Annotated in this window: 50 protein-coding genes and 1 tRNA gene (2 of these 51 running past the window's edge); 24 read left to right on the top strand and 27 right to left on the bottom strand. The window is 67.6% G+C overall.

Features of this window, described 5'->3' with window-relative positions:
• Nucleotides 1-740 carry the 3' portion of a dihydroorotase gene (locus HDR50_RS01005; protein ID WP_291355165.1) on the top strand. The gene continues 481 nt to the left of window position 1, outside the view, so only the last 740 of its 1221 coding nucleotides appear in the window; its start codon lies beyond the left edge, outside the window; the stop codon is at nt 738-740.
• Nucleotides 741-760: 20 nt separating this feature from the next.
• On the top strand, nt 761-1627 hold the full coding sequence (amrB, locus tag HDR50_RS01000; RefSeq protein ID WP_291355163.1) for an AmmeMemoRadiSam system protein B: 867 nt from the start codon (nt 761-763) through the stop codon (nt 1625-1627).
• Here amrB and recJ read toward each other — a convergent pair.
• From recJ to HDR50_RS00940, 12 genes are all read right to left on the bottom strand, one after another.
• Nucleotides 1624-3387 (bottom strand): single-stranded-DNA-specific exonuclease RecJ, encoded by a 1764-nt coding sequence (gene recJ, locus HDR50_RS00995; RefSeq protein WP_291355162.1) that lies wholly within the window; start codon nt 3385-3387, stop codon nt 1624-1626. The genes amrB and recJ overlap by 4 nt on opposite strands.
• Entirely contained in the window at nt 3384-4277 is an 894-nt protein-coding gene (locus HDR50_RS00990; RefSeq protein ID WP_291355161.1) for a hypothetical protein, read from the bottom strand. The genes recJ and HDR50_RS00990 overlap by 4 nt, the downstream gene beginning before the upstream one ends.
• A gap of 17 nt (nt 4278-4294) precedes the next feature.
• Entirely contained in the window at nt 4295-5008 is a 714-nt protein-coding gene (pyrF, locus tag HDR50_RS00985; RefSeq protein ID WP_291355160.1) for an orotidine-5'-phosphate decarboxylase, read from the bottom strand.
• A gap of 15 nt (nt 5009-5023) precedes the next feature.
• Complete coding sequence (gene gmk, locus HDR50_RS00980) at nt 5024-5632, bottom strand: guanylate kinase (protein WP_291355159.1); 609 nt, start codon at nt 5630-5632, stop codon at nt 5024-5026.
• Complete coding sequence (locus HDR50_RS00975; RefSeq protein ID WP_291355158.1) at nt 5632-5883, bottom strand: DUF370 domain-containing protein; 252 nt, start codon at nt 5881-5883, stop codon at nt 5632-5634. Before HDR50_RS00975 ends, gmk begins: the two co-directional genes overlap by 1 nt.
• A 2-nt stretch (nt 5884-5885) precedes the next feature.
• The gene (locus tag HDR50_RS00970; RefSeq protein WP_291355157.1) at nt 5886-6764 is read right to left on the bottom strand and encodes a YicC/YloC family endoribonuclease; all 879 of its coding nucleotides are present in this window, start codon (nt 6762-6764) and stop codon (nt 5886-5888) included.
• 272 nt (nt 6765-7036) lie between these two features.
• Complete coding sequence (locus HDR50_RS00965) at nt 7037-8608, bottom strand: methyl-accepting chemotaxis protein (RefSeq protein WP_291355156.1); 1572 nt, start codon at nt 8606-8608, stop codon at nt 7037-7039.
• Between the two features lie 569 nt (nt 8609-9177).
• Nucleotides 9178-9774 (bottom strand): recombination mediator RecR, encoded by a 597-nt coding sequence (recR, locus tag HDR50_RS00960; RefSeq protein ID WP_291355155.1) that lies wholly within the window; start codon nt 9772-9774, stop codon nt 9178-9180.
• Nucleotides 9775-9777: 3 nt separating this feature from the next.
• Nucleotides 9778-10089 carry a YbaB/EbfC family nucleoid-associated protein gene (locus HDR50_RS00955; RefSeq protein ID WP_291355154.1) on the bottom strand — a complete coding sequence of 104 codons (312 nt, stop codon included), beginning with the start codon at nt 10087-10089 and terminating at the stop codon, nt 9778-9780.
• 33 nt (nt 10090-10122) lie between these two features.
• On the bottom strand, nt 10123-11949 hold the full coding sequence (gene dnaX / locus HDR50_RS00950) for a DNA polymerase III subunit gamma/tau (protein ID WP_291355153.1): 1827 nt from the start codon (nt 11947-11949) through the stop codon (nt 10123-10125).
• A 27-nt stretch (nt 11950-11976) separates the two neighbouring features.
• Complete coding sequence (locus tag HDR50_RS00945) at nt 11977-12897, bottom strand: branched-chain amino acid transaminase (protein WP_291355152.1); 921 nt, start codon at nt 12895-12897, stop codon at nt 11977-11979.
• 77 nt (nt 12898-12974) lie between these two features.
• Nucleotides 12975-13466 carry a Cd(II)/Pb(II)-responsive transcriptional regulator gene (locus HDR50_RS00940; protein WP_291355151.1) on the bottom strand — a complete coding sequence of 164 codons (492 nt, stop codon included), beginning with the start codon at nt 13464-13466 and terminating at the stop codon, nt 12975-12977.
• Between the two features lie 165 nt (nt 13467-13631).
• On the opposite strand from HDR50_RS00940, the gene HDR50_RS00935 reads away from it, so the two are divergent.
• The 4 genes from HDR50_RS00935 to HDR50_RS00920 are packed head-to-tail and all read left to right on the top strand — an operon-like array spanning nt 13632 to nt 19048.
• A complete protein-coding gene (locus HDR50_RS00935; protein WP_291355150.1) occupies nt 13632-14030 on the top strand; it encodes a CGGC domain-containing protein in 399 nt (132 codons plus the stop codon).
• On the top strand, nt 14030-15217 hold the full coding sequence (locus HDR50_RS00930; protein ID WP_291355149.1) for an adenosine deaminase: 1188 nt from the start codon (nt 14030-14032) through the stop codon (nt 15215-15217). Before HDR50_RS00935 ends, HDR50_RS00930 begins: the two co-directional genes overlap by 1 nt.
• Entirely contained in the window at nt 15214-17244 is a 2031-nt protein-coding gene (locus tag HDR50_RS00925) for a molecular chaperone (RefSeq protein ID WP_291355148.1), read from the top strand. Before HDR50_RS00930 ends, HDR50_RS00925 begins: the two co-directional genes overlap by 4 nt.
• A gap of 31 nt (nt 17245-17275) precedes the next feature.
• A complete protein-coding gene (locus HDR50_RS00920; protein ID WP_291355147.1) occupies nt 17276-19048 on the top strand; it encodes a hydantoinase/oxoprolinase family protein in 1773 nt (590 codons plus the stop codon).
• 318 nt (nt 19049-19366) lie between these two features.
• On the opposite strand, the gene HDR50_RS00915 is transcribed toward HDR50_RS00920, so the two are convergent.
• Nucleotides 19367-19771 carry a hypothetical protein gene (locus HDR50_RS00915; protein ID WP_291355146.1) on the bottom strand — a complete coding sequence of 135 codons (405 nt, stop codon included), beginning with the start codon at nt 19769-19771 and terminating at the stop codon, nt 19367-19369.
• Between the two features lie 135 nt (nt 19772-19906).
• Here HDR50_RS00915 and HDR50_RS00910 point away from each other — a divergent pair, with 135 nt between their 5' ends.
• The 6 genes from HDR50_RS00910 to HDR50_RS00885 all read left to right on the top strand — a co-directional run bounded on the left by HDR50_RS00910 (nt 19907) and on the right by HDR50_RS00885 (nt 27324).
• The gene (locus HDR50_RS00910; RefSeq protein WP_291355145.1) at nt 19907-20398 is read left to right on the top strand and encodes a tRNA (cytidine(34)-2'-O)-methyltransferase; all 492 of its coding nucleotides are present in this window, start codon (nt 19907-19909) and stop codon (nt 20396-20398) included.
• Nucleotides 20395-21435 (top strand): CobD/CbiB family cobalamin biosynthesis protein, encoded by a 1041-nt coding sequence (locus HDR50_RS00905; protein WP_291355144.1) that lies wholly within the window; start codon nt 20395-20397, stop codon nt 21433-21435. Before HDR50_RS00910 ends, HDR50_RS00905 begins: the two co-directional genes overlap by 4 nt.
• A 97-nt stretch (nt 21436-21532) precedes the next feature.
• Nucleotides 21533-24688 (top strand): efflux RND transporter permease subunit, encoded by a 3156-nt coding sequence (locus HDR50_RS00900; RefSeq protein ID WP_291355142.1) that lies wholly within the window; start codon nt 21533-21535, stop codon nt 24686-24688.
• Nucleotides 24689-24761: 73 nt separating this feature from the next.
• Complete coding sequence (locus HDR50_RS00895; protein ID WP_291355141.1) at nt 24762-25976, top strand: bifunctional 3,4-dihydroxy-2-butanone-4-phosphate synthase/GTP cyclohydrolase II; 1215 nt, start codon at nt 24762-24764, stop codon at nt 25974-25976.
• Nucleotides 25977-26027: 51 nt separating this feature from the next.
• Nucleotides 26028-26117: transfer RNA gene (locus tag HDR50_RS00890), tRNA-Ser, on the top strand.
• A 415-nt stretch (nt 26118-26532) separates the two neighbouring features.
• Nucleotides 26533-27324 carry a PhzF family phenazine biosynthesis protein gene (locus HDR50_RS00885; RefSeq protein WP_291355140.1) on the top strand — a complete coding sequence of 264 codons (792 nt, stop codon included), beginning with the start codon at nt 26533-26535 and terminating at the stop codon, nt 27322-27324.
• Nucleotides 27325-27398: 74 nt separating this feature from the next.
• Here HDR50_RS00885 and HDR50_RS00880 read toward each other — a convergent pair whose 3' ends face one another.
• The 6 genes from HDR50_RS00880 to hslU form a co-directional block, all read right to left on the bottom strand.
• Nucleotides 27399-27806, bottom strand: a complete 408-nt coding sequence (locus HDR50_RS00880) for a hypothetical protein (protein ID WP_291355139.1) — start codon at nt 27804-27806, stop codon at nt 27399-27401.
• A 267-nt stretch (nt 27807-28073) separates the two neighbouring features.
• Nucleotides 28074-29456: a tRNA (N6-isopentenyl adenosine(37)-C2)-methylthiotransferase MiaB gene (gene miaB / locus HDR50_RS00875; protein ID WP_291355138.1), complete on the bottom strand. Its 1383-nt coding sequence runs from the start codon at nt 29454-29456 to the stop codon at nt 28074-28076.
• Between the two features lie 15 nt (nt 29457-29471).
• The gene (locus HDR50_RS00870; RefSeq protein ID WP_291355137.1) at nt 29472-29849 is read right to left on the bottom strand and encodes a hypothetical protein; all 378 of its coding nucleotides are present in this window, start codon (nt 29847-29849) and stop codon (nt 29472-29474) included.
• Between the two features lie 143 nt (nt 29850-29992).
• Nucleotides 29993-32683: a pitrilysin family protein gene (locus HDR50_RS00865; RefSeq protein WP_291355136.1), complete on the bottom strand. Its 2691-nt coding sequence runs from the start codon at nt 32681-32683 to the stop codon at nt 29993-29995.
• Between the two features lie 98 nt (nt 32684-32781).
• Nucleotides 32782-33993 (bottom strand): metallophosphoesterase, encoded by a 1212-nt coding sequence (locus HDR50_RS00860; protein ID WP_291355135.1) that lies wholly within the window; start codon nt 33991-33993, stop codon nt 32782-32784.
• 24 nt (nt 33994-34017) lie between these two features.
• Nucleotides 34018-35331 (bottom strand): ATP-dependent protease ATPase subunit HslU, encoded by a 1314-nt coding sequence (hslU, locus tag HDR50_RS00855; protein ID WP_291355133.1) that lies wholly within the window; start codon nt 35329-35331, stop codon nt 34018-34020.
• Between the two features lie 152 nt (nt 35332-35483).
• On the opposite strand from hslU, the gene HDR50_RS00850 reads away from it, so the two are divergent.
• Complete coding sequence (locus tag HDR50_RS00850) at nt 35484-35783, top strand: hypothetical protein (protein ID WP_291355132.1); 300 nt, start codon at nt 35484-35486, stop codon at nt 35781-35783.
• A 7-nt stretch (nt 35784-35790) separates the two neighbouring features.
• On the opposite strand, the gene HDR50_RS00845 is transcribed toward HDR50_RS00850, so the two are convergent.
• Entirely contained in the window at nt 35791-36204 is a 414-nt protein-coding gene (locus tag HDR50_RS00845; RefSeq protein WP_291355130.1) for a thioesterase family protein, read from the bottom strand.
• Between HDR50_RS00845 and HDR50_RS00840 the strand changes: the two genes are divergently transcribed.
• The 10 genes from HDR50_RS00840 (at nt 36166) to HDR50_RS00795 (ending at nt 46522) form a co-directional block, all read left to right on the top strand.
• Nucleotides 36166-37335: an MltA domain-containing protein gene (locus HDR50_RS00840; protein ID WP_291355129.1), complete on the top strand. Its 1170-nt coding sequence runs from the start codon at nt 36166-36168 to the stop codon at nt 37333-37335. The genes HDR50_RS00845 and HDR50_RS00840 overlap by 39 nt on opposite strands.
• A 54-nt stretch (nt 37336-37389) precedes the next feature.
• Nucleotides 37390-38979, top strand: a complete 1590-nt coding sequence (locus HDR50_RS00835; protein ID WP_291355127.1) for a helicase HerA-like domain-containing protein — start codon at nt 37390-37392, stop codon at nt 38977-38979.
• Nucleotides 38980-39139: 160 nt separating this feature from the next.
• Nucleotides 39140-39562 carry a hypothetical protein gene (locus tag HDR50_RS00830; RefSeq protein WP_165079520.1) on the top strand — a complete coding sequence of 141 codons (423 nt, stop codon included), beginning with the start codon at nt 39140-39142 and terminating at the stop codon, nt 39560-39562.
• Nucleotides 39563-39711: 149 nt separating this feature from the next.
• Nucleotides 39712-40128 (top strand): aspartate 1-decarboxylase, encoded by a 417-nt coding sequence (locus HDR50_RS00825; protein WP_291355125.1) that lies wholly within the window; start codon nt 39712-39714, stop codon nt 40126-40128.
• Between the two features lie 10 nt (nt 40129-40138).
• The gene (locus HDR50_RS00820) at nt 40139-41302 is read left to right on the top strand and encodes a glycosyltransferase family 4 protein (protein ID WP_291355124.1); all 1164 of its coding nucleotides are present in this window, start codon (nt 40139-40141) and stop codon (nt 41300-41302) included.
• Nucleotides 41299-42648 (top strand): sugar transferase, encoded by a 1350-nt coding sequence (locus tag HDR50_RS00815; RefSeq protein ID WP_291355123.1) that lies wholly within the window; start codon nt 41299-41301, stop codon nt 42646-42648. The genes HDR50_RS00820 and HDR50_RS00815 overlap by 4 nt, the downstream gene beginning before the upstream one ends.
• 6 nt (nt 42649-42654) lie before the next feature.
• Entirely contained in the window at nt 42655-43833 is a 1179-nt protein-coding gene (locus HDR50_RS00810) for an ABC transporter permease (RefSeq protein ID WP_291355122.1), read from the top strand.
• Nucleotides 43830-44984, top strand: a complete 1155-nt coding sequence (locus HDR50_RS00805) for an ABC transporter permease (RefSeq protein ID WP_291355121.1) — start codon at nt 43830-43832, stop codon at nt 44982-44984. Before HDR50_RS00810 ends, HDR50_RS00805 begins: the two co-directional genes overlap by 4 nt.
• A gap of 98 nt (nt 44985-45082) precedes the next feature.
• Nucleotides 45083-45745, top strand: a complete 663-nt coding sequence (locus HDR50_RS00800; RefSeq protein ID WP_291355120.1) for a CBS and ACT domain-containing protein — start codon at nt 45083-45085, stop codon at nt 45743-45745.
• A 303-nt stretch (nt 45746-46048) separates the two neighbouring features.
• Nucleotides 46049-46522 carry a hypothetical protein gene (locus HDR50_RS00795; protein ID WP_291355118.1) on the top strand — a complete coding sequence of 158 codons (474 nt, stop codon included), beginning with the start codon at nt 46049-46051 and terminating at the stop codon, nt 46520-46522.
• 145 nt (nt 46523-46667) lie between these two features.
• Here HDR50_RS00795 and HDR50_RS00790 read toward each other — a convergent pair whose 3' ends face one another.
• The 3 genes from HDR50_RS00790 to HDR50_RS00780 all read right to left on the bottom strand — a co-directional run bounded on the left by HDR50_RS00790 (nt 46668) and on the right by HDR50_RS00780 (nt 50034).
• On the bottom strand, nt 46668-46895 hold the full coding sequence (locus HDR50_RS00790; protein ID WP_291355117.1) for a hypothetical protein: 228 nt from the start codon (nt 46893-46895) through the stop codon (nt 46668-46670).
• A gap of 66 nt (nt 46896-46961) precedes the next feature.
• Nucleotides 46962-49613 (bottom strand): TIGR03960 family B12-binding radical SAM protein, encoded by a 2652-nt coding sequence (locus HDR50_RS00785; RefSeq protein ID WP_291355115.1) that lies wholly within the window; start codon nt 49611-49613, stop codon nt 46962-46964.
• Nucleotides 49614-49689: 76 nt separating this feature from the next.
• On the bottom strand, nt 49690-50034 hold the full coding sequence (locus HDR50_RS00780) for a hypothetical protein (RefSeq protein WP_291355113.1): 345 nt from the start codon (nt 50032-50034) through the stop codon (nt 49690-49692).
• A 107-nt stretch (nt 50035-50141) separates the two neighbouring features.
• Between HDR50_RS00780 and rnc the strand changes: the two genes are divergently transcribed.
• Nucleotides 50142-50879, top strand: a complete 738-nt coding sequence (gene rnc, locus HDR50_RS00775) for a ribonuclease III (protein WP_291355111.1) — start codon at nt 50142-50144, stop codon at nt 50877-50879.
• Between the two features lie 163 nt (nt 50880-51042).
• On the opposite strand, the gene HDR50_RS00770 is transcribed toward rnc, so the two are convergent.
• The 4 genes from HDR50_RS00770 to HDR50_RS00755 form a co-directional block, all read right to left on the bottom strand.
• Nucleotides 51043-51954 carry a flagellin gene (locus tag HDR50_RS00770; RefSeq protein WP_291355109.1) on the bottom strand — a complete coding sequence of 304 codons (912 nt, stop codon included), beginning with the start codon at nt 51952-51954 and terminating at the stop codon, nt 51043-51045.
• 1047 nt (nt 51955-53001) lie between these two features.
• The gene (locus HDR50_RS00765) at nt 53002-55002 is read right to left on the bottom strand and encodes a flagellar hook-basal body complex protein (RefSeq protein ID WP_291355107.1); all 2001 of its coding nucleotides are present in this window, start codon (nt 55000-55002) and stop codon (nt 53002-53004) included.
• 90 nt (nt 55003-55092) lie between these two features.
• Nucleotides 55093-55959 (bottom strand): flagellar hook capping FlgD N-terminal domain-containing protein, encoded by an 867-nt coding sequence (locus tag HDR50_RS00760; protein WP_291355105.1) that lies wholly within the window; start codon nt 55957-55959, stop codon nt 55093-55095.
• A 22-nt stretch (nt 55960-55981) separates the two neighbouring features.
• A protein-coding gene (locus HDR50_RS00755; protein WP_291355103.1) for a flagellar hook-length control protein FliK crosses the window boundary here: on the bottom strand, nt 55982-56353 show its 3' end. It continues 1509 nt past the right edge of the window; the window shows 372 of its 1881 coding nt (coding positions 1510-1881); its start codon lies beyond the right edge, outside the window; it ends in the stop codon at nt 55982-55984.

The raw sequence follows: 56353 nt of genomic DNA, 5'->3' as shown, positions 1-56353 counted from the left end.
TCATCGANCACTGCGAGGACCCGCACCTCGCCCGCGGCTGGCTCATGCACGAGGGCGACGTGAGCGGCATGCTCGGCGTCAAGGGGCAGCCCGCGGCGGGNGANGCCATNCAGGCCGCGCGNGACATCATGCTNGCCGAATATCTNNNNCTNCCCGTGCACATCGCNCATGTGTCGAGCCGNCTCACCGTGGACCTCATCGCCTGGGGCAAGGCGCGCGGCGTGCGCGTCACCGCCGAGACCTGCCCGCATTACCTNNTGCTCGACGAGACGGCCCTCGAGGGCTACAACACGCTCGCCAAGGTGAGCCCGCCCCTGAGGACGGCCGACGACCGCGCGGCCCTGCGCGAGGCCGTGGCCTCCGGCATNGTGGACATCCTTGTGACNGACCACGCCCCGCACGCGGCNCACGAAAAGGACGANACNCTCGACCTNGCGCCCTGCGGCCTCACCGGGCTNGANCTCGCGCTCTCNCTCACGTGGGAGCTGGTGCGCGAGGGCGCGCTCACCGAGGCCGATGTNCANCGCCTCTGGAGCCGGCGCCCGGCCGAGATCTTCGGGCTGCCNCGCAATGACTTCGCCCCGGGCGATCCGGCGGATTTCTTCCTCTTCGACGCGGACGCCNCCTGGGAGGTCACGCCGGAGGCCNTGCGCTCGCGCGGCAAGAANACNCCCTTNNTGGGGCGCCNGCTCCATGGCCGCGTGCGCCATCACTGGCTCGGCGGCAAGGCGCTCTTCTGATGAGCGGGAGGGAGAGGGCCATGCCCGTACGTCAGCCCGTGGTCGCGGGCCGGTTTTATCCCGCAAATCCCCAGGCCCTGCGCCGGGAAGTGCGCCGTTTTCTCGCGGCGTCCGAAGACGCTGCGCTGCCCGGCTGCAGCCGGAAGGCCTGGGGCTGCATGCTGCCGCATGCCGGTTATGTGTTCAGCGGCGCCGTGGCCGGGGCGACACTCGACGGCCTGGTGCTGCCCCGAAGGCTCGTCATCCTCTGCCCCAACCATACCGGCCGCGGGGAGCCCTTGGGCGTCTGGCCCGGGGGCGCGTGGCTCACGCCGCTGGGCCAGGTCACGGTGGACGAGGCGCTGGCCCGGGCACTTATGGCCGCGGGCGGGGGCTTCACGCCGGATGTGCACGCGCATCTCGGGGAGCATTCCATCGAGGTGCTGCTGCCCTTTTTGCAGGAGACGGCCATCGAGGGCGGAAGCGGCCTCCAGTCGGTGGTCCCTGTCTGCGTGGGCACGCGGCACCCCGGGGCGCTCGCCCGCGCGGGCGAGGCCCTGGCCTCGGTGCTCGGCCGGCCGGAAAACGCCGACGTGGGCGTGGTGGTGAGCTCGGACATGAACCATTATGAGAATGTGCGCCGCACCGAACAGAAGGACGCGCTCGCCCTTGAGCGCGCGCTGGCGGCGGATGCCACCGGCCTTTTGCGGGTGGTGGACGAGGCGGACATCAGCATGTGCGGCGCCGCGCCGCTGGCCCTGGCCCTCTTTGCGGCCGGCCGTCTCGGGCGTGTGCGGGTGGAGCTGGCCGCGCACGACACCTCGGCCACGGCCTCGGGCGACACCGAACATGTGGTGGGCTATGCGGGCTTGCGCCTCTGGCTCGAGCGTGGTGAGGCGGCGAGTTAGGCGCGGCGCGCCGGCGCCACGTCGCGGCAGAGCTTCCAGTCCCTGATGCCGAGATCCACCGAGGCTATGCCGTTATAGGTGTCGATGCGCGGGGTGTAGGCGATGCGTATGGTCTTGCCCACCAGGGAAGGGGGGAGCGCGTCGGCCATGCGCCAGGCCTTCGCCGCGAGCGTGATGCCGCTCGCCTCGTCCTTGAGGTGCAGCCGCACATGCTCCCGGCTGCGGCCAAGATACGATCGCTCCGTGACCACCACCGGCGGCGAGGCGAAGACCGGCTCGGCATTGCCCGGCCCGAAGGGCTGCATGAGCTGAAGCTCCTTGAGGAAGTCGAGGTCGGAGGCCTCCCCGAAGCCCAGCTCGCATTCAAGGGTCAGGGTCGGTTCCAGCGGCTCCGGGCCCAAGGCTTCCATAACAGCCGCGTCAAAGCGGGCGCGGAATTCCTCGAGCCGGTCTTCCTCAAGGCGCAGCCCTGCGGCCAGCCGGTGCCCCCCGAAGCCCGTGAGGCAGTCCGCCGTGCGGGCAAGCCCGTCATGCAGGTCAAATTCCCGCACCGAGCGGCCCGAGCCCTTGAGGCTTGCGCCGTCCCGGCAGAGCACGATGGCCGGCCGGTAAAATTCCTCCACGATGCGCGAGGCCACGATGCCCACGATGCCGGGGTGCCAGTCCTCCCCGTAGAGCACGAGCCCTGCGTGCGGCCCCCGGGCCAAAAGTTCCGCGGCCTGCTCGCGCGCGGCCGCGTGGATGCGCTCTTCCTCGGCCTTGCGTTCCTGGTTGCAGGCGTCAAGCTCGGCGGCGAGCTCTGCTGCCCGGGCGTGGTCCTGCTCGCGCAGGAGCTGGAGCGCCGTTTCCGCGCTGCCCATGCGGCCGGCGGCGTTGATGCGCGGCGCGAGGCGGAACACCGCCTGCCCTGCCGTGAGCGCGCCTGCCGGGTCATGGCCGCTCACGGCCTTGAGCGCCGCCATGCCGGGCCGCGAGCCCTTGCCGATGCGGGCGAGGCCACCGCGCACGAGCACGCGGTTCTCGCCCGTGAGGCGCATGACATCGGCGAGCGTGCCCAGGGCCACGAGGTCGAGCACCCCGTCCATGCGGAAGCGCCGCCCCGTATGCGGGGCCAGCGCCGCATTGACAGCGGCCATGAGGTAGAAGGCCACGCCCACCCCGGCAAGGTGGACGCAGGGCCACAGGGCCGGCTCGCCCGTGCGCGGGTTGCACAGGGCATGGGCGGGCGGGAGATCGTCCGGCGGCACATGGTGGTCGGTGACGATGACGGTCATGCCGAGCTCGCGCGCCCGCGCCACGGCCGCGGCGTCGGAAATGCCGCAATCCACGGTGAGCAGGATGCCGCAGCCGGCTTCGGCCAGCGCTTCCACGCCGGCCGTGTTGAGGCCGTAGCCCTCGGCCTGCCTGTCCGGGAGGTGGTGGGCGGCCTCGATGCCGTGCGCGGCCAGCACGTCCAGCACGAGGGCCGTGGCCGTCACGCCGTCCACATCATAGTCGCCCCACACGGCGAGGCGCTTGCCGTCGAGAAGCTCGCGCGCGAGCAGGGCGGCGGCTTCGGGGAGCTGCGGCCAGCGCTCCGGCGGGGTGAGGGAGTCGAGCCGGGCCGAGAGGAAGGCGTCGATGGCGTCGCGCTCCGTAAGGCCGCGCCGCCACAGGATGTCGAGCAGGCGCGGCGAGATGGCGAGCTCTTCCGCCCAGCGGTCCGGCGGGTCTTTGGCCGGGGCGTCTTGCGGGGCCTCGCGTAGGCGCCAGTGGCTCATTGCGGGCCCGGGGCCGCGCTCTGGGCTTGCGGCGCCTCCGCCGCCGGGGCTGCCGGGGGAGCGGGAGCCGCCGCGGCCCGCGCCCCCTGGCTGGCGGCGGTCAGAAGCTCGCGCACCTTGTCCATCTTTTCCGCGGGCACCATGGATTTTTGCAACAGCCACGCGAGGAACTTGAGCGAGACCTCGTGGCGCGGCGCCAGCTCCAGCGCGGCGAACAGGTGCTCGAGGCAGCCGTCCATGTCGCGCGTTTCCAGCAGCACGCGCGCGAGGTTCATGTGCAGGTTCTCGTCATTGGCCGTGAGCTGGAGGGCGCGCTGGTAGTATTCCACCGACTGCGCGAGCATCTTGTTCTTGCGCAGGTTGATGCCGAACTCGTTGAACAGGTGCTTGTGCTCGGCGTCGAAGGCGCCGTCCAGCTTGAGCAGGCGGTCGAAGATGTCCTGCGCCTTGTCGAGCTCGCCGCGCTCCATATAGGTGAGGCCGATGCCGAAATTGGCGCGCACATTGGCCACGTCCACCTTGAGCGCGCGCGAATACTCGTATTCCGCCGCGAAAGTCTCGCCCTTTTCGCGGTGGCTGTCGCCCTTGTCCACGGACTGCTCCACCTCGCGCATCTTCGGATACACGGACATCTGGTAGAATTCCGGCTCCGGCGAGAACTTGGCTATGAGCTCGTCCATGGTGATCTTGCGCTTGGGGCCGCTCGGCACATAGTTGGCGTTGAGCGGCTGGCACTCGATCACGTCCCCGTGCTGCTCCACGAACCAGAAGGTCTTTTGCACGGTCTTGCGCGTGGTCGTTCCCGTGCCGACCTTGCGGATCTCCTGGGTGGAAAACACCCCGCGCACATCGGTCTTGTTCTGTCCGGCGGACGCTGCTGACTCGGCCATGGTTTCCTCTGGCTGCTTTATTCTGCCGCGGGCGCCACGGACGCGGCCCGCATTTCTTCCACAATGGCGGCCGCCGCCTCCGCGGGCGAGGGGGCCTCGATGATGGGCCGGCCCACCACCAGATAGTCGGCGCCGGCCTGTACGGCCTCGGCCGGGGTCATGGTGCGACGCTGGTCGCCGGCGTCGGCGCCGCCCGGGCGGATGCCGGGGCAGAGGCAGCGGAGCCCGGGCGATGCGGCCTTGATGTCCCGCACTTCGTGGCCGGAGCAGACCACGCCGTCGAGCCCCCAGCGCGCGGCGCCGGCGGCAAGATCCTGCGCGAAAACGCCGGGATGGACTGTTATCCCGGGCATCTCCCCGGTGCCGAAGCTCGTGAGCGCGGTCACGCCGAAGAGCAGCGGCGCGGAGCAGGCGTCCGAGGCTCCGTCGCGGGCTTCCACGGCCGCCTGGCACATGCGCTTGCCGCCCTGGCAGTGCAAAGTGAGCATGTCCACGCCGAGCACGGCCGCGGCCTCCACGGCCTGGGCCACGGTGTGCGGGATGTCGTAATACTTGAGGTCGAGAAAGACGCGGTAGCCCTGCTCCTTGAGGCGTTCCAGCAGGCGCGGGCCGCCGAGGGTGAAGAGCTCAAGGCCCACCTTGCACCAGTCGAGGACGCCGCGCAACTGGCGGGCCATGCTGACCGCCTTTTCGCGGTCGGGGAGGTCGAGGGCGACGATGAGCTCGGGCATGGGCATACCGCCGTGTCAGGAGGTGGCGAGAAGGGAATCCACAAGCCGGGGGTTGCGGGCCGGGGCCAGGGTCGCGGCGAGATAGGCCGCCCTCAGGCGGTCATAGGCGCCGTCAAGGTCGTCGTTGACCACGAGGGCGTCGTACCACGCGGCTTCGCGCAGCTCGCGCCGGGCATTGGCGAGGCGGCGCTCGATGACCTCCTCGTCGTCCTGCCCGCGCAGGCGCAGCCGGCGCTCCAGCTCGGTGAGGCTCGGCGGCAGGATGAAGACGAAGGTCGCGGCCTCGAGGTTCAGCTTGAGCTGCGCCGCGCCCTGAACGTCGATGTCGAAGAGCGCGTCGCGCCCCTCGGCGAGCATGGCCTCCACCGGGGCGAGCGGCGTGCCGTAGAGGTTGCCGTGCACCTCGGCCCATTCGGCGAATTCGCCGGCCGCTCGGCGGCGCTCGAAGTCGGGACGGCTGAGGAAGGTGTAGTCCCTGCCGTCCACCTCGCCCGGGCGCGGAGCCCGCGTGGTGCAGCTCACGGAATAGCCGATGGCCGGAAATTCGGCGCGAAGCCGCCGGACGAGGGTGGTCTTGCCGGCGCCGGAAGGCGCGCTGAGCACGAGCGCTATGCCCTGGCGCATCAGGCGTCCTCCTGGGCGAAGCGCTGGCTGATGGTCTCCGGCTGGATGGAGGAGAGGATCACGTGGTTGGAATCCATGACAAGGATGGAGCGCGTCTTGCGGCCCTGGGTGGCGTCCACCAGGCGCCCGGCCGCGCGGGCGTCCTCCCGGAGGCGGCGCATGGGCGACGAGGCCGGGTTGGCGATGCCCACCACGCGCGCGGCGAGCACATAGTTGCCGAAACCGATATTGATGAGTCTTTCGCCTGCCATGGCTATTCCAGGTTCTGTACCTGCTCGCGGCACTTTTCCAGCTCGTTCTTGAAATCCACCACCAGGCGGGAGAGCCGGATGTCGGGGATCTTGTTGCCGCAGGTGTTGATCTCGCGGAAGCATTCCTGAAGCGTGAAGTCGAGGCGCCGCCCCGCGTCGCCGCCGCCGCGCAAAAGCTCGCGCAGGCGCGTAAGGTGCGCGCCAAGGCGCGTGATCTCTTCGCTCACGTCGAGGCGGTCCATGAGCACGGTGACTTCCTGCAGGAAGCGCGCCTCGTCGAGCGAAAGGCCCTCGGGCGCAAGCTCTCCCGCGATGCGGGCGCGCAGCGCCTCGACCCGCTCCTTCTTGATGGCCGGGGCCGCGGCCGCGAGCTCGCGGGTCCACTCTTCCATGCGCCTGAGCCGGGCATCGAGGTCGGCAGCGAGCGCGGCCCCCTCGGCTTCGCGGGACTGGTTCCAGTCCGCCAGGGCGCGGTCAAGGCCTGCCTCAAGCTCATGCACCAGTGCTTCGTCCGGCGCGGCGGCGTTCTCGCCCCAGAGCGCGGGCACGGAGAGCAGCGCCGTATAGTCAGGCGTGAAGACGTCGCCCCGCTCGCGGGCGAGGGCTGCAAGGCTGTCCAGCATGGAGGAGGCGAGGGCCGCGTCAAAGCCGGCCCCGGGGGCGCCTGCGGCCCGCCGGAGGGTGAGGCTCACGTCCACGCGCCCACGGGTGGCGTGCCGGCGCACGACCTTTTCCAGCACGGGCTCGAGAGAGCGCACCGCGGGCGGCAGGCGCCACTTGAGGTCCAGATGGCGCCCGTTGACGCTCTTGACTTCCCATTGCTGGATGCTGTCGGCGGTTTCCGCAAGACAGCGCCCAAAGCCGGTCATGCTGCGAAGCATGGCGCGCGCCCCCTTCATTGGCCGCAGGCCCGGCTGCGGCGGCTTGGCTGTGAAGAAGAAAATCTACTTCAGGGCAGGGCGGATTGCAAGGCAGGGATGGCAGGGAGGCCGGCGTCCTTTGCCGGAACCCCCTCGCAGAACAGGAGAATCGAGGAAGAGAGACGGGCAAAAATCCATGGGCGGCCGCCTGAGAACGCGAAGGGCCGGCCCCCGCGGGGAACCGGCCCTGAAGTGCTGTTGCGGATGTGCGTGCGCCCCCAAGAGGCTTGCGGCTACGCGCCTTCCTTTTCGCCTTCCTTGCGCATGCCTTCGAGGATGTCGGTAAGCACATGCGATTCCTGCACCATCTCGGCCATCTGCTCCACGGCCTCGCCCATGACGCGCGAGATCTCGGCGCTCAGGTGGTTGACCTCGGTGATGCTGCGGTTGATCTCTTCCGACGCGGCGGACTGCTCCGTGGCGGCGGCGGCGATGGCCGAAACGCGCAGGCTGGAGTCTTCGGCAAGGCCCGAGATATGCTCGAGCGCGGCGCCGGATTCCTCGCCCATGTGGCTCGTGTGCTCGATGGCCTCCACCGCGGTGTCGAGGTTGGCGGAGCTCTTGGCCGTGCGCTGCTGGATGGCCTCGATGGCGGATTCCACGTCGCGGGTGGCGCTCATGGTCTTTTCCGCGAGCTTGCGCACCTCGTCAGCCACCACGGCGAAGCCGCGGCCCGCCTCGCCGGCGCGGGCGGCCTCGATGGCAGCGTTGAGCGCGAGCAGGTTGGTCTGGTCGGCGATGTCGCGGATGAGGGTGAGCACGGTGCCGATGTCCTTGGCCTGCTTGTCGAGGCCTTCCATGTCAGTCTTGAGGTTGACGGAGAGGGTGCGCAGGGTGCGCAGGCTCTCCACCGTGCGCAGAACCAGGGAATTGCCCTCGTGGGCCTGGGTCTGCACCGAGGTGGCGGCGTCGGCCGCGCCCTCGGCGTTGCTCGCCACCTCGAGCACCGTGGAATTCATCTCGTTCATGGCCGTGGCGGATTCGGAGAGGCGGGCCGCCGCTTCCTGCGCCTGGTTGCGCACTTCGTTCAAGGCCACGTTGAGGCTTTCCGCGCCCTTGTCGATGCCGCTCACCACGCCCTCGAGCTGCGTGACCATGTGGGCGCGCGCCTCGGCCGCGGCCTGCTTGCTGCGCTTCTCGAGGGCGATGCGCTCGGTGATGTCCTCGCCCACTTCGAGATGCCCGATGACCTTGCCGCTCGCGTCATGCAGGAACTCAAGGATGATCTGCATGGTCTTGCCGTTGGGCATGTGGTTGATGACGCGGTGGTTGCCCTTGCGGAGCTGTTCGATGCCGCAGTTGGGCGTGTTGCAGATATTGCCGCCCTTGGCGGAGCAGTGCTTGCCCATGACCTCGTCCATGGAGGTCTTGCCCATGGACTTGAGCGAGGCCGTGTTGCAGAAGGTCCAGTTCATGTCCGGGTCGGTGACGGCGATGGCCCAGGGCAGGCCGTTGAGGATGCTCTCGTACCAGTGCGTGCGGTCCAACGAGCGCTGGCGCATGCCCACCACGCCGCGGGCCAGCGGGGCGAGGCTGCCGCAGGCGGCGGGGTCGAGCTGGGGCACGGCCTTGCCCTGCGCGGCGGCCTCGGCGTATTCCGCGATCTTCGGCAAATCGCCCGTGCTTTTGGAAATGAGAACGGCCCCGATGATGGCGAGCACGATGGCCGCGCCGATGCCGGGGAGCGCCGCGCTCCAGGCGGAGGCGCCCGATGACATGCTGATGCTTACGATGCAGGCGAGGCACGCGAGCACCAAGAAGCAGAGGAAGATAAGCACCTGTTTGGAGCTGAGTGAATTGCTCATGGCTGTGTCCTTTCCAAAAGCTGCTGAGCTGAACGGGCGCCCGGCGGCGGGAAAGCCGCGCCGCATGGCGGAATCTGCACTTCTGTTCGGTATGTGGCGGAGAAACTTTATATGGAACGGGGCTTTTTGCAAGAAAAAAGGGGAGGGGGCGGGGCATGGCGCCCAGCCGGGGGAGGTTTTCTTGTCTGGCTAATGAGAGATATTCCTTAAATCCGTCCGGAGCGAAGCGGAAGACGGGGCTGGTGCCGGAAGGATCCTGAAAAATAAGATTTTCAGGTTCCGGCGCGCTAGCCGTTGGCGAGTCCCCGAGCCTTACGGATAGCGACAGTGACAGCGTTAGCTGACCAACGCGGTAACTAACTGCTGTCTTCAGCCGTAGCTTCCTTCGTCGCAACGGCTGAAGCTAGGAAGAAAAACAATTTCCGAAGGGAGTGTACTCAAGTACTCGACCGAGGAAATTTTTTTCTGACGCAGTCCGAACCTGAAAGGCTGTTTTTGACGGAGACTTTCGGCGTTACAAGGGCAGCCCAGGCACAGCACCGACGCAGAAGCGGTACACAGCCCTTCGCCTACAGCTCCTGCCGGAAGCGCAGGGACTGGCGCAGGGTCTCGCGGTCCATGTACTTGACCTCGGCGCCCAGGGGGATGCCCTGCGCAAGGCGCGACACGCGAAGGTCCGGGAAGCGCCGGCGCACCATCTCGCGCACATAGGCCGCGGTATTCTCCGCCTCCACGGTGGCGCCGAGAGCGAGGATGAGCTCGGACACTTCGCCCTCGGAAAGGCGCCGCTCCAGCCGTTCGAGGTCGGGCGCGCCCTCCTGCGGGCCAAGGAGGCCGCCGAGGATGAGGTACTGCCCGCGGTAAAAGCCGCCCTCCTCAAGGGTGAGCATGCTGTCCCACTCGGTGACGAGGCAGAGGGTGTCGCGGCTGCGGGCGCCGTCGGCGCAGATGGCGCAGGGGTCGGTGGCCGAGAGGCCCCCGCAGCGCCCGCAAAGATGCAGGCTGTCGCGCAGGCCGTGGATATTCTGCCCGAGGCGGCGCGTCTCGGCCTCGGGCCACTTGAGCAGGGTCATGGCCACCCGCATGGCGGACTTGGGGCCGAGGCCCGGAAGGCGCGCCATCTGCTCGACGAGCACCCTGAGCGGCTCGGGAACGCGGGCCGGCATGGCCTAGAACATGCCGGGCAACTTGATGCCCCCGGAAATGGCGTTCATCTCGCGCTCCATGCTTTCGCGGGCGATGCGCGAGGCCTCGTTGACCGCGGCGAGGATGAGGTCCTGCAACATCTCCACGTCGCCGCCCTCGAGGGCCTTGGGGTCGATGACGAGCTTGCGCAGCTCCTGCTTGCCGGAAACCTCGGCCTTGACCATGCCGCCGCCGCTGGCGGCCTCGTAGGTGCGCTCGGCCATCTCCTGCTGGAGCTTGGCGAGCTTGTTCTGCATGACCTGGGCCTGGCGCAGGATGTCGTTCATGTTGCGCATGGGGGTCTCCCCGCGCCCGAGGGCGCGTCGTTGTTAGGGTTTGGCGTTGCGGGGCGCGGCCGGGGCGCCCGCTTCCGTGCAGTGGTCGATTTCCGCGCCCAAAAGCTCGAAGCAGTGCTGGAGCTCGGGGCGCCGGGAAAATTCGGCGATGAGCTCGCCCTGGCTGCGGCGCGCCCTGGGCGCCACGATGTCGAGCTCGGGCCCCGCGCCGCCGCAATAGCTGGCGAGGGCCGCTTCCAGCGCCGGGCGGTGCTTTTCCAGCTGGTGCACGAGGGCGCGCGCGGGCGCATGCAGGGTGAGCGCACCGGGGCGCCAGTCCACCTCGAGGCCGCGCAGGGCATGGAGCGGGGGCGCGGGGCGCCCGGCCTCGTGCTCGGCGGTGCAAAAGGCGCAGAACGAGGCCCAATCCGGCTGGAAATTGGGGGCTGGCTGCACCGGCTCAGGCGCGTTGCCGGGTGCGTCTGGTTCGGCTTCGGGCGCTCCAGTGGATGCAGCAGCGGCCCGGGCTGCCTTTTCCGCCGTCTCCCGGGGTGGCTCGACGTGTGCGGCGGCCTCGGCGTGCTGGGGCTCCGGCTCCCGAACCTTCGCTTCCGGCTCTGGTGCGGGCGCCTCTTCCCTTTGCGGGGCTTTCGTTTCCGGGGCCGGAGTCCGCGCCGGCGCAGTCTGTGCTGGCTCCGCGTGTGGCCGGCTCTGGGGGGCGGGTGCCGGGCGCGCCGGCTCCCTGTCCGCTCCACCGCTGAGCCCGTCCAGCTTTTCCAGCGGCAACAGGCGCGGCAAAAGGGCCAGGTTGAGCAGCAACAGCTCCAGCGCGGCCCCGGGTTCCGGGCTCTGGGTGATGCCGCGCTGCGCGTCGAGGGTCATCTGCCAGGCGGCGTGCAGATGCGGGGCCGAAAAGCGCTCCGCCATGGCTTTGAGCCACGCGGCGTCGTCCTCCGGGAGGGCCAGCGCGCCAAGCGCCGCGCCGCCGCCCTGCCTGAAGAGGAAGAGATTGCGCCAGTGGCCCGCGAGCTCCCGCAGGAAGAAGCCGATGTCCACGCCCTCGCGCAGGAGGTGCCGGCTCGTGTCCGCGGCTGCGGCGCAATCCTGCGTCGCAAGCGCGCCGAAGAGCCGGGTGAAAAGCTCCTGCCCGGCGAGTCCGAGCACCTGGCGCGTGGTCTCCGCGTCGAGCGTGACGCCGCCGAGGGCCAGGGTCTGGTCGAGCAGGGACATGGCATCGCGCACGCTGCCCGCGGCGCGCCTTGCGATGAGGCGCACGGCCGCGTCTTCATAGCCGCGGCCCTCGGCGTTGAGGGTGCGCACGAGATGGGCGGCGAGCGCGTCTTCCCCAAGGTGGCGGAAGACGAAGTGCTGGCAGCGGCTGACGATGGTGACGGGGAACTTGTGGGCCTCGGTGGTGGCGAAGATGAAGACCACGCGCTCCGGCGGCTCCTCCAGCGTCTTTAAGAGGGCGTTGAAGGCGCTGCGCGAGAGCATGTGCGCCTCGTCGATGATGAAGACCTTGTAGCGCCCGTCCATGGGGGCGTAGCCGATATGCTCCCTGAGGGCGCGGGCGTCCTCCACGCTGTTGTTGGAGGCGCCGTCGATCTCGGTCACGTCCACATGGGAGCCGGCCGCTATCTTGCGGCACTGGGCGCACTCGTTGCACGGTTCGGCGCCCGGGGCGTGCTCGCAGTTGAGCGCCTTGGCGAAGATGCGGGCGATGGTGGTCTTGCCGACGCCGCGGGTGCCGCTCAAAAGATAGGCCGGGGCCGGGCTGTCGCGTTCAGCGGCGCGCGACAGCGCGGCCACGACCATCTCCTGGCCGGCCACTTCGGCGAAAGTCTGCGGACGGTAGCGCGCCGCGAGCGAAAGGTGCTTCATGCCGCTCCGCCTGGCTCACCGGCCTGCCTAGAACGTGTAATGCGTCAGCCAGTCGGCGTACTTGGGGTTCTCGCCCGTGGCGATGGCGAAAAACTCCTTCTGGAGGCGCTTGGTCACGGGGCCGGCGTGGCCCTCGCCGATCTGGCGGTGGTCCACCTCGCGGATGGGCGTGATCTCGGCGGCCGTACCCGTGAAGAAGGCCTCGTCGGCGGTGTAGAGCTCGTCGCGGGTGAACTGCTCTTCTTTCACCGTGTAGCCCATGTCGCGCGCCACTGTGATGACGGAATTGCGCGTGATGCCGCCGAGGATGGAGGTGAGCGGCGTGGTCTTGATGATGCCGTCGCGCACGATGAAGATGTTCTCGCCCGTGGCCTCGGAAACGAAGCCGTTGGTATCGAGCATGACGGCCTCGTCGTAGCCGTCCTCCTTGGCCTCGATCTTGGCGAGGATGGAGTTGATGTAGTTGCCCGAGGCCTTGGCCTTGGACATGCTCGTGTTCACATGGCTCCTGGCGAAGCTGCTCGTCTTGATGCAGATGCCCTTTTCCAGCGCCTCGGGGCCGAGATAGGCGCCCCAGGGCCACACGGCGATGATGGTCTGGACGGGATTGTTGCCCGGATAGACGCCCATCTCGCCATAGCCCACGAAGGAGAGCGGCCGGATATAGCCCGCGGGCAGCTTGTTGGCCACCAGCGTCTCGATACAGGCGTCGGCCAGCTGGTCGGCGGTGTAGGGCAGCTTCATGCGCAGGATCTTGGCGGAATTGAGCATGCGCTTGCAGTGGTCGCCCAGGCGGAAGACCGCCGAGGTGCCGTCCACGCAGGCATAGGCGCGGATGCCCTCGAAAATGGCGCTCCCGTAGTGCAGGGAGTGGGTGAGCACGTGAACCTGGGCCTGATCCCAGGGAACCAGCTTGCCGTCGAACCAGATGAAGTGCGTTGTCTGCATGGCTGTCCTCGCGCTGGGCGCTTTTGGCGCGTGCGGTTGGCGGGCGAAAGCCCGCGCGGCCGCGCAAGGGAGAGATGCTACTTAAAAGCGCGGGGCTTGGCAAGCGGCGCGGGGCTTTCGTCCCTGTCCGCGGTTCTGCAACGAAGGTCCTCACAATATGGGCAGGAATCGGCGGCGCTGAGGCTCGCGAGGATGCCGCAGCCGGCTCCGCAGCCGGGCCCGTGGGCCGAGGCGTCGCGCAGGGCCGTGAGCTCGGCCTTGAGGTGTTCGAGCCCCGCGATCTGGGCCTCCACATTGGCGATGTGCTCGTCCACCAGCTTGTGCACCCAGGCGCAGTCGCGCGCGGGCCGGTCGCGGAAGGCGAGCAGTTCGCGGATCTCGGCGAGCTTCATGCCGTGGCGGCGGCAGTGCATGACGAAGCGCAGGCGCTCGAGGTCGGCCTCGCCGTAAAGGCGGTAATTGCCCTCGCTGCGCTCGGGCCGCGCAAGCAGGCCCTCCTTCTCATAAAAGCGGATGGTCACTACAGGGCATCCGGCCAGTTTGGCCAGCTCGCCGATCTTCATTTTCATGGCGCACTCCTCGGGGCCGCGTCCTCGCGTCGTTGCTTGAGGATAGTGGGCATGCCCGGCGCGAAAGTCAATGTGCCGGGCCGGCAGGGCGCGCCGCTTGCAAGGGGGGCGGCGCCGTGCGAGAATGCGGGCCGGGCGCGCCCAGCGCCCCGCGGAGGAATACGCATGAAGATCGGCCTCATTCGCTGTATGCAGACCGAGGAAATGTGCCCGGCCACGCGCTGCCTTGACGCCATGCGGCGGAAAAAGGACGCCTTTACGGACGTCGAGGACGACATCGAGCTCGTGGGCGTGACCACCTGCGGCGGCTGTCCGGGCAAGAAGGCCGGCCTGCGCGCGGGCACGATGCTCCGCCGGGGCGCGCAGGCCATCGCCCTCGCCTCGTGCATCACCAAAGGCGCGCCCATCGACTACGCGTGCCCCTTTGCGGCCACGCTCGCCAAAGTCGTGCGCGCGGCGGTGGGCGAAGACGTGCCCATCTTCGACTATACCCACGCCCCGGCGAAGAAAAAGGCGTCCCCCGCCGCCGCATCTGGCGGCTGCGGGCCGCGACTGGAGGCCTGATGCCCACACCCGCACTTGCGCCGGCGCCCGAAGCGGAAGCGCCGGCCGGCCTCATCCATCTTCCGGCGCCCGCGCTTTCCGCGGCCTCCCGCCTCGCCGACGAGGCCGCGGACGCCATCGCCGCCGCGCCCAAGGATTACGCGGCGCACGCGCGCGTGCTCCACGATCTCAAGCTCGCGCTCGTGGAGCTGGCCGACCGAGGCGAGGCGCCCCTGCAGGCGGAAGAAAAGGGCAACGAAGCTGCGCCGTCAGTGGACGATAGAGGGGAAGTCCCCCCGGCCCTCCCCCACGCCGACCTCGTGTGGGATCTCGCCCGCGCCCTCCCGGATTTCAGCACCGAGGCCCTGTACCAGAAGCGCTCCTCCCTGGGGGCCATGGCGGGCATGGCCGTCTTCGGCTGGTTTTTGGGCGGCCTCGCCTCCACGGTGCTCGGCTGGCTCGGCCTTGGCGGCGACATCCTGCGGGCCTTCGGCGTGTGGGCCATGTTCTGGCTTTCGGAATACCTCTCCGCCAATCCCCGCGCGCGGCATACGGTGCTCGCCCTGCTCGGCATGGGGGCCCTCGGGCGCTTCGCCATGAGCGCCATGTCGGGCATGCTGCGCCTGACCTCGTGGGGCAGCATCCGCCAGGCCATCTTCGGCGTGGGGCGCCTCCCCAATATTTTCAAGGTCGGCTGGCTGCTCTTCGGCGCCTTCTTCGTGCTCGTCTTCCTCTCCAAAAAGATCACCGCGCTCGACATGACGGCCTTCCGCCATTCCCTGCGCGAGCAGGCCGAGGGCTGCCTGCGCCTCGCGGCCTTCGTGCTCGGCGAGGTGGAGAGCCGCGACGCGGCCCTCGCCGAGCTGCGCGACCGGCTGGACGACGCCGCCGACGGCGAGGCCCCGCGCCGTGCGGGCGACGCCCTCGCCCGGGACATGCTCGGCATGCTCGACGGGCTCGACCCCGACGCCCGCCGCTTTCTCCTCCAGCGGCTTGCGGCCGCGGGCTACATGCCGGAAAGCACCGGGGAGGACTGGCTCGTCTGGCAGTCGGAGCGCGATGCCGAACTCTACGACACCGTGGGCCTTGTGCGCGAGGGCGACCGCTGCCGCATCCTGAGGCGCGCCATGCGCACGCCCTCGGGCGTTACGCGCGGCCTCGTGCAGCGCGCGCCAGAGGCGGCCGGGAAGACGGGAGTCCGGCCATGAGCGCCGCGGCCAAGGGAACACAGGAGGGCGCCGGCCGCATCCTCGGCATGGATCTCGGCACGAGCAACACCTATCTCTTCGCCGGCAGCATGGATCGCGCCTCGCGGCCCGAGGCCGTGGTCGTGCCCGGGGTGAGCGACGCCGCGGGCAGCATGGCCACGGCCGTGCTGTATGAGGACGATACGCCCATCCTCATCGGCAACATGGCCGAAAGCGAGTGCTACGCCAACCCGAAGCCGGGCCGCGTGCTGCGTACCCAGTTCAAGCCCGAGCTGGCCCACGGCGACGCCGAGGCCCTTATCTGGATGACGGACTTTCTGCGCCTGCTCGGCGAGGCGCTTCCCGGGGGCACGCCAAGCGCGGGCACGAAGCTCTATGTGGGCATCCCGTCGCTCACGAGGGAGGATTTCAGCCTCAATCTCGGCCGCTGCTTTGCGGCGGCAGGCTGGCCCGCGCCGGTCTTCGTGCGCGAGTCGGACGCGGCGCTCATCTCCTCTCTCCAGTCCGGCGCGCTGGATATCGACGACCTCGAGCGGCGGGCGCTCATCCTCGATTTCGGCGGCGGCACCTGCGACTACACGGTGCTCGACGGCGTGGACGCCCTCGCCAACGGCGGCGACCCGCTCTATGGCGGGCGCCTTTTCGACGACCTCATCTATCAGGCCTTTTGCCGCCGCGTGCCGGAGCTCGCGCCCGGGCTTGCGGGCTCGGCCTATGCCTATTTCTTCCACTGGATCGAATGCAAGACGGAAAAGGAGCGCTTTTCCAAGGCCATGAGCGCCGAGGCCGACCCGGAGGCCCCGACATCGCAGGAAGCCGGCGTGAGCCTGCACGCGGTATGGTATGACGCCGAAGGCAGCCGGCGCGACGCCTGGGTGCATGACTACAGCCGCGAGGATTTTATCCGCGATGCGGAAAATTACGCCGCGTCGCCGCAGATGCTCGGCATGCTCTCCCAATATGCGGGCCGCGGCGGCCTGAGCGGGCCGGCGCGAGATTTGCTGGAGGGGCGGAGCATCGGCCTCGTCTCGTGGCTGCGCGAGCTCTTGGGCGGCCTGGAGGGCCGGCGCGAGGTTGGCCGCGTGCTCCTCACCGGCGGGAGCAGCCGCTGGTTCTTCGTGCGCGCCCTGGTGGAGGAACTCTTCCCCGCGGCCTCCTGCGCCATGAGCCGGCGCACCTATGAGGACATAGCCTACGGGCTCGCGCTCTATCCCGTGCTGGCAGCCTCGCGCGAGCGCGTGGAGCGCCTGCTCAAGGAGCAGCTCCCGGCCTTCGCCGCCGAGGCCGCCACGGCCGCGCGGGCGCTGGTGGAAAAGAGCGGCCGGGCGCTGGCGCGCCGCTGCACGCAGCGCATGGTGGAGCGGGACATCATGCCCGCCCTCGAGGCCGCGCAGGGGACGCCCACCACGGTGGCCGAGCTCGAAGCCGCCTTTGAGCGCAATATCCGCGAGGATACAGCCCTGCTCGACATCGTGCGCGAAAAAAGCGACGCCCTGCGCGCGGAGCTTCAGCTCGACCTTTCCCTGCGCTTCCGCGCGTGGCTGCGGGAAAACGGCGTGCTGCTCGTGCCGCGCTTCGAGGTGCCGGCCCAGGCCATCAGCGCGGACTTTTTCAAGGGCCTGAGCGTCAGGCTCTCGCGGCTGGATTCGCTCAACATCATGCGCTTCACCCTGACGGCGGTTTTGCCCCTGCTGGCTGGCACCGCGGCGGCCGGCGCCATCGCGCATACGGGCGAGCCGGTGTCCACGGTGCTCGGCGGCGGCGTGGCCTTCGGGGGCGCGTGGCTGCTCGGCCGGGCCGCGCCCGGCTTTCTGGAAAAGCGCAAGCTGCCCGGTTTTCTGCTCAACGAGAGCAACCGCCGCAAGATCGTGGAGAAAAATTCGGCCTATATCGAGAAGGCACTCAACGAGGCCTTTGCCGGGGTGCAGGCGGATATTTCCGACGGCATGGAGCGGCGCCTCCGGCATGCGCTGGAATCCATGCTCGGCCGCCTCTCCGTGCTCAACCAGGTGCGCTGCCAGCACTGAATTTTTGCCGAAACGCGGGCAGGGAAGCAGGATGAAGGAAAAACTCGTCCTCGGCATTGACGCCGGGGGAACGCATACGGACGCGGCGCTGCTGGCGCTCCCCGAAGCTGCGGCCGGGCTCCCGCAGGCACGCCTGCTGGCCTCGGCCAAGGTCAGCACGCGCCACGAGGATTTGCCCGGCACCGTGCGCACGGTGCTCGCGGCGCTCACGGCGGCGCTGGCAGAAGCCGGCCTCGACGGGCCGGCCTTGCTCGGCCGCGTGGAGCGCGCCACCCTCGGCACCACGCTGGCCGTGAACGCGCTGGTGCAGGGCAGGGCGGACAAGGTGGGCCTGGCGCTTTCCGCCGGGCCCGGGCTCGACCCGGTGCATTTCACCCTGGGCGAGCATGTGTGCATCGTGCCAGGCGGGCTCGATCACCGCGGGGTGGAGGTGGCGCCCCTCTTTACCGGGACGCTCGCCGAGACCGCGGCCCGCTGGCCCGGGGAGGGCGTCGCCGCCGTGGCCTGCGTGGGCAAGTTCTCGCCGCGCAACCCGGCGCAGGAACAGAAAATGGGCGAAGTGGCGGGGGGCGCCTCGGGCCTTCCCGTGACGCTCGGGCACAGCCTTTCCGGGCGCCTCAACTTCCCGCGGCGCGTCGCCACGGCCTACTACAATGCCGCAGTGGCGCGGCTTACGGGCGAATTTCTCGACGCCGTGGAAGCGGCGCTCGCCTGTGCCGGCGTGCGGGCGCCCGTGCGCCTGCTGAAGGCCGACGGCGGCGCGGCGACCTTGGCCTTTTCGCGCCGCGAGCCCGTGCAGTCCATCCTTTCCGGGCCGGCTGCCAGCGTCATGGGCGTCATGGCGCTCTGGCCCGAAGCGGCCGAGGGCTGCTCGCTTTTGCTCGACATGGGGGGCACCACCACCGACCTGGCGCTCTTTTACGAGGGCTCGCCCGTGGTGGACCGGGACGGCATGCTGCTCATGGGGCGGCGCACTTTGGTGCGGGCGCTGGCGGCTATTTCCATCGGCGTGGGCGGGGATTCGCAACTCAGGCCGGAACGGACGCAGGACGGCGCCCTCGCCGTCCATGTAGGCCCCGTGCGCGAAGGGCCGGCCATGGCCTTCGGCGGGGAGCGGCCCACCCTGCTCGACGCGCTCAACGTGCTCGCGCCCGCAGGAGGGATGTGCGGGGACGGCGCCGCCTCCCGCGCGGGCATGGAAGCCCTCGCGGCGTCGCTCGGAACCGTGCTGGCGCCGGGCGGGGCCACCCAGCTGGCGCGCCTCGCCGTGGAGAACGCCTGCGACCAGGTGGCGCGAGCTGCCTATGCGCTGGTTGAAGGCGTCAATGCCCGGCCCATCTATACCCTGGCGGCGCTCAAGGCCGTGCGCGAGGCGCGGCCGACGCGGGCCTGTCTCGTGGGTGGGCCGGCGGCGAGCGTGCGCCCGTATCTCGAGCAGGCGCTGGCGTTGCCGGTCGCCATCCCGCCTCATGCCGAGGTCGCCAACGCCATCGGTGCGGGCCTCGCCGTGCCCACGGCCGTGCTGGAAGCCTATGCGGACAGCGGGCGCGGTGTTTACAGCGTGCCGGCCCTCGACCTGCACGAGCGCCTCGGGCGCCATGCGACGCTGGAGTCGGTGGCGGACCGCACGCGGGAACTGCTCGAGGAGCGGCTTGCCGCCGAGGGCGTCACCGACGCGGCCGTGGAAGTGGTGGAGGCGGATCTCTTCGCCATCCTCGATGACGGCGGCCGCGGCTCGCGCGACATGCGCGTGGCCTGCCAGGTGCGGCCCGGCATTTCCGCCCGGCTTTCCGCCGGGGCCTGAGCGGCGTTTTTCGGGGAAAGAAAAGCGCCCGGCTTCCGCAGGGGAGGCCGGGCGCCGCTCACTTGTGGCCTACGGGCTTGCCGGGGGCTTAATGGTCGTCGCTCATCTTCATGCCGATAAGGCCCACGATGATGGCGAAGAGCAGGAATCCGGCGCAGATGACGAGAACGGTGGTATCGAGATCCATGGTTGGCTCCTTTGAGGTATGAGGGCACGCCGGGCGCCGGCCAAGACGGCTACTTGCGCAGACCGCCGCGTGGCGCAGGGCTGCCGGGCCGGCCCGGTGGGGGCGGCCGGTAATGGAATGTTCCCCGCGATTCAGAGAGTGGCGCCAAAGGCGCGGGGCGGAGCCTGGGAAAGGGGAAGCATGCCGCGCAAATGGCGCGCGACGGGCAGATCGGGCCGCTGGGGCGCAAGGGGGGCAAAAAAGACAGGCGGATGCGGCAGAGGCGGCCGGGGGCTCAGGGCCGCGCCCGCCGCATGGAGACGGGCGAAGGCATGGCGCTGGCGCTGCTTGCTGGCCTGGCGCAGGGGCACCACCACGGCGGCGCCCACGGCGAGCGCCCCGGCCATGACCGAAGGCAGCCGGTCGCAGCCCAGGCGCGGGAGGGGCGCATAGCGGCCGCCGGACACAAGCAGCAGCACGGCCAAAACCGTGCTGACGCCGCAGGTCAGCAAAAAGCGCGGGCGCATGGAGGGGCTGGACAGTGGTGCCGACGGCATGGGCGAAGCCTTTTCTGTTGCAGGGCGGCGCCATTGCAAGGGCAGGCCGCCTCTTTCCATGTATCCAACGCTACAGGGGCGGCTCTTTCTTGTCAATATTGCTGCGGAAAAAGCGCTAAGCCATGGGGAGGACAGTTGCGCGTAGTCCTATTTGAGCCGGAGATCCCGCCCAATACGGGCAATGTGGCGCGCCTCTGCGCGGGCTTCGGCGTGGAATTGCACCTTGTGGGCAGGCTCGGCTTTTCGCTGGAAGACCGCTACCTCAAGCGCGCGGGCCTCGATTACTGGCCGCATGTGCGGCTTTTCGTCTGGCCCGGCTGGGCCGCGTTCGCGCACCGCCCGGGCCGCAGCCGGCTTGAGCGCTGGATCCTGACCACGGCCAAGCGCAAGGCCACTCCGTTGCAGGATTTCGCCTTCCAGCCGGAAGACGCCCTCATCTTCGGGCGCGAAACGCGGGGCCTGCCCGACAGCCTCTTCGCCGCCTCGCCGTGGCGGGTGCGCATCCCCGTGCGCAGCATGGAGGAGGGTGGTGTGCGCAGCCTCAATCTTTCCACCACCGCGGGCATCGTGCTCTTCACGGCCCTCACGGCAAGCGGCCTCATCGGCCCGGGACAGGCGCGGCCGTGAGCAGTTTCTTCCCCGAGTGGGCCGTCCTGCCGTGGTCGGCCTGGGAGTGCTGGTGGCTCGCACCTTGCGCTCTTGCGCTCGACCTCATGCTCGGGGACCCGGCCTTGCCGTGGCCGCATCCCGTGTGCCTTGTGGGCAAGTGCCTCTCCCGGCTGGAAGGCCCGGCGCGGCGTTTCGGCGGTGCGGGGCCGCGCGCGCCCTTGCGGCTCCGGCTGGCGGGCGCGATGGCGCTTCTCCTGCTCTGCGCGGGCACGGGCGCGGCCGTGTGGCTGCTGGTCTCGCTGCCGGCGGCGGGGGGGCTTTTTGCGCTCTATCTGGCCTGGGCAGGCCTCGCCATGGGTTCGCTTGTGCGCATCGGGGGCGAAGTGGCGCACGCGGTGGAGGCTGCGCCCCTCCCGGAGGCGCGCACGGCGCTCGCCCGGCTGGTGAGCCGCGATGTGAGCGCCCTTGAGCGGCCCATGCTCCGCAAGACGCTGGCCGACACGCTTTCGGAAAATTTCACCGACGCCTTTCTCGCGCCGTGGTTCTGGCTGCTCGTGGCCGGGCCCGTGGGCCTGTGGGTCTACAAGGCCGTGAGCACGGGCGACTCCATGTGGGGCTATCTCAATGCGCGCTGGCGCTGGCTCGGCTGGGCGCCGGCGCACGCCGACGACGTGCTGGCCTTCGTGCCCGCCCGGCTTTCCGTGCTTGCCCTGCGCCTGGCGGACGCGCTCGCGCGCCTCACCCACCTCAGGCGCATGTGGCGCGGCAGCTGGCCGGGGCTTTGCGTGGTCGCGCGGCAGGCAAAGGGCATGCCGAGCCCCAATTCCGGCTGGTCCATGGCGGCCTGCGCGTGGCTGTGCGGTGGCCGCATGGCCGGGCCTTCCGTCTATTTCGGCGAGCTCGTGGTCAAGCCCTGGCTCGGCCCCCCGGAGCGGGACGCCGCGCCCTGGGATGCCGGCCGCATCCGCGCTTTGCTCCTGCTGGAGCAGTGGGGGACGGTATGCGGCGGCCTTGCGCTCTGGCTTGCGTGCCTCGGCATGCGACTTCTTTTCTGAGGCGGCGCGCTTGCGGGCGGGCGCGTTCCCGTGCTAGGGTTATGTTTCCCTTGCAAAGCGGGACTGCGAGAGCCCGGACCAAAGTCCAGAGTACAGGATGGAGCAGAACCCCCACAGCGCGAATATCGCGGCCGTCTTCATCCGCCGCCCGGTGGCGACGGTGCTCATCATGCTCGGCATGCTGTTCTTCGGCATCACGGGCTACCGCTCGCTGCCGGTGAACCAGCTCCCCAATGTTGACTTCCCCACCATTTCCGTGCTCGCCGACCTGCCCGGCGCGGACCCGGAGACCATGGCCGCCTCCGTGGCCACGCCGCTGGAAAAGGAATTCTTCACCATCGCGGGCATCGATTCCATTTCGTCCATCAACGCTACAGGGCGCACGCGCATCACCATCCAATTCGCCCTTGACCGCGACATCGACGCCGCCGCGCTCGACGTGCAGTCCGCCATCGGCCTTGCGCAGCGCCGCCTGCCCACCAGCATGACCACGCCGCCGAGCTTCCGCAAGGTGAACCCGGCGGACTTCCCCATCCTGTACCTGCGCCTCACCTCCAAGACGCTCCCGCTCTACCAGCTCAACGAATATGCGGACACGCTCATCGGCCAGCGCCTTTCCATGGTGGAGGGCGTGGCGCAGGTGCTCGTGTTCGGCCAGAAGAAATATGCGGTGCGCGTGCAGCTCGACCCGGACGCCCTCGCCACGCGCGGCCTCGGCATCGACGAGGTGGCGGACGCCGTGGCCGCGGCCAACTCAATGCTCCCCACGGGCAGCCTCGAGGGCGCGCAGCGCAGCGTGGCCATCAAGTCCTCGGGCCAGCTTTTCGATGCCAAGGCCTTTGAGGAGACGGTCGTCGCCTACCGCAACGGCGCGCCCGTGCGCCTGCGCGAGATCGGCACCGTGGTGGACAGCGTGCAGCAGGACAAGCAGCTCGCCTGGGGCGGCGCCGACGACGTGGGCATCATGCTCGGCATCGAGCGCCAGCCCGGGGCCAACACCGTGCAGGTGGTGGACTCCATCAGGAAGATCCTGCCGAGCCTCGAGCGACAGCTGCCGCCCTCCGTCAACCTGGTCATCTTCAACGACCGCGCGGAATCCATCCGTGAATCCGTGGCGGACGTGAAGTTCACGCTCGTGCTCACGGTCTTCCTCGTGGTGCTCGTCATCTTTCTCTTTCTCCGCAACCTGCCCGCCACCATTATCCCCTCGCTGGCGCTCCCCATGTCGGTCATCTCCACCTTCGCGGTCATGGCGGTCATGGGCTACAGCCTCGACAACCTCTCGCTCATGGCCCTGACGCTGGCCGTGGGCTTCGTGGTGGACGACGCCATCGTCATGCTCGAGAACATCGTGCGCCACCAGGAGATGGGCAAGAGCCCCCTTCAGGCGGCGTACGACGGCTCGGCCGAGATCGGCTTCACCATCGTTTCCATGACGGTTTCGCTGGCCGCGGTGTTCATCCCCGTGCTCTTCATGGGTGGTATCGTGGGCCGGCTCTTCCGCGAATTCGCCGTGGTCATCATCGCGGCCATCCTGTGCTCCGGCGTTGTGTCGCTCACGCTCACGCCCATGCTCTGCGCCTACTTCCTCAAGGCGGGCAGCGGCCACAAGGCGGGTTACGAAGGCCTTTACGGCAAGCTCGAACGCATGTTCGACGCGCTGGCGCACGGCTACGCGCGTTCGCTGGACTTTGTGCTCGGGCACCGTTTCGCCACGCTGCTGGCGTCTTTCGTGCTGCTGGGGCTGACCGCGTGGCTCGCCATCCTTGTGCCCAAGGGCTTTTTGCCGTCCGAAGACATGAGCTTTCTCGTGGCGAGCACCGAGGGGGAGCAGGGTATCTCCTACGAGGGCATGGTGGAGGCCCAGCACCAGCTGGACCAAATCCTCGAAAAAGACCCGGCAGTGGCCATGTTCAATTCGGTGGTGGGCATCGTGGGCTCGAGCCAGAGCATCAACAACGGCAACCTGCTCATGGCCCTCAAGCCCCCGAGCGAGCGCGAGCCCATCGAGGACGTGGCCCAGCGCCTCAGGCGCGAGCTCAATGTCTCGCCGGCGCTCAGGGTCTTCGTGCGCGTGCCCCCGGCCATCAATATCGGCGGCCGCTCGTCCAAGGCGCTCTATCAGTACACCATGTTCGGGCCGGATATGGAGGCGCTCTACGACAGCGCGGAAAAGGTGGAGGACGCCCTCAGGGCGCTCCCCGAGCTGCAGGACGTGAACAGCGACCTCCAGCTCAAGAATCCGGAACTGCGCGTGCGCATCGACCGCAACCGCGCCGCGGCCCTCGGCGTCTCGCCGCAGCAGATCGAGCTCGCCCTGCAATCGGCCTACGGCTCGCGCGAGATCTCCACCATCTACGCGCCCACCAACGATTACAAGGTGTTCGTGGAGCTGGAAAAGCGCTTCCAGCAGGATACGTCCGCGCTTTCGCGCCTCTATGTGCGCGCGGCCGACGGCACCCTGGTGCCGCTCAGCACCCTCGCCAGCATGGAGCCGGGGGTGGGCCCCATCGCCGTCAACCATAATGGCCAGTTCCCGGCCGTGACCGTTTCGTTCAACCTTCGGCCCGGCGTGGCCCTGAGCGAGGGCGTGGCCGCCGTCAACGCCGCCGTGGCGCCGCTTCTGCCCGACTCCGTCACCGCCGAGTTCCAGGGCACGGCCCAGGCCTTCCAGAGCTCCCTCGAAGGCATGGGCTGGCTGCTCTTCCTCGCCATCGTGGTTATCTATCTCGTGCTCGGCATCCTCTACGAGAGCTTCATCCATCCGCTCACCATTCTCTCAGGCCTGCCGGCCGCGGGCTTCGGCGCGCTGTTCACGCTCTGGATCTTCGGCATGGAGCTCAACCTCTATGGCTTCGTGGGCATCATCATGCTGCTCGGCATCGTCAAGAAAAACGCCATCATGATGCTCGACTTCGCGCTGGAGGCGCAGCGCCGCGACCCGGACATCTCGCCGCTCGCCGCCATCACCGAGGGCTGCCATGTGCGCTTCAGGCCCATCATGATGACCACCATGGCCGCGCTCATGGGGGCGCTGCCCATCGCTATCGGCATCGGCGCGGGCGCGGACGCGCGCCGGCCGCTGGGCATGGCCGTGGTGGGCGGCCTCTGCTTCTCGCAGGTGGTGACGCTCTACATCACGCCGGTCTATTATTATTACATGGAGCGGCTTTCACAGCGTTTGCGGCCATCCGGGCAGGCCCCGCACGGCGAGCCCCCGCACGGGGAGACGGCGCAGGCGGGCGCGCGTTGACAGCACGGCCCAGCGGACCTACCTTTGCGGGGATAGTGCCGGGTGCGCGCCGGCGGAGAAGCAAGGAGACATCATGCCCCTGAGCAGCGTAGAAGAGGCCGTCGCCGACATCCGTGCCGGCCGGATGGTCATTCTTGTGGACGACGAGGACCGGGAAAATGAAGGCGACCTGACCATGGCCGCCGAGCATGTGACGCCCGAAGCCATCAACTTCATGGCAAAATTCGGGCGCGGCCTCATCTGCATGCCGCTGGCTCCGGAGCTGGTGGACAAGCTCGGCCTGCCCATGATGACCCAGCGCAACGGCTCGCGCTTCGGCACCAATTTCACGGTCTCCGTGGAGGCGCGCGAGGGTATTTCCACCGGCATTTCCGCGGCTGACCGCGCAACCACCATCAGGACGGCGGTGGCCGACGGCGCCCGCCCCGAGGACCTGGTATCGCCCGGCCATGTCTTCCCGCTGCGCGCCAAGGCCGGCGGCGTGCTCGCCCGCACCGGCCAGACCGAGGGCAGCGTCGACCTCGCCCGCCTCGCCGGGCTCAAGCCCGCGGCGGTCATCTGCGAGATCATGCGCGACGACGGCACCATGGCGCGCATGCCTGACCTCGAGGTGTTCGCCAGAGAGCATGGCCTCAAGATCGTGGCCGTCAAGGACATCATCCGCCACAAGCTGGAGCGCGGGCAGGTGTCGGTGAGGCGCGACGCCACGGCGCATTTGCCGAGCATGTACGGCGACTTCACCGTGCACGCCTATGAGAGCGAGATGGAGCCGGGCACGCACCTCGCGCTCGTCAAGGGCGACATCAGCGGGCCGGAGCCGGTGCTCGTGCGCGTGCACAGCCAGTGCCTCACGGGCGACGCCCTGGGCTCCCTGCGCTGTGACTGCCGGGGCCAGCTTGGCGCGGCCCTGCGCCAGATTGAGAACGAGGGCCGGGGCGTTTTGCTCTACATGCGCCAGGAGGGGCGCGGCATCGGCCTCGCCAACAAGATCCGCGCCTATGCCCTGCAGGATCAGGGCTACGACACCGTGGAAGCCAACCGTATGCTCGGCTTCCCCGACGATCTGCGCGACTACGGCACGGGCGCGCAGATGCTGGTGGACCTCGGCATCCGCAAGGTGCGGCTTTTGACCAACAATCCCAAGAAGATCGTGGGCCTTTCCGGCTATGGCATCGAGATCGTGGAGCGCGTGCCCATCGAGATCGAGGCCTGCCCGGAAAATGAGGCCTATCTGCGCACCAAGAAGGAAAAGATGGCGCACCTGCTCAACGGCATCCGCTGCCACTGAGCGCGGCGCGCCGCGCATTTTGTTCAGGGTGCCCGCATGGGCTCCCCCTGCGGAGGGATGGCAGAGCGGCTGATAGCGGTGGTCTTGAAAACCACTTGGGGTTCACGCCCCACGGGGGTTCAAATCCCTCTCCCTCCGCCAATAAGGTTTTCAGAGAAATGCAGGAAAGTCCGCAATGCCTTCGGTGTTGCGGACTTTCTGCATAGGGGCCGATATTCGTAAGCCCGTTGTCAGGGTCTGTATCCCCCAATACAGGGGTACTTCCTTGACCCAACAGCGTACAATCGTTCAGGCGCGCCTTCGACCTCGCCATCTTCAACACCATCGGCGTCGGCTCCCCGGCAGATTCCTCTTGCCGCCCGCACCTGCTCCTGTGGGAAAGCCCGCGGGTGCCTCTTCGCGTCGCGCGGGGACGTATGGGGCGACGCGCATGCGGTGTTCGTGGCGGCGCCTCAAGACAGGCGCGCATTTTCGCGGGGACGCCCGGGGAATTGACAAAGCGCCTGTCAGCAGCGAAATTGTTTGTCCCTCTCCTTCCTTCTACCCCCTTGCCACCATGCAGCAATATATCGTCGATGCGTTTACGGACAGGCCCTTCAGCGGCAATCCCGCCGCCGTCTGCGTGTTGCCCTCCTGGCCGGACGACGCCTGGATGCGCGCCATGGCCATGGAAAACAATCTCTCCGAAACGGCCTTTCTGGTGCCGGACAAGGATGCCTATCGCCTGCGCTGGTTCACGCCCGTGACGGAAGTGGGCCTCTGCGGGCACGCCACCCTGGCTTCGGCCTTTGTGGTGCTGAATTTTCTCACCAAGACGGCGCAGAAGGTCGAGTTCATCACCGGCGAGGGCGTCTTGCCGGTGCGCCGGAAGGAGGAGCTCTATGCCATGGATTTCCCGCGCATCCCGCAGCGGGAAGTCCCCGTCACCGAGGCCATGAGCGAGGCCTTCGGGGCCACGCCCGTCAAGGCCCTCCTTGGCGCCGACCTTGTTTGCGTGTTTGAAAGCGAAGCACAGGTGCGCAGCCTCGTGCCTGACCAGAACCTGTTGCGGCAACTGGAGGGTCGCGGCCAGCATGCCACGGCGCCGGGCGAGACGGCGGACTGCGCCTCGCGCAGTTTCTTCCCGAAGCTGGGCGTTGCGGAAGACCCGGTGTGCGGCTCCGCACATTGCCAGCTCGCGCCCTACTGGGCCGGCGAATTGGGCAAAGATGCCATCATCGCCCTGCAGGCCTCACGGCGCGGGGGCATTCTGTACTGCAAGGTGCAGGAAAACGGCAGGGTCGAGATCAGCGGCAAGGCCTGCCTGTTTGCCATTTCCGAGATTGCGCCGGCGGCGCTGCCGCGCTGACCTCATACGAAAAAGAAATCGGCTCGCGAGTCAGGGAACAGCATCGGCATATGCGCCCGGGGGGCTGCACGCCCTCAGCGCGCGAAATGGAGGATCTTGGCGGCGCCCGCCTTCATGCCGGAGGAGGCCACGGCGTCGAGCTCGGGGTGGTGTTCATAGGTGGCGCGGCAATAGGGGCATTCCAGCCGGTGTTTGCGTTTCTCCAGCCGGATGAGCCCCCCCTCGCTCTCGTAGCAGCGCGGGCAGAAGGGGCCCTGGCGCACGCCGCTCGTGTGCAGCCAGTAAAAGCCGTGCTCCTCAAAGAGGTTTTGCGCGAGATAGAGAACGTCCTCGAGGCTTTGCAGGCGGATCTTGAGCATGCTCATCTCGTCGCGCAGGGCGATGCAGCGGGATTGCATCTCCATGAGCAGGTGGCGCGCCTTTTCTGTCTGGCCGGAAGCGAAGAGATCGTTGATTTCCTTGAAGCGGCGATAATCCAGCATGGCAGTTCCCATCCCTTATGCCAGCCTATCGGACCGGGAGGGCAAAACCTTTAGAGGGCGGCGGCGGCCGCTATCCGGGCGGCGGGGGGGGAAAGGATGTGGGATGACCGCTGGTTAGAATTTCTCTAGAAATTTTCTGGAGTTGAGATTTTCCTTCGCGGGCGTTTCGCCGTGGCGCTGGGCTGACAAGGCGCCCGCATGCGGCTTGGCCTCGGGAGAGGTACGGGGACGGCCGCCAAAGATAGGGGAGGGGGGACGCTACCGGCGTCAGCGCGAGGCCGGTACGGGCCGGCCCACAAGGCTGTGCCGCTTGGCGGCCACGATGTCCACCGCGACGAGGCGCCCAGTGTGGTCGCTGCCCTCGGGGAGCGCCACATGCACGGGCACGCCGTAGGGGTCGCGGCCCTGCCAGTCCTCGTGGGGGACAGCGCGGGCGCAGCCGGGCGCGTCAGCCGGCGTGGCCTCCTGCCGCGGGCTTTTTCCCTCGATGAGCAGGGTGGTCGCCTGGCCCACGCGGGCGTCGAGCCAGCGCTGGCCGAGCCTGTCCTGCAGGGCCTGGAGGCGCAGGAGGCGCTCGTGCTGTACTTCAGGCGCCACCTTGTCGGGAAAGCGCGCGGCCGCCGCGCCCGGCCTGTCAGAATAGCAGAAGGAAAAGCTGGACATGAAGCCGCAGGCCTCCATCATGTCCAGCGTGGCCTGAAAGTCGCTCTCGGTTTCGCCGGGAAAGCCCACGATGAGGTCGGTGGAAAGGGCGATGTCGGGCCGGGCGGCGCGTAAATCCTCCACGAGGCGCAGGAAGCCCGCGCTGTCATAGCGGCGGCGCATGCGCGCGAGCACCGCGTCCGAGCCGGCCTGGAGGGGCAGGTGCAGCCGCGGGCAGAGCGCGGGGAGGCTGCCGAAAGCGGCCACATCCTCGGGCCCCATGTCCTTGGGGTGCGGCGTCACATAGCGCAGCCGCGCAAGCCCGGGGAGCGTCGCCACCTGCTCGAGCAGGCGGGAAAAGCTCGTGCCGTCGCCCGTTTTGTCCTGTCCGTAGGCATTGACGTTTTGCCCGAGCAGGGTGATCTCCCTGGCGCCCTCGGCGATGCGCTGCCGGCACTCTTCAAGGATGGCCCCGGCATTGCGGGATTTTTGCCGGCCGCGCGTGAAGGGCACGATGCAATAGGCACAAAAATTGTCGCAGCCCTGCATGATGGTGAGGAGCGCCGAGGGGCCGGCGCTGCGCCGTGGCGCGGCCTCCTTTTCGGAAAAGGTCTCGGTGAAGGCGCAGAGCGTGAGCCGGGCCTCCGGCTCCGTGAGCAGGCGCTCGATGGCACCGGGAGCATCTGTGATGCCGTCGCTCCCGGCCACGAGGCGCACCTGGGGCGAGCGGTCGAAAAGCTCCGCGCCCAGCTGTTGCGCCACGCAGCCGGCCACGGCCACGAGCACGCGCCCATCCCCGCCCGTGGCCTGGCGGACGCGCCCGAGGGCGCTCATGACCTTCTGCTCCGGCTTTTCGCGCACCGAGCAAGTATTGATGACCACCACCTCGGCGTCCTCAAGCGCGGCCGGCACGAAGCCGCGCGCCTCCAGGGCGGCGCCAAGCCACCCGGAATCGTGGACGTTCATCTGACAGCCGAAGGTGAGGATGTGGTAGGAGCGCGGCTGCATGGGCGCGGGCGCGGGCTACTGTTCCAGGCCAGAGTCCGGGGAATACATTTCGCCGCCGCCTTCCTCCTCGAGTGCGTTGACGCGGTCCTCGAGCCATTCCAGCACGGCGCGGGCCGTGTGGTAGTTGAGCAGCACGCGGGTGTGGATGTGGCGCGTGATGTCGCGCACATCGTCATTGCCGGGCACGATCTCATGGCCGAGGGAGCCGTCCGGGGCGAGGATCTGTTCCGAGCAGGCGGGCAGGGCGTCGCTTTCGTGGTAAAAATTCATCTCGATCTCGCCCTGGGAATTGATGCCGCCCCACACGCCGTGCGCTGTCTGGAGGCGCGCCTCGGGCGCCATTTCATAGCGGTAGCGGATGCGGGAGGGCGCGGCGGTGTCGTCCTTGCTCATGGAACTTCCTTGCTGGCTGGGGGAAACGCAACACAGTTCGCCTGTTAATTCTTTCCAGATACGCAACTCGGGGGCGAAAGTAAAGGGCGGCGCCCGCACAACCATGCGGAACGCCGCCCGGGGAGTGTCGGTCTGCGCGCCCCCTAGGGCAGCAGGGTCACGTCATAGGCGTCCTTGGTGACGAGGTACTTGCGGGCCACGGCGCGCACCTCCTCGGGGCTCAGGGCCGCGGCCTTGTCGAGCAGGGTCTTCTGGAAGTCCTCGGGATAGTGGAGCAGGGCGTCCGTGGCGGCTTCGCCCGCGCGGGAGGCGAGGCTCTGGCGCTCGCGCAGGTAGTCGCCGAGCATGCGGCTCGCGCCCGCGCGGAGCACATCGGCGGGCAGCAGGTCGTCGCGGATGCCATTGATGACCTCGGCGAAGCCCTTGCGGGCCTCTCCCAGCTTGTCGGGCGTCGTGCCGATATAGAAGGCCATGAAGCCGGCTTCGGGCATGTTGCGGTTGAAGGCCGTCACCGTGTAGCCGAGGCCCTGCTCGTCCCTGAGCTTGGTGAACAGAAGGCCGCTCTGCCCGGAGAGCACGGATTGCAAAAGCAGCAGGGCCGGCGCGTCCGGGCTGGTGAGCGGCACAGTGGGGAAGATTTGCAGCAAATGCGCCTGGTTGCGCCCCGGGAGGGTCAGGGCGAGGTCCTTCTCCGCCCCCCACTCGGGCCGCGGCGCCGTTTTGGCGATGCCGGTGGGCACGGGCAGGCCCTTGGCGAAGGCAAGGACGGCCTCGCGGTCGAAAGTGCCCGCCACGGAGAGCACCCAGGGCTGCGCGGCCTGGCGCTGCCAGAAGTCGCGCACCATGGCGTCGTCATAGCCGGCGAGCAGTTCCTGCGTGCCCAGGCTGTCATAGCCGTAGGCCTGGCCATGCGGGAAGAGGAAGGGATTGACCTTGGCGAACATGTAGGAGAGGGGCCTGTCCGCGCGCTGGCGGATGGCGGACTGCATGTTGTCCACCTCGCGTTTGAGCTCCTGAGGCTCGAAGCGCGGGCTCACGAGCATGTCGCGCAGAAAGCCGAAATACTCGGCATTGAAGCGCGAGGGGCCGGTGAGCGCCACGCCGAAACTCTGCAAGCCCGCCGAGGCCCCGGCCGACGCCGCCCGCTCGGCGAGCCAGCGCTCCACGCCCTGGGCGTCGAGGCTCGCGCAGCCGTCCGAGAGCAGGCGCGCGGTGAGGTCTGCGAGGCCCTGCTGGTCGGGGGAGAGCAGGGCGTTGCCGCCCGTGAAGAGCAGATCCAGCGACACATAGGGGACCGTCGTGTCGGGAATGAGGATGACCTTGCGGCCGCCCCCGAGGTCGATGGTCTCGCGGGCGCCGGCGCCGGTCGCGGCCGCCGCGGCCATGGCCGTCTGCGGGACGGCCTTCCAGTTTTCGTGCAGGGTCTTCTCAAGGCGCGCGGCGAGATCCGCCGGGGCCTTTTCCGGCGCGAGGGCGCGCACGCGCACCCGGGAGGGGTCGAACCAGAGGCCGATGGCGTTTTGCAGCTGGGCCTCGTCCACATTGCGCTGGGTGAAGCGCAGGTTGCGCTCGGCCTGTTCGCCGCCGAGGTCGAACTGCACCGTCCCCTTCCAGGAAGCGAGGCCGTTGAGCGTTTCGCCGGCGCGGTCCATGCTGTCCTCAAGGTTGAACTTGGCGCGCGCCACGGCCTCGGGCGTGAAGTCTTTTGCCGAGAGTGCGGCAAGGTCGCGCGTGAGCTCGTTCCAGAAAGTCTCTACCTTGTCGGCGTCAAGCTGGGCTGTGATGCTGAGCAGCCCCGCCCGGGCGAGGCTCATGTTGTCCACGCTGATGCTGTCCACGAGCTGGAGCTCGTACTTGTATTTGCGGTAGAAGGCCGAGGTGCCGTCGCCGCCGAGGAGATAGCAGAGCACGTCGAGGTCCACGGAGCGCAGGTCGCGCAGGCCCGGCGCCGGAAAGGCAAGGCCGAGGTAAACCTTGTTCCACGGGCCGCGGCCCACCTCGACCTGCGGGGCGCCGGGGGCCTTGGCGAGGTCCAGCGGCGGGGGCACGGCGAGGTCGGAAGTGTTGGCGAGGCCCCCGAAGAGCGCCTGCGCGTGGGCGAGCACGGCCGCGGGCTCGATGTCGCCGGCCACGAGGAGCATCATGTTGTCCGGCTGGTACCAGCGGGCGATATAGGCGCGAAGGTCCGCCACGGTGAGCGCCCGGATGGTGTCGGCATAGCCGATGATGGGGCGCCCGTAGGGCGTGTGGCTGAGCGCGGCCGTCTGGAGGTTTTCATAGAGCTTGCGCTGGGGCGAATCCTCGCCCCGCTGGAGCTCGGAGATGACCACGTTTTTCTCGGCCTCCAGCTCGGCGGGGTCGAGGGTGGGCTGGAAGGCCATCTCCTTCACCACCTCCATGCCCACCCGCCAGTGCTTCGCCGGCATGTCGGTGAGATACCAGGTCTTGTCGAAGCTCGTGGCCGCGTTGAGGTAGCCGCCCAGCGCCTCCACGTCCTTGGCCACCTGCCCCTTGGGCCGGTGCTCCGTGCCCTTGAAGACCATGTGCTCGAGCACGTGGCTGATGCCCGCGTGTTTGGCCTCCTCATTGGCCGAGCCCGTGCGCACATAGAGCCGCGTGCAGACCAGCGGAAAGCGCGTGTCGCGCAGGATGTAGACCAAAAGCCCGTTGGGGAGCCGGGTGAGGATGGTGTCCTGCCGGGCGGGCGTGGGTTGCGGCGCCGGAACGGCCTGCGTCCCGACGCTGGCGGGGGCGGACGTGTCCCGCGCCAGCACGGGCACGGCGGGGAGCAGCATGGAAAAGGCGACAAGGAGGGCAAGGACAAGCTGTTGCATGGATGCTCCGGGGCCGCGCGCCGTCACCCGCAATGGGGCGCGCACGGCGGTTTGTGTCATGGGCGGCCGCAGGGGGCCGGGAAAAGTGGCGCCCGCGCTCAGGCCTCGGCGCGGCGCAGGGTGAACACGGCGATCTCCGACGGGGTGGCGATACGGATGGGGAAGCCGCCCCACAGCCCGGCCCCGGGGCTCACGTAGAGCGGCATGCCGTCCACGTCGAACCAGCCGCGGACATAGCCATTGTTGAAGGAGCTCACGATCTCGCGCAGGCCCGGCGCCTGCCCGCCGTGGGTATGGCCGGACAGCTGGAAGTCAACGCCCTGCCGCGCGCGCAGCGGCGCGAAACCCGGCCGGTGCTCGAGCAGGATGCAGGGGGCGTGCGCCGGGGCGCCGGCCATGGCCGCCTCCATGTCCGGGCCGGGCAGCCCGAAGGTGCGGGCCACCGGGTCGGTGAGGCCGGCGAGCACGAGCTCCTTCCCGCCGGGCGTGAGCACGGCGTGGCCGTTGAGCAGCATGTGAAGCCCGAGCTCGCCGAACACGCGCACCCAGGCCCGATAGCCGCTGTAATATTCGTGGTTGCCCACGCAGGCGAAGACGCCGAGGGGCGCTTTGAGGCGGCTGAGTTCGCGCGCGCTTTCCATGCGGCGCTCGGGCGGGCCGTCCACCATGTCGCCCGTGAGCACGATGAGGTCGGGCTTTTGGGCGTTCACGCGGTCGACCACCGCGGCCACCCAGTCGCGCGTGAGCAGCGAGCTCATGTGCAGGTCGCTTACCTGGGCCACGCGCAGGCCTTCGTGCTCGGGCGCGAGGCGCCGCAGCCGGGCCTCCTCCTCGCGCAGGGCCGGCACGGCCACCGCCTGGCTGACGCCAAAGGCCGTGGGGCCGAGCACGGCCGCGGCCAGGGCGATGCGCTCGGCAGGCCGGGCAAGGAGCAATCCGCCGCAGCCCGCGCGCACGAGCTCGCGCCTGGAGGGCGAGGCCGGGGAGCCGGTTCCCGCAGCCTGGGCCGCGCCCTTGCGCCGGAAAAGCAGGCGCCAGCAGCCCCGCAGGAGCAGGAAAACGTCGCGCGCAAGCACCAGCACAAAAAGCAGGATGGCCGCGGCGAAGAGCCAGCCCTGCACCATGAGCAGCCAGGGAGGCAAATCGGGCGCCGCCAGATCTCCCAAAAGGAAGCGGTTGATGGCGAAGGCCTGGGTGACGATGAGCAGGAAGAGGGCGCAGAGGAACTTGGCGCCGGCGCCCATGCGCGCGGGCAGCACGAGGCGGAAGAGCAGGTAGAAAAAGGGGATCAGGGGCCAGAGAAAGAACATGCGGCTCCTTGGGGATTGGTAGTATTAGAGGATGTAGCGGCTGAGGTCCTGGTCGTCGCGCACGTCGCGCAGATGCTCGCTCACATAGGCGCGGTCGACGGTCACTTCCGTGCCGGCCATTTCCGGCGCGGCGAAGGAAATGTCGGCCAGGATCTTTTCCATGATGGTGTAAAGGCGGCGCGCGCCGATATTTTCCGCGCGGGCGTTGGCCTCCTCGGCGAAGGCGGCGATCTCCTCGAGGCCGTCGGGCGTGAAGGTGAGGCGCACGCGCTCTGTGGCGAGCAGCGCCTCGTACTGCTTGACGAGGGCGTTGTGCGGCTCGGTGAGGATGCGCAAAAATTCCTCGCGGCCCAGCGGCTGGAGCTCGGCCCTGAGCGGGAAACGCCCCTGAAGCTCGGGGATCATGTCCGAGGGCTTGCTGAAGTGGAAGGCCCCGGCCGCGATGAACAGGATGTGGTCGGTCTTCACCATGCCGTGCTTGGTGTTGACCACGCTCCCCTCCACGATGGGCAGAAGGTCGCGCTGCACGCCCTCGCGCGAGATGTCCGAGGTGCGGTTCTGGGAGGAGCTGGCAATCTTGTCGATCTCGTCAATGAAGATGATGCCGGCTTGCTCCACGCGTTCGCGGGCCTTTTCTGTAAGCGCCTCCTGATCCACGAGCTTGGCGGATTCCTCCTGGACGAGGATGTTGAAGGCCGTGCGCAGCTTGAGCTTCTTGCGGCTGCGCTTGGGCGGGAAGGCCTTGCTGAACATGTCCTTCACCTGGCCGCCCATCTGGTCCATGCCCGGGATGGCGAAGATGTCGATGCCCCGGCCGCCCTGCTCGGTGACTTCCATCTCCACCTCGCGGTCGTCGAGGTAGCCGAGCCGGAACTGCTGGAGCAGTTTCTCGCGCGTTTTGCTGCGCTCCTCCTGACCGAAGGAGTGCGGCAGGAGAAGGTCCATGAGGCGGGATTCGGCCGCGGCCTCGGCAGCGGCGCGCACGCGGGTGTTCTCCTCCTCGCGCATGAGGTTGATGCCGATTTCCATGAGGTCGCGCACCATGGATTCCACGTCGCGCCCCACATAGCCCACCTCGGTGAACTTGGTGGCCTCCACCTTGAGGAAGGGCGCGCCGGAAAGCCGCGCGAGGCGGCGCGCGATCTCGGTCTTGCCCACGCCCGTGGGGCCCATCATGATGATGTTCTTGGGCGCGATCTCGTCGCGCAGCTCGGGCGCGAGGTGCTGCCGGCGCCAGCGGTTGCGCACGGCCACGGCCACCATGCGCTTGGCCTGTTCCTGGCCGATGACGAACTTGTCCAGTTCCGCCACGATCTCGCGGGGCGTCAACGCGCTCATGGGTGCTCCTTTGGCCCGGGACAGGGGGGCGAAATTCCGGCGGGCCGCTGTTGAAAATAGGCACGTTCCGCGGGATGGCAATCGGCCGGCCGCGCTTTTTCGCGCCGTCTTGCCCGGCTTGCGAGTGAAAGGCTTAACTTTTAAGCTGGGCCATGTTCGCTCTTGCCGCACTCGCGCCCGCCGTCACGGACACCGAAAGGCTGTTCACGGTGCCGGCGCCCTTCCTGCCGTGGCTCGCGCCTGCCTGCATCCTGGCGGGAATCGCTCTCCAGCTCGGCGCGCTCGCCTGCCCTGGGGCGCGCAAAAAGCCGCTCGGCATGCGGTCGGCCCTTGTTTGCGCCGGGGGCGCGCTCCTCGTGCTCACGGGCGCCGCGCTGGACAGGGACGTCACCGTGGCCGTGGGCGAGGCGCTGGCGCTTGGCGGCATCCGGTTCGCGTGGCGCAATGGCTAGGCCGCGCTCAGGCGTCGCCCAGCCGGCGGAACCACTCGGGCATGCGGATGGGGCGCCCGGAGGCGTCCACGAGGGCGTGTTGGGTCATGCCGGTGGCGAGCAGGCGCGTCTTGTCCTCGTTCCACATCTCATATACAAAACGCAGGGAGGCGCGGCCCCATTCGCTGACGCCGGTGCGCACCAGCACGAGCTCGTCATAGCGCGCCGGCGAGCGGTAGCGGCACTCGGCCTCGCGCACCGGCAGGATGACGCCCTTTTTTTCCACGTCGGCGTAGCTCATGCCGCGTTCGCGGATATAGGCGCTGCGGGCGCGCTCAAAGATGTGCAGATATTCGGCGTAGTAAAGCACGCCCATGCAATCCGTTTCACCGTAGGACACGCGATGGGGAAACCAGGTTTCGGGAGCTGGAAAATCGGGCATCATTCGCTTCCTTGCGGGCGGGCACCACGCGGGCTGGCGGCGCTGGCCCTGTTGTTGTGCGTCTTTCTCGCGGCGTGCGCCCACAAGGCCCCGCCGCCCGCGCGTCCTTCCGGGCCGGCCGTGACCGCGGAGGAGAGCGCCGAAGTCTTCCTCTCGCGGCTCGCTCCGGCCAACCAGGAGCTCACGAGCTGGAAAGACATGGCGCCTACCGTGCGCAAGTCTCTCCTCTATGTCAACTCGAAGCCGCAGGGCGCGTACGCCATCCGCCGCCCCGGCCTGGAAGTGACGTGGGGCGAGCTTTCGCGCACGCTCACGCGCCTGCAGGAGCTGTTGCCGCGCCTTGACGCCGAGCCGCAGCTCCTCGCCGAGAATTTCCGCTGGGTGCCCGTCCCCAAAGGCATCGACTATTCCGGCTATTACGAGCCGCGCGTGGCCGCGAGCCGCACGAGGAAGCCCGGCTACGAGCAGGCCATCTACGCCCTGCCGCCCGACCTCGCCAAGGTCAGGGCCCGGCGCGGCCGCTATCATGACCGGCGCACCATCGAGGAAAAACAGGTGCTCGCCGGTCGCGGCCTTGAGCTCGCCTGGGCCAAAGACCCGGTGGACGTGTTCTTTCTCGAGATCCAGGGCTCGGGCAAGCTCGTCTTTGACGACGGCACCGAGGCCTATATCAACTATGCAGGCCAGAACGGCCACAAATACAAGAGCTCGGGCCGCATCATGCGCGAAAAGGGCCTCTTGAAACGGGGCGACATCTTCGAACAGCGGGGGTGGTTCCGCAACAATCCCGACCGGGTGCGCGAGATCTTGAACGACAACCCGAGCTACGTGTTTTTCAAGTTCGGGGGCCGCGGCCCCACGGGCGCCATGGGCCACACCGTGGATGACTGGCTTTCCCTCGCCACGGATCGCGGCTATATTCCTCTTGGCTCGGTGGTGGCCTACGGCGTGAACATCCCGGACGAAAAACTCGGCACCGTGCCCCTGCGCGGCATCGGCTTCGCGCAGGACGTGGGCGGCGCCATCAGGCGCAACCGCATCGACATTTTCTGCGGCGGCAATGAGCGGGCCAACTATGTGGCGAGCCATCTGGACGCCCACGGGCCGGCCTGGGTGCTGCTCGCGCGCTGAAACCCCACTGGACCGCACAGAACCACGGCCGCGCACAGGCCAGGGAGAAAAGCCATGCTCGACAAGGACCGCAACGCCCTCGTGGCCATGGAAGGAAAAAAGGAACTCTGCATCCTGCCCGCCATGGGCAACCGCCACGGCCTCATCACCGGCGCCACGGGCACCGGCAAGACCGTGACCCTGCAAAGCATGGCCGAGACCTTCAGCGCGCTCGGCGTGCCGGTCTTCATGGCCGATGTCAAGGGCGACCTCTCGGGCCTCGCCAAGGCCGGCGGCACGGGCAAGGCCGCGGAGCGGGCCGATCAGCTCGGCCTGCGCGATCTCGGCTACGCGCCCAAGGCCTTCCCGGTCTGCTTCTGGGACGTGTTCGGCAAGATGGGCCACCCCATGCGCACCACAGTGAGCGAGATGGGGCCGCTGCTCCTCTCGCGGCTGCTCAACCTCAACGAGGTGCAGGCCGGGGTGCTCCAGCTCGCCTTCCGCATCGCCGACGACGCCGGGCTGCTCCTCCTCGACATGAAGGACCTGCGCAGCATGGTGCAATATGTGGGCGAGGAGCGCGACGCCTTCAAGACGAGCTACGGCCAGATCTCCACGGCCAGCGTGGGCGCCATCCAGCGGGCGCTGTTGCGCCTCGAGGAGGAGGGCGGGGACGTGTTCTTCGGCGAGCCCGCGCTCGACATCAATGACCTTCTCCAGACGGACGCCGAGGGCCGCGGCGTCATCAACATCCTCGAGGCCGAGTCGCTGATGAACGCGCCGGGCCTCTATTCCTGCGTCCTGCTCTGGCTGCTCTCGGAGCTGTATGAAAATCTCCCCGAAGCCGGCGACAGGGACAAGCCCCGGCTGGTCTTTTTCTTCGACGAGGCGCACCTCCTCTTCGACGGCATCTCGCCCGCCCTGCTGCAAAAGATCGAGCAGGTGACGAGGCTCATCCGCTCGCGCGGGGTGGGCATCTATTTTGTGAGCCAGAACCCCTCCGACATCCCTGACAGCGTGCTCGGCCAGCTCGGCAACCGCGTGCAGCACGCGCTCCGCGCCTTCACGCCCAAGGAGCAGAAGGCCGTGCGCGCCGCTGCCCAGGCCTTCCGCGCCAACCCGGCCTTTACCACGGAAGAGGCCATCGGCGAGCTCGGCGTGGGCGAGGCGCTGGTTTCCTTCCTCGACGCCAAGGGCGCGCCCGCCATGGTGGAGCGCGCGCTCATCGTGCCGCCGGAGAGCCAGGTGGGCCCGGTGACGCCCGAGGAGCGGGCCGCGGTCATGCGGCGCTCGCTGGTGGCCGGGGTCTATGACAAGCCGGTGGACCGGGAATCGGCCTATGAAAAGCTCATGGCCCGCACGCAGGAAAAGCAGGCCGCCGAGGCCGCCGAAGCCCGGCGCGCGGAAATGGCCAAGGCCGCACAGGCGGCCGAGCGCGAGCGCAAGCAGCAGGAGGCGGCCTTGCGAAAGGCCGAGACCGAGGCGCGCCGCCGGGAGACCGCCGAGCGCAAGGCCCGGAAGGATTCGGGCGCCGTGGACATCGGCGATCTCCTCGGCTCCGTGGTCAGGCAGACCACACGCCAGGTGGGCAATACCGTGGGCCGCGAGATCGGCAAGACGCTCTTGCGCGGCGTCCTGGGCGGCCTCTTCGGCGGCCGTCGCTAGGCGCCGGCGCCTAGGCCCCGCCGGGCAGGTGGAGAAATGCTCTAGATTGTGTCTTGAATAATTCTCCAATGTGGTGTACGGCATGGCAATACCGTGGGATACAGCGCATGGCGCGGGGCGTGAGCCCGGCCGGTCGGGCTGAAACGCAACGGGGGCTTCCATGCCGCAGGTCGCAGCACGCATCAATGACGATCAGGAACGCTGGCTCAAGGACTATTTCAGGACCAAGAGCGCCGGCGCGGAATTCATCCTGCCCTGGGCGGTGGACACCTTTTTCCGGGCCATTACCGGCATCAAGCAGATTTTCAGCGCCTCCGAGCTCAAGACCATCGTGGATGCCCACAAGGACATGAAGCTCATGCCGGACAACACGCGCCTCTCGTATCTTTTGCTGCGCGTGGCCGACGCCTGCGACAGGAACGGCATCCACATGCGCCACGGGGCGAGCAAGTCCAGCCTGGAATCCAAGCTCAAAAGCCTGGACGACACCCAGGCCACGGCGCTCATGGTCTGGGCCTCGGCCTTCTGGGTGAGCCGCAACTGCTCCGCCGAGAGCCTGGACGACTATATCAAGGCCTATTAGCGTTTTTTGCCGTTCCGTCTGCCCATCCGGCCGCAGGCGGACGCCGCCCGGCGCCCCGCGCGCAAGCGCATTCGGCGCCGCCCCCCAAGCCGCCGCGAAGCGGCTTTTTCATTGGCCCGGCCCGGGCCGCTCCCCCTGAAAGGACACCAATGCTCAAGATACTCCGCGCCAAGTTTCACGGCATCCGCGTGACGGCAAGCGACCTCAACTACCACGGCTCGGTCACGCTCGACCCGGAGCAATGTGCCCGCGCGGGCATTCTGCCGCTGGAATTCGTGGAGATCTGGAACAAGAATTCCGGGCAGCGGCTCTCCACCTATGTGATCTACGGCGAGCCCGGCTCCCGCTGCTGCGTGCTCAACGGCGCGGCCGCGCGCACCTGCCAGACGGGCGACGAGCTCATCATCTGCGCGTCCGAATATGTGGCCGACGCCCGTGAGCTCGCCACGCGCAGGCCCGTGGTGCTCTGCTTCGGCGAGGACAACCGCGTGACCGACGCCCTTGGCTACGAAGTGGGCGACGGTGGCGACGGCCGCATGAGCTTTGCCGTGCGGCGGGAGGACTGACGGGGGCGGCATGAAGATCGTCATCCTGAGCAACCAGGCCCGCTCCATGAGCAATTTCTGGAGCGTCCTCATCCGGCGGATGCTTGCGGCCGGGCATACGGTCATCTGCGCGGCGCCCCCGGGTGACGCCGCCGCCGAGGCCGCGCTGCGGGCGCTCGGCGCGGAAGTGGTCAACTATCCCCTCGACCGCAAGGGCCTGAACCCGGTGCGCGACGCCGAAAGTTTTTTCGCGCTGCTCCGGCTCTTCCGCGCAAAGCGGCCCGACCTCCTCTTCGCCACCACCATCAAGCCCGTGATTTACGGCTGCCTCGCCGCTCGCGTGGCGGGCGTGCCCCGCGTCTACGCCACCATCACGGGCCTGGGCTACGCCTTCGAGGCCGACAGCCTGTTCAAGAAATGCGTCAATCGCCTCGGCGTTCTGCTCTACCGGCTGGCGCTCGGCCATGTGAGCGGCGTCTTTTTCCAGAATGAGGACGACCTTGGCGTCTTCCGCCAGCAGGGCATCCTCGCGCCGGACGCGCGGGTGCTCATGGCGCGGGGGGGCACGGGCGTGGACACCGCGCGCTTTGCGCCGGCGCCCTGTCCGCCGTTGCCGCCCGAAGGGCCGGTCATCTTCCTTTTGGTGGGCCGGCTGCTTGAGGCCAAGGGCCTGCATGAATATGCGGAAGCCGGGCGTCGCCTCAAGGCCCGCGGGGCAAACTGCCGCCTCCACCTGCTCGGCCCCGAGGAGACGGGCCTGGGCGGCGTGCCCCTGGCGCAGATCCGCCGCTGGCAGGCGGAAGGCTTTGTGGAATATCTCGGCGAAACGCGCGACGTGAGGCCCTTTATCGCGGCCTCGCATGTGATGGTGCTGCCCTCGTGGCGCGAGGGCACGCCCACGTCCGTCATGGAGGCCTTAAGCATGGCGCGCCCCGCCATCGTTACGGATGTGCCCGGCTGTCGCGAGGTGGTGCGCGAGGGCGTGAACGGCTGGCTCACGCCGCCGCGCGACCCGGAGGCCCTGGCCCGCGCCATGGAGCGCTTCGTGGCCGACCCGGCCCTCATCGCGCGCATGGGCGCGGCCGGGCGCAAGCTGGCGCTCGCCGAATTTGACGCCGAAACCGTGGCCGCCCGCATCCTGAAGGACATGGGCGTGCCGGAAGCGGCGCGGGACGACAGGGAGGAACAACCGTGATCAGCGTCTACCGCCGGGCTCTTTTGCAAACGCTGGATATTTTCTGCCTGCTTTTGGCGCTCACCATTTCCGGCGTGACCACCATCGCGCCGGACCTGAGCGTTTTTGACGACTACACGGGCGCCTCGCTCTTCACCGTCTTTTTCTACATGCTCTTTTTCTACATCCTCGACGCCTACAGTGTGGCGCAGGAGGACTTCCGCGAGACCACGGGCCGCGTGCTCGTGGCCTGCTGCCTCGGCATCATCTCCTCGGCCACGGCCTCCTACGCCTTCGATCACTGGCGCTTCGACCGCGAGACCCTGCTTTTCCTGTTCACGCTCTCCTTTGTTTTTTGCCTTGGCTGGCGCTGGCTCTATTACCGCAATGCCGACAAGGTGACGCATCCCCTGCGCGTGCTCCTCGTGGGCGTGGACACGGCGGGTAAGGTGCGCCAGCTTTTGGCCGAGGGGCTCCCCAAGGCCAGCATCATCGGCTATGTGGGCGAACCGGGCCAGGGGCCGGAGGCCGGCGAATATCTCGGGCCGCCCTTCATGGCCCTCGAGGTGGCCAAAAAAAAGGGCGCCACCATGATCGTGCTCCTGCCGGACGCGCCGCTTGACGACGACATCGCCCACGAACTTCTCGAGGCCAAGCTGCGCGGCCGCATGGTGGTGGACATCCGCTCCTTTTACGAGCATGTGGTGCAGCGGCTGCCGCTCTCGCAGATCAACGACGAGTGGCTGCTCCAGACCGAGGGCTTCTCGCTCAACACGCGCGGCTCGCTCAGGCGCCTCAAGCGCGCGCTGGACGTGGGCATCTCGCTCGTCCTGCTCATCCTGACGCTCCCCGTCATGCTCATCACCGCGCTCATCGTGCGCCTGGAATCGCCCGGGCCCGTCATCTACAAGCAGGACCGCGTGGGCCTGCACGAAAAGGAATTCACAGTCTACAAGTTCCGCTCCATGCGCTCCGACGCGGAGAAGAACGGCGCCGTCTGGGCGAGCGCCAACGACGCCCGCGTGACGCGCTTCGGCAAGTTCATCCGCAAGGTGCGCATCGACGAGCTGCCCCAGCTCTGGAACGTGCTCAAGGGCGACATGAGCTTCATCGGCCCGAGACCCGAGCGCATGGCCTTCGTGCGCGAGCTGCGGAAGACCATCCCCTATTACAGCCTGAGGCACACGGTGAAGCCCGGGCTCACCGGCTGGGCGCAGGTGCGCTACCCCTACGGCGCATCGGAGGAGGACGCCCGCCGCAAGCTGGAATACGACCTCTATTATATCAAGAACATGTCCATGCTGCTCGACATCCACATCCTGTTCAAGACCGTGGGCGTGGTGCTGTTCCCCAAGGGCGCGCGGTAGGGCGGCATGGAGGCGGGCGCGAGTGCCCAGGCGCCCCCGGAGAGGGGCGCGCCCCCGCGGCACCTCTGGCTGCGTCAGCTTTGCGCGCTCATCGTCAAGGAATTTGAGGAGATCGTCCGCGATCCCTCCTCCTACCTCGTGGCGGGCGTGCTGCCGCTGAGCTTTCTTTTGCTCTTCGGCTACGGCATCACCCTTGACGCCGGCATCCTCAAGCTCGCCGTGCTCGACGAGAGCGGCGGCAGCCGCGCGCTGTCTCTGGCCGCGGATTTCGCCCATTCCCCGTGGTTTGCGACCGTGCATGTGGCGAGCATGGGGGACGCGGCGCAAAAGATGCGCGACTCCGAAGTGCAGGGCGTGCTCGTCATCCGCGGCGACTTCGACCAGGAGCTCGCCGCCGGGCGCACGGGCGCGCTCCAGGTCATCGTGGACGGGGCCGAGCCCAATACCGCGCAATATATCCGCAATTACAGCCAGGGGCTTATCGGCGACTGGCAGATGACGGCCCTTCCCGACGGGCAGGCGCAGGCCGCGCCCGTGACGCTCGAGGCGCGCTACTGGTACAATCCCACGGCCAAGAGCGAGCGCTTTCTCGTGCCCGGGGCCATCACGGTCATCATGACCCTCATCGGCACCCTGCTTACCTCGCTCGTTTTTGCGCGCGAGTGGGAGCGCGGCACCATGGAAGCCCTTATCGCCACGCCGGTGACACGCCTCCAGCTGTTGCTCGGCAAGCTCGTCCCGTATTTCTGCATGGGCATGTTCAGCATGGGGCTGTGCGCCGCGGCGGCGGTGACGCTCTTCGAGGTGCCGTTCCGCGGCTCGCTCGGGGCGCTGCTGTTGCTCTCCACGGTGTTCATGCTGAGCGCGCTCGGGCAGGGCCTGCTCATTTCCGTGTGCCTGCGCGGGCAGCTCGTGGCGGCCGAGGCCGGGCTTTTCTCCGGCTTTTTGCCCGCGCTCATGCTCTCGGGCTTCGTGTTCGACATCAACAGCATGCCCGAAGTGCTCCAGATGCTGACGCGGCTTTTGCCGGCGCGCTATTTCAACACCTGCCTTCGCACCATCTTCCTCACCGGCGACGTGTGGAGCATCTTTGCCCCGAGCCTGCTCTTCATGGGCCTGCTCGCGGCCCTCCTGCTCGGGCTGGTCTACAAAAACCTCACCAAGCGGCTGGACACGCGCGCATGAACCTGCGGCTCCCGGCGCCGCTCCGGCGCATGCTCACCATCGTGCGCAAGGAACTCCTGGTGCTTTTGAGCAACCGCACCTCGCGTTTTCTCATCGTGGTGCCGCCGCTCCTCCAGATCGTGGTCTTCGGCTGGGCGGCCACCATGGAAGTGCGCAATGTGGACGTGGCCGTGCTCTCGCGCGACAGCGGCCTCTGGAGCCGGGAGATACTGCACCGCATCGATGGCTCGCCCACCTTCCGCAGCGTCTTCCACCTCATGGGCGGCCAAGAGGTGCGGCCGGTGCTTGACGCCCAGAAGGTGCTCTTCGTGCTCGTGTTCGACGAGGAATTTTCGCGCAATGTGGAACGCGGCGAGCCGGCGGAGCTACAGGTCATCCTTGACGGGCGGCGCTCCAACGCGGCGCAGATCGCGGCCTCCTACCTCTCGCAGATAGTGGAGGGTGTGGCGCGGGCGACGCCCATGGCCGGGGCGGCGGAAGCGCAGGCGGAAGACGCGGCCCCGGCCGTGCCCAAGCTCGATGTACGCACGCGCTGCTGGTTCAACCCGAACCTGGAATTTCAGTGGTTCTTTTTGCCCAACCTCATCGGCATGCTGAGCCTCATGCTCGGGCTGGTCGTCACCGGGCTTTCCGTGGCGCGCGAGCGCGAGGTGGGCACCTTTGACCAGTTGCTCGTCTCGCCGGCCACGCCCACGGAAATCGCGCTGGCCAAGCTCGTGCCCGGCTGCCTCATCGGGCTCGCGCACGGCACGCTCTTTTTGCTCATCACCGTGTTCGGCTTCGGCGTACCTTTCAACGGCTCGGTGGCCTTGCTCTATGTGGCCATGCTCGTCTTTTCCATCGCCGCGGGCGGGGTGGGGCTCATGGTCTCGTCGCTCTCGGCCACGCAACAGCAGGCCTTTCTCGGCGCCTTCACCGTGGGCGTGCCCTGCATCCTCATTTCCGGCGCGGTCACGCCGGTCATGAACATGCCAGTCTTCTTGCAGCGCGCGAGCGAGATCAACCCGCTCAGGCACTTCACCACGCTCTGCCAGGGCGTCTTTCTGAAAGACATCACCCTCGGCGCGGCGCTCGTCAACCTCGGGAAGATCGGGCTCATCAGCGTGGCGGCCGTGAGCGTGGCCGTGTGGATGTTCCGCCGCAGGGCGTGAGCGGCTGGCCCGGGCTTGTGCGCCGGGCGCGGCTCGGGTATGCTCCGGGAGAGAAGGCCGGGCGCACCGCCCGGCAAAGACAGGCGCAGGGAGGCCTTATGCTCATACGGAACTGGATGACCCCCGAGGTGATCACCGTCACGCCCGACACGAGCCTGCTCAAGCTCGGCAAACTCATGCGGGACCACGGCGTGCGCCGCCTCCCCGTGCTCGACAACGGCCGCGTGGTGGGCATCATCTCCGACCGCGACGTGCGCGACGCCTCGCCCTCCAAGGCCACCACGCTCGACATGTACGAGATGCACTACCTCCTGGCCGAGATCAAGGCCAAGGACATCATGACGCCCAAGCCCGTGACCATCAAGCCCACGGACACGGTGGAAAAAGCCGCCATGATCATGCTCGACAGGAAGATCGGCGGGCTGCCCGTGGTGGACGAGAAGGGCGAACTCGTGGGCATCATCTCCGACCAGGACGTGTTCAAGGCGCTCGTCAATATCACGGGCGTGCGCGACGGCGGCATCCAGCTCGGCATGGAGATCGCCAACGAGGCCGGGGCCATGCGGCCCATTTTCGACCTCTTGCGCAAGCACGGCGCGCGCATCCTCTCCGTGCTCTCCACCAACAACCAGGAGGGGCAGCGCAATATCTTCCTGCGCATCCGCGACCTGCCGGACGACGCCCGCGAGGCGCTTTTGCGCGATGTGCAGGAGCACGCCCGCCTGCTCTACTGGGCGCGCGACGAGGTGCACCTGGCCTAGCGGATTTTTTAGCGAATCAAAAAAGAGCGCGCTGTCCTTTCAGGGATGGCGCGCTCTTTGTGTTTTTTGATGAGGAGGAAATATGAAAGGCAACGCAGCGCGTTGACCGGCAACAGCGGGCGCCGCGGTCACGCGATGGGACAAGGATGCCTCAGGGGCTGAGGGGTACAGGGAACGGCTTGGATGTCATGGTCAGCATATGGACGGCACGGGAGGATATTTATAAACTCCTCCAAACACTGCCGGGAGCAGCCCCGCTCATCGGGTCATGCACCTAAACGCACACTCTTTAAGGAAGTCATCGTGATAGCGTTCCAGAACTTTCTCATTGATGCCATGTATTTTCTGGCGGCATTTCTCTGGTGGAAATCTGCAACGGCTGCCCCTGAATCCGAACAGTCCAAAAATGAGAGCCTGAGACGCGCCTACAGGGAACTGGATACTGCCATTGAGCTGGTTTACACCTGCTTTGACCCCAGGCTTTTGACCTCCGATTCCCCGTTCAATCCGCATGTCACCGGGGCGGCGCTTTTCAACGCCAGCGCCGCGCTGTGCACCGCGGTAGCGGTGTTTCTGCAGTTCATCAGGGATGCCATGAGCCCATGGTGCGATGACCAGTCGTACATTGTACTGGTGATGCTGATTTTTTTGATGGTCATCTTCCTTTTTCCGTTTTTCAAGTACTTTTTCCGCCGCTGGTCGCCGCTGGTCGAAAAAGATGTCGAAAAAATTGAAGAGAAAATGGAAAAAAGAAGGACAAATAACAGAGAGGTTTAAAGCGCCGTTTCGGCGTTCTCTGATCCTGTTCTGTAAAGGTTATGTTACATTAAGCAGTTGAAGGATCTTCCTGGGATCCGTCTTGAGCGCGGCAAGGACAACGCCACTGCACGAGTATTCGCACACCACAAGCCGCCAGCGCGGTTCAGCGCGCCTCGCGGCGGCACAGGCCGCGGGTGGAGCGCAGGCGCAATTCCTCCACGATGGCCCGCTCATATTCGGGCGCGAGGGAAATGGCCGTGCGCATCTCCTGATGGAGGAGCTGTTCCACCTGCTGCGTTTCTTCCCAGATCTCCAGCAGTTCTTCGTCCGCAAGGCTCTTCACCCGCTGGGAAAACGGCATGTCGTCGGGGAATGGGGTGGACTGTGCCATGAAGCCTCCTGACGCCTTTGTGCTGAAAGGGCCTGTGCGCGGAAGATGGGGCGCTGACGGCGCCCCTCACTCCGCCGGAAATGTGCGGCCGTCGGCGAAAATCTGGCCGGTCTTACGCAGCCGGAGCCGGGCGCGCAACCGCGGCTCCTCGGCCTCCGGGCCGAGCACGGCCAGGGTGAAGGCGAGCGGCGAAAGATAGCCCATAGTCCAATCGAGGGTGAATGTCACGCCACCGCCGGGCTGTGCCGCCCAGCGCAGGAGCAGCGGGCGAAGATCCATGCAGCGCGGGCCGTTCTTGCCCTCGCGGGTGAAGGGCGCTTCGGCAAGGGCGGCAAAAGTTTCCAGGCGCCGCGCGAGCAGGCCGTCCGCGTCCGCGCCACCGCCCGCGCTTTCGCCGGCCAGGTGGCAGGAAAAGACCTCGGCCACGGCCTGTTCAGTACGCCTGTCTGGCGGCGTGAACTCCACGAGCCGCAGGCGCATGCCCGGCGGCAGGTGCGCCGCGAGGCGTTCCGCGGCTTCGGCGGGGGGCAGGAGGCGCCGCAAGGTAAGGGCGAACCATTCGGCCTCGCTCTCCACGCCCACGGGCAGCGCCCGCCCGAAGGAGAGCAGGGGCAGCGGATGGAAGCCGCGCGAAAAGGCCAGCGGCAGGCCGGCGCGGCGCAGGGCGCGCTCCAGCGTGGCCTGGAGCTCCAACTGGCTCAGGCAGGCGCTGCCGCCGGTCTTGGTGTGCCAGAAGCGGTATTGGGCGGCCTTGTGCACCAGCTCGGGCGCGAGGTGCGGCGGCTCCTGCCGCTGGGTCTTGCAGATGAGGCGCCCTTCGGCGTCGCGCCGGGGCTGGTGCGCGGCCTGGTCGCGCCGGCTGAAGACAAGGCGGTTGCGGCGGGTGGCGTCCTCGCCCTCTTTCGGCATGGGCGCGGCCAAAAGCGACGGGCCGGCGGCTGTGTCACAGGCACCGCAGTGCCGGCAGGCGCCGTAACGGCAATCGGGCGTGACCTTGCCTGCCAGGGCGCGCTCGCGCTCCCGCAGGAGAAAATCCTCGGAGACGCCGGCCTCAAGGTGGCTCCAGGGCAGGGGCGCGCCGGGCACGCGGGCGCCGATGCAGTCCTGGGCGGAGATACCGCATTCTTTCAGGGCCTCGAGCCACGGGGCGATGTCAAAGCTCTCCATCCAGCTGTCGAAGAGCGCGCCCTTGCGCCAGGCCAGTTCCACCACGTCGGCCATTTCCCGGCCCGCGCGCGAGAGGATGCCCTCGAGGTGGCTCATGGCCGGCTCGTGCCAGCGCAGCTTGAGGCATTTCTGGCCCTTGAACTGCTCGCGCACGAGGCGCACGCGGCGGTCGATCTCGTCGAGGCCGATCTGCGCCTCCCACTGGAAGGGCGTGAAGGGCTTGGGCACGAAGGGCGAGAGCGAGGCCGTCACCTGCAGGCGCGGCGCCCCGCGGCCCCCGGCGTCGCGCACCTTGCGGCAGAGCTCGGCGATGGCGACGAGGTCTTCGTCCGTCTCGGTGGGGAGGCCAATCATGAAATAGAGCTTGACCTGCCGCCAGCCGTGCTCCAGTAGTTTCTGCGCGTGGAGCAGGATGTCCTCCTCGCTGATGCCCTTGTTGATGACATCGCGCAGGCGCTGGCTGCCGGCCTCGGGCGCGAGGGTCACGCCCGTGCGCCGAAGCTCGGCCATGCGGCCCATGATCTCGTCGTCGATGGAGCCCACGCGCAGGGAGGGCAGCGAAAGCACCACCTGCTCGCGGGCGCAGCGCTCCAGCGTGCTCTCGCACAGGGTCTTGAGCGCGGAATAATCGCCCGTGCTGAGGGAGAGGAAGGAAATTTCCTCAAAGCCGGTCTCGCTGAGGCAGGCCTCCAGCAGGGCGCCGACGCTCTCGGGCGTGCGCTCGCGCACCGGGCGGTAGACCATGCCCGCGTGGCAGAAGCGGCAGCCGCGGGTGCAGCCGCGCGCGATCTCGAGCGAGAGGCGGTTGTGCACCGCGCCCGCGGGGATGACCTGCCGCGCGGGATAGATGGCGGCCTCGAGGTCGGCCACGATGCGTCGGGCCGGGCGGGCGTGGTCGGCAAAGCGGGGCCTCAGGGCGCCGTCGGGCCCTGCGCTGAAAAAGGAGGGCACATAGACGCCGGGAATATGACGCGCCTCTTCAAGAAAACGGCCGCGCCCCCACGATTCGGCGCGGGCGCGCTCAAGAAGCTCGAGGACTTCGGGCAGCGTCTCCTCCCCGTCGCCCAAGACCATGAGGTCCATGAAGGGCGCCAGCGGCTCGGCCCCGAGCAGCGCGCCGCCGCCGGCCATGACGAGCGGGCAGGCCCCGAGGTCGTCCGGGCGGTCGGCATGGCGCAGCGGGATGCCGGCGAGGTCGAGCATGAAGAGGACATTGGTGGAGCAGAGCTCGTGCGTGATGGAAAAGGCCACGCAGTCCATGCGGGCCAGCGGCGTGTCCGACTCGAGCGTGCAGAGCGGCGCCCCGTGCTCGCGCAGGATGGCGGCGGCGGCGCGGTCCGGCGCCATGACGCGCTCGGCCCACCACGCTTCGCGGGCGTTGACGATGCCGTAGAGGATCTTCTGCCCGAGGTAGGACATGCCCACTTCGTAGAGGTCGGGGAAGGCCAGGGCCACGCGCAGGCGCACGGCATCGGCCTGCTTGCGCACGGCGCCGTCCTCGATGCCGGCGTAGCGGCTCGGCCGGGGCAGAAGGGGCAGGAGGTCGCGCATGGTTTTTCGCCTTGGGGGAGGCCCATAAAAAAGGCGGCGCGCGGCCGCCTTTCGCTGTCAGGAGACTGTCAGGCCCCTAAGAGATGAGCCCGCTTCCGTTGGCCCCGGGCAGCGGCCCGGAACCGAACTGCAATTTGCCGAGGCCGCCGGCCACGGTCAGGTTGGTGCAGGCCTCGATGTACTTGTCCTGCAATTCCTTGGGGGTGTCGGCATAGCGGTAGAGGAAAAATTTGCCGTCCAGGACGCCGGTAAAGTCCGGCTCGAAGGGATAGCCGTAGGGCAGCATCATCATCTGCACGCCGGCTTGCGAGGGAATGGTCTGGATGGCGGCCGCGTCCGTGAGGCAGTCCTTGGCTTCGTCATATTTGCCGATGACGAGCTCGCCCGTCACCAGCTTCATCAGGCGGATGTCATATGCCATGCTGTGCTCCTTAAGGGATAAAGTCCCCTTGTTAGGTAGGCACCACGCGGCCCCGTGTCAAGGGATTTTCGGTTGCCATCCTTGCGGGTTGGGCTAGACTTGCGCCCATGGACGACAAAAAAACGGCGCCGGACGGCGCGAACGTGGAAGACCTGGCCGCGAAACTCGGCCACAGGTTCAGGCGCCCGGAACTGCTCGGGCTGGCGCTCACCCACAGCTCGTGGGCCAATGAGCGCGGCGCGGGAAGCGCGCATAACGAAAGACTGGAATTTCTGGGCGACGCGGTGGTGGAGCTCTGCGTTTCCAGCGAGCTTTTCCGGCGTTTTCCGAAACTGAGGGAAGGCGAACTGACGCGCCTGAGGGCGCATCTCGTGAGCACGCAGGGTCTTGCCCGGCGCGCGCGGGAACTGGGGCTGGATGCCCACCTCCGGCTCGGAAGGGGCGAGGAGCAACAGGGCGGCCGCGACCGTGATGCCATTCTCAGCGATGCGCTGGAGGCGGTGCTTGCCGCTGTGTATGAGGATGGAGGTTTTGCCGCAGCCAGGGACGCCGTCGCCCGCATCTTTGCGGGGCACTGGCCGTCTGACGCGGGCGCGCCACAGGCGCGGGACTACAAATCACGCCTCCAGGAGGCGGTACAACATCTTTTCGGCACCATGCCGGTCTATACCCAGGCCGCAACCAGCGGCCCCGAACATGCCAAACACTTTCAGGTGCGCCTCACGCTGCCTGACGGGCGGAACTTTGCCGGCCAGGGCACGAGCCTGAAGAAAGCGGAGCAGGATGCCGCGCGCTGCGCCCTTGAGGCGCTTGTGGCGCAAAAATCTTTGCCGGCGGACACATAACGGTGAACTCCCCCATGTGCTGAACATCCCCTGGCTATGACCCGGCCTGCGGGCGTGGCCCGCGCTGCGCCGTCCCGGGAGGGACCGGGTCGGTGACCCGGCCCGGGGGAACAACCCCCCGGGCCTCCCGTCTTTGGTCTGCCACAGCCTATGTCTAGATGACCTAGCCGCCGATGAGCTGCATGGCCATCTGGGGCAGCGAGTTGGCCTGGCCGAGCATGGCCACGGCCGATTGGGTGAGGATCTGATTGCGCACGAACTGTGTCATTTCCGTGGCAACGTCCACATCCGAAATTCGCGATTCTGCGGCCTGGAGATTTTCTGCCTGGACATTCAGGTTGGTGATGGTGTTCTCCAGCCGGTTCTGCATGGCGCCGAGGTGGGCGCGGATCTTGTCCTTGGAGATGATGGCCTGGTTGATGGCTTCGAGTGCCTTCTGGGCCGCTTCCTGCGTGGAGACCGTGTAACCGTCCGAGTCGATGCTCGCCTGGTTGCCCACGCCGAGGGACGAGGCGGTGACGCTGCCGATGGTGATGTAGTAGTAGTCTTCCGCGGAATCGTTGCCCGTGCCGAAGTGGATCTTCATCTTGCCGGTGGACGAGATACCGTCCGCGGCCGTCTTGCCGCTGCCGTCATGCGTGTCGGAAGAGAGCGTGCCGTCCAGCAGGTGGATGCCGTTGAAGTCCGTCGCATTGGCGATACGGGTGATTTCCGAGGCCATGGCCTGGTACTCGGACTCGATCATCAGGCGCTGGGTGGAATCGTACGTACCCGTGGCGGCCTGTTCCGCCAGTTCCTTGAGGCGGATGAGCTTTTCGTCAATGACGCCCATGGCTCCGTCTGCCGTCTGGATCATGGAAATGGCGTCGTTGGCGTTGCGCGCGCCCTGGTGCAGGGCCGCGATGTCCGCGCGCTGGAGCTCGCGGATGGCAAGGCCGGCGGCGTCGTCGGCCGCGCTGTTGACGCGCAGGCCGGTGGACAGCCGCTGAGTGGACTGTGCCAGGTTACTGTAATGTGAGTTCAGGGTTCGGGCCGTGTTGGCGGCCATCATGTTGTTGTTAATGACCAAAGACATTGGGCACCTCCTAGGGTGGTTGAATAAGCTGTGCCCGTCATATTGCAACGCATATGCCAAAGGCTAAATAGCGTTGTTTTTTAGCATATTACATATTTTCTAGACTTTTGGGGCAAAATTTTCCCAGGCCCGGCGCCGCATTTTTGGCGGGACGGGCGACGAATTTTCCCAGCGGATCGGGAACGATTCCTTAAGGATAACAGGCAGAAGCTGCCGGGCCCGGGTGCGGCGGCCGGGGGACGGCAGAGCGGGGTCGGCGCGGGGGCCGTTGGGGCTGGCCCGGGCTGGGGAACGGAGGGTGGACTTGCAAGCAGAGCGGAGGGGATGAAGCGGGAACGCTTCGGGACTGGCGGTAGGGCCGGGAGAGTTCCGGCAGAGTGGCAAGAACCGGCAACCGAGGGCGCCCGGCGGCCGGGGCGGCAGAGGCGTCGACAAGAGGGGCGCGTGAGGGCGCCAGCGCCTGTGGGGTAGCGGGCAGCGGCTTGCGCCCCTGGTAGGGCGCGTGCGGATTGCGCAGGCAAAAGTGGGCGTTCTTGCAGCCGGGGGTGGCCGGAAAAAGCTGCTCCGGGGCGGAGCTGGCAAGGGGTCCCGCCGCGGCCGAAAGGAGCACCAGCGCGCCTTGTGCGCAGGAGCTGCCGGCAAGGCTTGCCGGATGGGCGGGATAAAGCGGGAAGGGCCGAGAAGCCGTTTCAGGCTGCCGTGGGGCGTCTTGGATGGGCGATGCGGGGCGCGGGAGCCAAAATATCGCCGGCCTTGCGCGCCGGCCCCGGGTGGCCGGCTCGTTGGGCGCCGTCATGCCCGAAAAGCGGCAAAATGCGCCGGCATCCCGGCCAGTCCCTGACGCCCCGCTTTTTTCGGCCGCGCGCAGCAGGAAACGACCTTTCCCTGCGGCTGTTTTTGCCGGGCGGGAAAAGGCCGCAAAAAAGTCCCCCCTGGACATCCAGAGGGGACTTTTTCACGGAAGAAGCCGGAAGCGGCGCTATCCCTTCGCCGCGGCGCGCGCCCGGAACCGCTCCGGGGCCGCGCCAGTCCGGGAACTGTCTCTTACTAGCGCTTCATGCCGATGACGGTCTCAAGCATGGTGTCAACGGTGGTCACGCCCTTGGAGTTGGCCTGGAAGCCGCGCTGCGTGGTGATCATGTTCACGAATTCGCGGCTGAGGTCCACGTTGGAGCCTTCGATGTTGTAGGCGCGGGTCACGCCGAAGCCGTTGTCGCCGGCCACGCCCTGCCGGGCTTCGCCCGATTCCTTGGTCTGGCCGTAGAGGTTGCCGCCCTCGCGCCGGAGGCCCTGCTTGTTGTGGAAGTCATAGAGGGCGATCTGGTAAAGCGGCACGGTCTCGCCGTTGTCATAGTAGCCGTACACCACGCCCGCGTTGTCGATGTTGGTGCCGGAGAGCACGCCCGAGGGGTAGCCGTCGGCCTTGGCGTCCTGCGTGATGTAGCTGGAGCTGCCCGCGGAGCTGGCGTTTTCGGTCTTCAGCGGGTCGCCGTACTTGGACACGTCGTCATTGTAGCTGATGCTGCGCGTGGTGAGCGTGTCCTGGAAGTAGATGTTATTCTTGTTAGCGCCTGCGTTCAACGTGATCTCGCCGGTGGTGGGGTCGACCGTACCGGCCGGATTGCCGTCCTTGTCCACCAGGTCATACGAGCCCAGCTCCTTGAGGTGCTCGAGAGTCGTGTTGGAGACCCTGTCGCCGTTATCGTCGGTAACGGCGGTCACCTTCTTCAGCACCGGCTGCTTGCTTTCGGTGCCGCGCAGGTCGGCGAGCGTGCCGGAATTGTCCCAGTTGCTCACGCAGCGCAGGCCGAAGTCCAGCTCGATGATGTAGTCCTGCGCCTGCGACTGGGTGGGCGAGAGGGTCTCGCTCACGCTGTTGGCGAGCGGCTGGCCCGTGAAGTTGGCGCAGAAGGTGGGCAGGCCGTTGCTGGAGAACTTGGTGGACTGCCAGCTCGAGAGCTCGTCCGGGGGCAGGGCGCACTGGTCGAGAGCCTGGGGGTCGGCGTTGGCGCCGTAGGTGTAGGCGGTCTGGTTGACCAGGTTGCCGGCGGCGTCGAAGATGAGGTGGCCGGTCATGAGCATGCCCGCGTTCTTGTTGGTACCCTGATCGGGGTCATTGTAGAACTGGGTGGGCTTCTTGGCCCAGGTGTTGGAGACCGGGTCGTAGCCTTCGCCGCCGAAGCTGCGCATGTCCTCTTCCGGCGGAATGGTCACGGCATATTCGTACACCGTGTAGCCGGCGGGCAGGCCCTCGAGCTCGTAGATGACGTTGCCGTCGGAATCCACCTGCTTGGCCGCCACCTGGTCGTAGTAGACAGTCAGGGTGTGGGCGTTGCCGCCTTCATCGTACACCTTGATGGCCGAGGAGGTGGCGCAGGAGGTGTCGGGCATGGGCGGGTTCTTGGAGGCGTCCCACTGGTCGAAGAGGGCGGTCATGGGGGAGGTGTCGCTGGTGGAGCGGTCGCCGCGGCTGTCGCTGGTGAGGCCCATGGTGAAGCTCACGCTGGTGGTGCGGGCCGGCTCAAGGTACCAGGAATCCAGCACGATGTCCTGCGGGGTGCCCGTGCCCACGAAGGCGGACTCGTTGGCCTTGTCCTTGCCAAGATTGATGGACTCGCTCTTGAAGGTCAGGCGCGTGGAGTTGTCCACCTTCCAGCCCTGGAGGCGGTAGCCTTCGGGGTTCTGGAGCTGGCGGTCGGCGTTGAAGTAGAAGTCGCCGGCGCGGGTGTAGTACATCTGATCCGTGTTGGGCTTGCGCACCTTGAAGAAGCCTTCGCCGTCGATGGCGATGTCGGTGACCGAGTTGGTGGATTCGAGCGAGCCCTGCGAGAAGTCGCCAAGCACCGCGTAGGTGGAAACGCCCGCACCGATCTGCACCGGGCCGCTGGTGGAGCCGCCGTTGATGTACAGATAGTCGTTGAAATCCATGCGCTGGCTCTTGAAGCCGATGGTGCTGACGTTGGCGATATTGTTGCCCACGACGTTCATCTTGTTACCGTGAGCGAGCAGGCCCGAAACGCTGGTCCACATGCTGGCTGAAAGACCCATGACTTCCTCCGTTTGAACTTTGTGCGCCGTTGGGATAGTGGCGCGGTTTGGTTATTTGTTGTGGCGTTTTACCGCCGGGATAGCTTTGTTTTAGGCGGCCTTGGCTTCGTCGGCGGCGTCGCTTCCGGACTCTTCATCGCCGGAACCGCTGTTGCCTTCCGTCTTTTCGCTTTCTTCCGCCTTTTCTTCGTCCTTGCTTTCTTCTTCGCCCTTGTCTTCGCTCTCGTCCTTGTTGGAGGAGCTTTCCTTGACCTTGGGCGTGGTGACCTGGCGCACATTGGCGAGCTCCATGAGCTGGCCGCCGTCCATGCCGAGGTAGACCGTGCCGTCGCTGTTGACCACGCCCGTCACCGTGGCGTCGACCACCTGGTCGGAGAGAACGGCCTCGCCCTTGTCGTTGAAGGCGGCGAGCGTGACAGTATACACGCCGTCCGGGGCGTCGAGGCCATTGCCCATCTTGCCGTTCCAGTTGAACTCGAAGGTCGTGCCCGCCTGCTTGCCGGCAAGATCTTCCGTGTAGATGGTGTTACCGTTGGCGTCCTTCACGCTCAGGGTGCCCTTGACCACGTTGTCGCCGAAGGCGTAGCGGAAGGTGCTGACCGAGGTCTCCATCTTGCCGTCCGCATTGGCGGCCGTGGACTTGCCGATGGTGTTGCCGGAAACGCTCACGAGCTTGCCGATGTAGGAAGTGGCGTTGACCATCTGCTGGTTGTTGGTGGCGGTGGTCAGGCCTTCCATGCTGGTGTTGAGGTTCATGAGCTGTTCGAGGCTGGAGAACTGCGCCATCTGCGCGATGAACTCCTTGTCGTCCATCGGGTTCAACGGGTCCTGATACTTGAACTGGGTGACCAGGAGGAGCATGAACGAGTCCTTGTCCAGAGTGCTGCCCTTCTGCTTGGAAAGGGCGGAATTGAACTCGTTGTTGGTCTGGGTGAGGGCTTGCGTGATGCTCGACATGGTCTTCTCCGTCTTGGGCGGCCTAGGCTACGAGGTGCATGGCCTGCCCGGCATATCGTGCCGTTTGGCCGCTAATATGCACAGGCTGTTCCAAAACGGTCGGTTCAGAATTTCTGCTGTTATTGCGAACAGTTGCGAGGTTACGCAGCCGGGCAAGCTCTTCCCGGCGGGCATCTTCTTCCTGCCGCGCGTTGTGCTGGCCGAGGTCCTGCCAGGCGGTGGAAGGGTTTTGGTCGGCAGAATTTTCCATCTGCACTTCTATCTTGTCGACCTTGATGCCCTGCTGCTCCAGGTTGACCCGGATGGTGTCCAGCTGGCGGCTGACCATCTCGGCGGTCTCGCTCTTCTCGGAGCGGATCTGCGCGCTCACCTCGCCGTTGCGCGCCACGAGGGT

Origin of the sequence: Desulfovibrio sp., assembly GCF_014803725.1 — a bacterium.
Lineage (GTDB): Bacteria > Desulfobacterota > Desulfovibrionia > Desulfovibrionales > Desulfovibrionaceae > Desulfovibrio.
Note: the sequence above shows the minus strand (reverse complement) of the source record. Positions and strands in the feature narration are given on the sequence as shown.

Coding starts and splice junctions, on each gene's coding strand:
- amrB (WP_291355163.1), top strand. CDS start 761: ATGCCCGTACGTCAGCCCGTGGTCGCGGGCCGGTTTTATCCCGCAAAT.
- recJ (WP_291355162.1), bottom strand. CDS start 3,387: ATGAGCCACTGGCGCCTACGCGAGGCCCCGCAAGACGCCCCGGCCAAA.
- HDR50_RS00990 (WP_291355161.1), bottom strand. CDS start 4,277: ATGGCCGAGTCAGCAGCGTCCGCCGGACAGAACAAGACCGATGTGCGC.
- pyrF (WP_291355160.1), bottom strand. CDS start 5,008: ATGCCCGAGCTCATCGTCGCCCTCGACCTCCCCGACCGCGAAAAGGCG.
- gmk (WP_291355159.1), bottom strand. CDS start 5,632: ATGCGCCAGGGCATAGCGCTCGTGCTCAGCGCGCCTTCCGGCGCCGGC.
- HDR50_RS00975 (WP_291355158.1), bottom strand. CDS start 5,883: ATGGCAGGCGAAAGACTCATCAATATCGGTTTCGGCAACTATGTGCTC.
- HDR50_RS00970 (WP_291355157.1), bottom strand. CDS start 6,764: ATGCTTCGCAGCATGACCGGCTTTGGGCGCTGTCTTGCGGAAACCGCC.
- HDR50_RS00965 (WP_291355156.1), bottom strand. CDS start 8,608: ATGAGCAATTCACTCAGCTCCAAACAGGTGCTTATCTTCCTCTGCTTC.
- recR (WP_291355155.1), bottom strand. CDS start 9,774: ATGCCGGCCCGCGTTCCCGAGCCGCTCAGGGTGCTCGTCGAGCAGATG.
- HDR50_RS00955 (WP_291355154.1), bottom strand. CDS start 10,089: ATGCGCAACATGAACGACATCCTGCGCCAGGCCCAGGTCATGCAGAAC.
- dnaX (WP_291355153.1), bottom strand. CDS start 11,949: ATGAAGCACCTTTCGCTCGCGGCGCGCTACCGTCCGCAGACTTTCGCC.
- HDR50_RS00945 (WP_291355152.1), bottom strand. CDS start 12,897: ATGCAGACAACGCACTTCATCTGGTTCGACGGCAAGCTGGTTCCCTGG.
- HDR50_RS00940 (WP_291355151.1), bottom strand. CDS start 13,466: ATGAAAATGAAGATCGGCGAGCTGGCCAAACTGGCCGGATGCCCTGTA.
- HDR50_RS00935 (WP_291355150.1), top strand. CDS start 13,632: ATGAAGATCGGCCTCATTCGCTGTATGCAGACCGAGGAAATGTGCCCG.
- HDR50_RS00930 (WP_291355149.1), top strand. CDS start 14,030: ATGCCCACACCCGCACTTGCGCCGGCGCCCGAAGCGGAAGCGCCGGCC.
- HDR50_RS00925 (WP_291355148.1), top strand. CDS start 15,214: ATGAGCGCCGCGGCCAAGGGAACACAGGAGGGCGCCGGCCGCATCCTC.
- HDR50_RS00920 (WP_291355147.1), top strand. CDS start 17,276: ATGAAGGAAAAACTCGTCCTCGGCATTGACGCCGGGGGAACGCATACG.
- HDR50_RS00915 (WP_291355146.1), bottom strand. CDS start 19,771: ATGCCGTCGGCACCACTGTCCAGCCCCTCCATGCGCCCGCGCTTTTTG.
- HDR50_RS00900 (WP_291355142.1), top strand. CDS start 21,533: ATGGAGCAGAACCCCCACAGCGCGAATATCGCGGCCGTCTTCATCCGC.
- HDR50_RS00895 (WP_291355141.1), top strand. CDS start 24,762: ATGCCCCTGAGCAGCGTAGAAGAGGCCGTCGCCGACATCCGTGCCGGC.
- HDR50_RS00885 (WP_291355140.1), top strand. CDS start 26,533: ATGCAGCAATATATCGTCGATGCGTTTACGGACAGGCCCTTCAGCGGC.
- HDR50_RS00880 (WP_291355139.1), bottom strand. CDS start 27,806: ATGCTGGATTATCGCCGCTTCAAGGAAATCAACGATCTCTTCGCTTCC.
- miaB (WP_291355138.1), bottom strand. CDS start 29,456: ATGCAGCCGCGCTCCTACCACATCCTCACCTTCGGCTGTCAGATGAAC.
- HDR50_RS00870 (WP_291355137.1), bottom strand. CDS start 29,849: ATGAGCAAGGACGACACCGCCGCGCCCTCCCGCATCCGCTACCGCTAT.
- HDR50_RS00865 (WP_291355136.1), bottom strand. CDS start 32,683: ATGCAACAGCTTGTCCTTGCCCTCCTTGTCGCCTTTTCCATGCTGCTC.
- HDR50_RS00860 (WP_291355135.1), bottom strand. CDS start 33,993: ATGTTCTTTCTCTGGCCCCTGATCCCCTTTTTCTACCTGCTCTTCCGC.
- hslU (WP_291355133.1), bottom strand. CDS start 35,331: ATGAGCGCGTTGACGCCCCGCGAGATCGTGGCGGAACTGGACAAGTTC.
- HDR50_RS00850 (WP_291355132.1), top strand. CDS start 35,484: ATGTTCGCTCTTGCCGCACTCGCGCCCGCCGTCACGGACACCGAAAGG.
- HDR50_RS00840 (WP_291355129.1), top strand. CDS start 36,166: ATGGGGAAACCAGGTTTCGGGAGCTGGAAAATCGGGCATCATTCGCTT.
- HDR50_RS00845 (WP_291355130.1), bottom strand. CDS start 36,204: ATGCCCGATTTTCCAGCTCCCGAAACCTGGTTTCCCCATCGCGTGTCC.
- HDR50_RS00835 (WP_291355127.1), top strand. CDS start 37,390: ATGCTCGACAAGGACCGCAACGCCCTCGTGGCCATGGAAGGAAAAAAG.
- HDR50_RS00830 (WP_165079520.1), top strand. CDS start 39,140: ATGCCGCAGGTCGCAGCACGCATCAATGACGATCAGGAACGCTGGCTC.
- HDR50_RS00825 (WP_291355125.1), top strand. CDS start 39,712: ATGCTCAAGATACTCCGCGCCAAGTTTCACGGCATCCGCGTGACGGCA.
- HDR50_RS00820 (WP_291355124.1), top strand. CDS start 40,139: ATGAAGATCGTCATCCTGAGCAACCAGGCCCGCTCCATGAGCAATTTC.
- HDR50_RS00810 (WP_291355122.1), top strand. CDS start 42,655: ATGGAGGCGGGCGCGAGTGCCCAGGCGCCCCCGGAGAGGGGCGCGCCC.
- HDR50_RS00805 (WP_291355121.1), top strand. CDS start 43,830: ATGAACCTGCGGCTCCCGGCGCCGCTCCGGCGCATGCTCACCATCGTG.
- HDR50_RS00800 (WP_291355120.1), top strand. CDS start 45,083: ATGCTCATACGGAACTGGATGACCCCCGAGGTGATCACCGTCACGCCC.
- HDR50_RS00790 (WP_291355117.1), bottom strand. CDS start 46,895: ATGGCACAGTCCACCCCATTCCCCGACGACATGCCGTTTTCCCAGCGG.
- HDR50_RS00785 (WP_291355115.1), bottom strand. CDS start 49,613: ATGCGCGACCTCCTGCCCCTTCTGCCCCGGCCGAGCCGCTACGCCGGC.
- HDR50_RS00780 (WP_291355113.1), bottom strand. CDS start 50,034: ATGGCATATGACATCCGCCTGATGAAGCTGGTGACGGGCGAGCTCGTC.
- rnc (WP_291355111.1), top strand. CDS start 50,142: ATGGACGACAAAAAAACGGCGCCGGACGGCGCGAACGTGGAAGACCTG.
- HDR50_RS00770 (WP_291355109.1), bottom strand. CDS start 51,954: ATGTCTTTGGTCATTAACAACAACATGATGGCCGCCAACACGGCCCGA.
- HDR50_RS00765 (WP_291355107.1), bottom strand. CDS start 55,002: ATGGGTCTTTCAGCCAGCATGTGGACCAGCGTTTCGGGCCTGCTCGCT.
- HDR50_RS00760 (WP_291355105.1), bottom strand. CDS start 55,959: ATGTCGAGCATCACGCAAGCCCTCACCCAGACCAACAACGAGTTCAAT.